Here is a 54,435-nt window from a genome sequence, read left to right as displayed (position 1 = left end):
GCGATGGTGGCGTCCCCGAGCAGGCCGCGGCGCCGCTGTCCCTGCCGTCGCTGGACCCCAACCCGCTCACCGAGCCGTCCTTCCCGCCGAGCGGCTGGCCGGTCGAGCAGCAGGAGTCCCTGGTGGACCACCCGCTGCTGCGCGGCCTGCTGATGGAGCTGCCCCCGAAGGGCAGCGTGCCCCCGCCCGGCTGGCTGGACCGCTGGTTCGAGGCGACCCGCGCGATCCTGGAGCTGCTATACGTGCAGGGCGCGAGCCGGTCGCGCTGACACCGCCCCGGCGGCCGGCGTCGCCCGCTCGGCGAGCCGGTTGTGCCGCAGCGCGTGGCGTACTCCGATCGCGGACACACCGAGCACTCCGACGGTGATCACCGGTCCGGCGACGCCCGGCGCGGCGAACAGGTCGACCCCGACCGCCGGCAGCACCGCCACCAGCACCGCGATCGCCGTCGCCTGGAGCGGCAGCGCGATCAGCGGGTGCGCCGCCGCCGCGCGCAGTCCGTGCGGGGCGGGCGTTCCCGGTGCCGTCGCGAACGCGCCCGCGCCGGACCGCAGCCGCCGGACCCGCCGTACCGTGCAGACCGCCACCACGGCCGTCGGCACCGCGGCGACGCCGAGCGCGGCGGCAGCCCGGTCCACTGTGGTGTCACCGGCGCTCTGCAGGCCCGCGGCGAGGACCGCCGCGGTGAGCGCGAGGCCGGTCAGCACCAAAGCGGACAACCATCCGGTCCGCCGGCGCAGCGCGCGGGCGCGGTCGAGCCCGGGCAGGCCCTCCGCGACCAGTCCGGCGGCGAGCCAGACGGCGGCGACGGGAAGCAGCAGGGCGAGACGGTCATCCATGGCCCCTAGCCTTGCCCGTTTCGACGTCCGCCGAATCCGGGACGGCACCCCGGTTCGTCCCGTACCCGTGCCCGTAGGGGTACGGCTCAGACGTCGAACGTGGCGGGACGCCCGGTGGCCGGTGCCGGCGGGGTGGCCTTCCACAGGCCGGTCTTCTGGGCCGCGAGCCGGGCCAGGTAGGCCGGGTTGAGGATGACGTACCGGCGCCACAGGCGCTTGGGCTCCAGGCCGAGCCGCCAGAACCACTCCAGCCCGGCGCGCTGCATCCACGGTGGCGGGTTGCGCAGCAGGCCGGCGTGGTAGTCGAAGGCCGCGCCGACAGCCATCAGCGGCATGTCCAGCAGCGGGCGCATGGCGTACGCGAAGACCTCCTGCCGGGGGCAGCCGAGCCCGACCAGGACGAGGCGGGCACCGCTGGCCCGGATCCGGTCGGCGATCTCGGCGTCCTCGCCCGGCGCGACGGCGCGGAACTTGGACGGCTCGACCCCGGCGATCTTCAGCGCGGGGAACTTGCGCTCCAGCGCGGGAACCAGCCGGGACAGCGTCTCCTCGGTGGAGCCGTAGAGGTAGACGGGCAGCCCCTCCTCGGCGAACCGGGCGAGCACCCGCAGGGTCAGCTCCGGCCCGTAGACACGGTCGGTGAGCCCGGCGGCGTGCAGCAGGTTGAGCGCCCAGCGCACCGGCTGCCCGTCCGGGGTGACCACGTCGAACGAGTTGAGCCGGGCGTTGTGCGCCGGGTCGAGTACGCCGGTCATCACGCCGTGCACGGCGAGCGCGGTGAGCGCCAGCGGGCGGCGCTCGTGCGCGGCCGCCACCACGGCCTCGGTGGCCCGGGCGTAGTCGGTGGCGTCGACCCCGACGCCGAGCACGTTGCGCTTGGTTCCGGTGGTCATGCCTTCGGCACCCACTTGTCGACGTTGGCCTCGTAGATCTCGCGGAGGATCATCGGCACGTCGTACGTGATCTTCCAGGAGGGGTAGTGCTCCTCGAACCGGGCCATGCTGCTGACGTACCACTGGTGGTCGCCGGTGCGGGCCTGCTCGACGTAGTTGATCCGGGCCTCGCGGCCGGTGATCTCCCGGGCGATCCGGAACGCCTCGATGTGCGAGGTGTTCGAGTGCCGGCCGCCGCCGAGGTTGTAGACCTGGGCGGAGCGCGGCTCGCGGAAGAACGCCTCGAACGCGGTCAGCACGTCGTGCGAGTGGATCGCGTCCCGGACCATCTTCCCCTTGTAGCCGAAGAGGTTGTACGTCCGGCCCTCCATCACGCACCGCATCAGGTACGCGAGGAAGCCGTGCAGCTCGGCGGCGGAGTGCGCCGGGCCGGTCAGCGTGCCGCCCCGGAAGCAGGCGGTCTTCATGTCGAAGTAGCGGCCGTACTCCTGGACCATCACGTCGGAGGCGACCTTCGAGGCGCCGAAGATCGAGTGCAGCGACTCGTCGATCGACATGTCCTCGGTGATGCCGTCGTACCAGCGGTGCTCCTCGGGCAGCTCGTAACGGGTCTCCAGCTCGATCAGCGGGAGCGAGTTCGGCCGGTCGCCGTACACCTTGTTCGTCGAACAGTGGATGAACGGCGCGTCGATCGCGTGCCGCCGGGTGTTCTCCAGCACGTTGAGCGTCCCGCCGGCGTTCACGTCGAAGTCGGTGAACGGCTCCTTGGCGGCCCAGTCGTGGCTCGGCTGGGCGGCGCTGTGGATCACCACGGCGATGTCCTTGCCGTACCGCTTGAAGACCTGCTCCAGCCCGTCGCGGTCGCGGATGTCGACGGCGTGGTGGGTGTACGCGGAGCCGAGGTCGGCGGCGAGCCGGTCGAGGCTCCAGGCTGTGGAGCCGTCCTCGCCGAAGAAGTACCGCCGCATGTCGTTGTCGATGCCGACCACGTCGAGACCGAGACCGGCGAAGTGCCGGGCCGCCTCGGAGCCGATCAGACCGCCGGAACCGGTCACCAACGCGACAGTCACACGCCACTCCTGGTCCGTGGGAGGCAGGGAAACCATCGGAGCATAGCGTGACGTCCGGAACGCCCCGATACGAAGCAAGGGCCCCGCTGTCTGCGGAGCCCTTGTTCTGGTGGGGATGGGGGGAGTTGAACCCCCACGTCCTTTCGGACACACGGACCTGAACCGTGCGCGTCTGCCATTCCGCCACATCCCCGTGGCACGACCCGGACCACCATATCGCATCCCGCGCCCGCCATCTGCGGCGGGTGCCGGGACATATTACGCTGTCCACTGGTCACGCCACGAACGATCACCGCTCGTGGCGGGCGAAACTTTAGCACGTCCGCGGGCCTGGTCACGAACGGGCCGACGGCAGCCGGCCGAGCGGCGTGTGAGCTGCGGAGGCGGTGTCCGGATACCATCATTGCCTCGGGACCCGAGGAGGAGCCGGTGAGCGTGCTGCAACGCTTCGAGAAGCGTCTGGAAGGCCTGGTCGAGGGGGCCTTCGCCAAGGTCTTCAAAGGGGTGGTCCACCCCGTGGAGATCCTCAACGCCATGCAGCGGGAGGCCGAGGCGCACAAGGCGATCCTGGCCGGTGGGCGCACCCTTGTGCCCAACCGCTACGTGATCGATCTCTCGCCCTACGACCACAGTCGGCTGGCGCCGTACGCTGCCGCGCTGGCCCAGGAGCTGGCCCAGTCGCAGGCCGAGTTCATCGGCGAGCAGGCGTGGACGGTCTACGGCGACGTGATCGTCGAGGTCGAACGCGGTGAGGGACTGGACACCGGCATGTTCCGGGTCACCGCCGAGGTCTACACCGGTGGGGACGTCGCCCCGGTCTCCGCGCCCGGCGGCTACGACGCGGGCCCGGCGTACCCGGCGTACGACCAGGGTGGCGGCTACGGTCCTCCGCCCGGTCACGGCGGTGGCCGCAACGTGCGCCTGGTCTCCGGCGACGGCCGCACCTACCCGCTCCAGATGGGCTCGACCGTGATCGGCCGCGGCGACCAGGCCAACCTGCGCCTGCCCGACGTCGGCATCTCCCGGCGCCACGCCCGGCTGGACTTCGACGGCGGCCAGGTGGTGCTGACCGACCTGGGCTCCACCAACGGCACGATGGTCAACGGCCAGCGTGTCTCGGCGGTCGCCCTCAACCCCGGCGACATGATCCAGCTCGGCACCACGACGCTGACCTTCCGCGTGGACGGCTGATCCGCGTTGCCGGAACTCGTCATCACCGTCGCCCGGTTCGGGTTCCTCATCCTGCTGTGGATCTTCGTGTTCACGGTGGTCGGCGTGATCCGCCGGGACCTCTTCGCCGGCGCCCGGTCGGGCAAGCTGGTGGCCGCGCCGCGGGGGATCGGCGCGTCGACCGGGCAGCCGGGGAAGCCGGCGAAGGCCAAGCGCGGCCGGGCCGCCCACCAGCTGGTGGTCACCGCCGGTCAGCTCGCCGGCACCCGGATCACGCTCGGAGAGGCCCAGATCACCATCGGCCGGGCGGAGGACTCGACCCTGGTGATCACCGACGACTACGCCTCGGCGCGACACGCCCGGCTGGTGCCCCGCGACGGGCAGTGGTACGTCGAGGACCTCGGATCGACTAACGGCACCTATCTCGATCGCGCTAAGGTCACCGGACCAACCCCCGTCCCCCTCGGCGTGCCGATCCGGATCGGCCGCACTTCCCTCGAATTACGGCCATGACTCTGACCCTGCGCTACGCGGCCCACAGCGACCGCGGTCTGATCCGAGACGGCAATCAGGATTCCGTCTACGCCGGACCGCGGCTGCTCGCCGTGGCCGACGGCATGGGCGGCATGGCCGCCGGTGACGTCGCCAGCAACATCGTCATCGGTGCCATGGCGCCGCTCGACGAGGACGTCCCCGGTGACGCCCTGGTCGACGCGCTCCGCTCCGCCGTGGGCACCGCCAACCAGCAGCTCCGCGACACCGTGGACGCCAACCCGCAGCTGGAGGGGATGGGCACGACGCTCACCGCGACCCTCTTCTCCGGCAGCAAGCTCGGCATGGTCCACATCGGTGACTCGCGGGCCTATCTCCTGCGCAACGGCGAGTTCGCGCAGATCACCAAGGACGACACGTACGTCCAGATGCTCGTCGACGAGGGCCGGATCAGCGCGGAGGAGGCGAGCAGCCACCCCCAGCGCTCGCTGCTCACCCGGGCGCTCGACGGCCGCGACATCGACCCGGAGTACAGCGTCCGCCAGGTGCTGCCCGGCGACCGCTACCTGATCTGCTCCGACGGGCTCTCCGGGGTGGTCAGCGCGGAGACCATCGCGGACACCATGCGGGAGTACCCCGACCCGCAGCGGTGCGTGGAACGCCTGGTGCAGCTCGCGCTGCGCGGCGGCGGCCCGGACAACATCACCGTGATCATCGCCGACGCCACCGACCAGGACATCGTCGAGGCGTCCCCGATCGTCGGCGGCGCGGCCGCCCGCGACCGGGGCATGGCGACCTCGGCGGACGACTCCACCCCGGCGGCCCGCGCCTCGGCGCTGTCCGCCCCCCGGCCGCCCGCGCCGGAGGAGCCGGTGGACACCCGTGACGACGAGCCCGAGCGGCGTCGCCGCCGGCCGCTGCGTACCGTCGCGATGGTGCTGGCGCTCGCGGTGATCGTCGGCGGTGGCGCGTTCGGCGGGTGGACGTACACCCAGCGGCAGTACTACGTCGGCGCCACCGACGACGGCCAGCTCGCGGTCTTCCGCGGGGTGCCCGGCCAGGTCGCCGGGCTGGACCTGTCGGACGTGCACGCGCGCAGCGAGGCCCGGCTCGACGACCTCACCCTCGCCGCCCAGGAGCGGGTGAAGCAGGGCATCCAGGCCCGCAACGAGCCGGACGCGGAGCGCCGGCTGGCGGAGCTGACCAGCGAGGATCCGGCGAACCCGAACCTCAAGCCGCTCTGCCCGCCCGACCCGTCGCCCGGTGTGACCAGCCCGACCCCGGTGACGACGACGGGCGCGCTGAACCCGCAGGTCAGCGGCAGCCCCACACCGTCCGCGCCGCCCGCCGGCTCACCGACCCCCGGCGCGCCGTCGCCGACGTCGACCATCACGCCCGACGCCGTACCCTCCGACACCGTTCCGCCGGCCGACCCGGCGGGTTGCCGGTCGCCGGAGTGAGTGCCGGCTCGATCCCGAGGACGTATCCGTGACCGCAGCCGCCGTACCGGCCGCCTCGCCCGCTTCGACGGGCGAGCAGTCCGGCGTACGCCTGGCCCGGTCCCGGCGTAACGCCGAGCTGTCGCTGCTCCTGCTCGCCATGGTGCTGGTGGCGGCGTACGCGGCGATGGTCGAGGCGAAGGCGCTGGACACGATCACGCCCGACTTCTGGATCCCGGCCGCCGCGCTGGGGCTGGTCTTCCTCGGCCTGCACCTGGTGATCCGCTGGCTGGCGCCGTACGCCGATCCGGCGCTGCTGCCCGCGGTGGCGCTGCTCAACGGCATCGGGGTCGGCTTCCTGCGGCGGTTCGACCTGGCCAAGGCCGTGCCCGCCGCGCGGGAGGACCTGGCCGTCTTCGCCGGCCACGGCGGACGTCAGCTCGCCTGGACGCTGCTCGCGGTGATGCTGGCAGCCGGGCTGCTGGTGATCCTGCGCGACCACCGCTCGCTGTCCCGGTACGCGTACACGCTGGGCCTGGCCGGCATCGTGCTGGTGATGATCCCGGCGGTGCTGCCCAGCCGCTTCTCCGAGATCAACGGCGCCAAGCTGTGGATCAAGTTCGGCTCGTTCTTCTCCATCCAGCCGGGTGAGTTCGCCAAGCTGGCCCTGCTCACGTTCTTCGCCTACTACCTGGTGCGCAAGCGCGAGGTGCTCTCGCTCGCCAGCCGGCGGGTGCTTGGCCTCGACTTCCCGCGCGGGCGCGACCTCGGCCCGGTGCTCGTGGTCTGGCTGATCAGCCTCCTGGTCCTGATCTTCGAGAAGGACCTGGGCACCTCGCTGCTCTACTTCGGCATGTTCGTGGTGACGCTCTACATCGCCACCGAGCGGGTGAGCTGGCTGCTCATCGGCCTGATCCTGTTCTTCGGCGGCGCCTACCTGGCGTACCTGCTGGGCAGCACCGTCGGCGGCCCGTTCGCGAACTTCTACGACCGGGCGCAGATCTGGCTGGACCCGTTCGCCGAGCCGTACGACAGGGGTTACCAGCTGGTGCAGGGTCTGCTCACGCTCGGCACCGGCGGCCTGTTCGGGGCCGGGCCGGGCGGCGGCCAGCCGGCGCTGCTGCCCGAGGTGCATACCGACTTCATCTTCGCGGGCATCGGTGAGGAGATCGGCCTGTTCGGTCTCTCCGCGCTGCTGGTGATCTACCTGCTGATCGTGGAGCGGGGCCTGCGCGCCGCGCTGGCGGTACGGGACTCGTTCGGCAAGCTGCTCGCCGGCGGTCTGGCGTTCACGCTGGGCCTGCAGGTCTTCGTCATCGTCGGCGGCATCAGCAAGCTCATCCCGCTGACCGGTCAGACCACCCCGTTCCTGTCCGCCGGTGGCTCCTCGCTGATGGCGAACTGGCTGCTGATCGCCCTGCTGCTGCGGGTGTCCGACGGCGCCCGTCGCCCGGTGACCGGCGGCGGGGGCCCGGCCGCCCGGCCCGCCGGTGGTCCGCCCGAGCAGTTGCACGGCGCCCCGACGGAGGTGATCCGGCCGTGAACGCCCCCCTGCGCCGCGTCGGCGTGGTCGTGATCGTCCTGTTCGGGCTGCTGTTCGCGAACCTGAACTGGATCCAGGCCTACAAGGCCGACGAATACCGCAACAGCGACTACAACGGCCGGGTCCAGGTCGCCGAGTACGACCGCAAGCGCGGCAACATCGAGGTCGGCGGCACCGCGTACGCGCTCAGCAAGGAGACCGGCGGTGAGCTGAAGTACCAGCGCACCTACCCGGGCGGCGCGATGTACGCGCACGTGCTCGGCTGGAAGCCGGTCAACGGCAGCGCGAGCGGCATCGAGCGGGTGGAGAACGACTTCCTCGCCGGCACCAGCGACGCGCTCATCGCCAGCCGGATCAAGGACATGTTCACCGGTGACGAGAGCGGTGGCGGCAACGTGCTGCTGACACTCTCCAAGCGGGCCCAGGAGACGGCGTACAAGCAGCTCAACGACAACCAGGTGGGCGCGACCAAGGGCGCGGCCATCGCGATCGACCCGCGTACCGGCGCGGTGCAGGCGCTGGTCTCCATGCCGAGCTTCGACCCGAACCCGCTGGCGAGTCACAACAGCACCGAGGCGGACCGGGCGTACAACGCGCTGGAGAAGGACAAGGATCGGCCGCTGGCGAACCGGGCGCTGTCCGAGACGCTGCCGCCGGGCTCCACCTTCAAGATCATCGTGGCGGCGGCGGCGCTGGAGAACGGCGTCGGGCAGCAGACCAGCATCCCGGCCGGTTCGAGCTACACCGCGCCCGGCGCCGGCCAGCCGATCGGCAACGCCGCGCCGTCGATCTGCCCCGAGTCGCAGGTGACGCTGCGGGAGGCGGTGACCGAGTCCTGCAACACCGGCTTCGCCAAGCTCGGCGTACGCCTGGGCTCCGACAAGGTCAAGGAGAAGGCGAAGCAGTTCGGCTTCGAGCAGGAGGACCTCGACGTCGGCCAGCTCGGTGAGGGCGGCCTGCCGGTGGCGGCCAGCCGCACCGGCGACATGCAGAACCCGGACGGCAGCACCGACCAGGCCGCGCTGGCGCAGTCGTCGATCGGCCAGAACAACGTGCGGATGACCCCGTTGCAGGGCGCGCTGATCGCCGCCGCGGTGGCCAACAAGGACGGCAAGCAGATGCGTCCTTACCTCGTCAAGCAGCTACTCGGGCCGGACCGCACCACCGTCTACGACATCGATCAGCCGCGCGAGCTGCGCCGCCCGATCAGCGGCCAGGTCGCCGCCGACCTGCGCGACATGATGCAGAACGTGGTGAAGGAGGGCACCGGCCGCCGGGCCGCCATCGACGGCTACGTGGTGGGCGGCAAGACCGGTACCGCCCAGTCCGGCCCGAACACCCCGGACCACGGCTGGTTCATCGGCTTCGCCCTGGACAAGGACGGCACGCCGCTCTCCGCGGTCTGTGTCGAGCTGGAGCAGGCGGGCAGCGGCGGCAGCGCCGAGGCGGCCCGCATCGCCGGCCGGATCATGGCGGCGGCGATCGCCGACTCCGGGAGGCGCTGACGTGCTCGGCCCGGGAGTGAAGCTCGGCAACCGCTACCGCCTCGACGAGCGGATCGCCAGCGGTGGCATGGGCGACGTGTGGCGCGGCACCGACCAGGTGCTGGGCCGTACCGTCGCGGTCAAGAGCCTGCTCCCCGCGCTGCTGGACGAACCCGGCTTCGCCGAGCGGTTCCGCGGCGAGGCCCGGACCATGGCCACCATCAACCACCCCGGCGTGGTCGACGTCTACGACTTCGGCAGCGACCAGCACATCGCGTTCCTGGTGATGGAGTACGTCGAGGGCGACGCGCTCTCCGCCACGCTCAGCCGCGTCGGCCGGCTGACCCCGGCCCGGACGATGGCGCTGCTGGCGCAGGCCGCCGACGCGTTGCACGCGGCGCACGAGAAGGGCATCGTGCACCGGGACGTGAAGCCCGGCAATCTGCTGGTCCGGCCGAACGGCACGCTCGTGCTCACCGACTTCGGCATCGCCCGCTCGGACCTGGTCGGCCAGCTCACCGCCGCCGGCTCGGTGCTCGGCACCGCCTCGTACATCTCGCCGGAGCAGGCCACCGGCGCGGTCGCCACCCCCGCCTCGGACGTCTACGCGCTGGGCGTGGTCGCGTACCAGTGCCTGGCCGGGCGCCGCCCGTTCGAGGGGGACAACCCCCTTGAAATCGCCATGAAGCACGTACGGGACGCCCCGCGGGCGCTTCCGGCCGACATCCCGCCGCAGGTCCGGGCGATCGTCGAGCGGGCCATGGCGAAGGATCCGGCCGCGCGCTGGCCGAGCGCCGCCGCGCTGGCGAGCATCGCCCGGCAGGCCAAGGTCGCGCTCTCCCAGGCGGCACGCGCCGGGCACCCGATCTCCGGCGTACCCGCCTCGCCGGCCGCGCCCGTCGCGCGGGCGCAGGTGCCGGCCGCCGCCCCGCGCCCGCAGCCCCGGCCGCCCGTGTCCCCGGCCCGCCCGCCGCTCGCCGCGCCGCGCCCGGCAGTGGTCGCGCACCCCGCCCCGCAGCCCCGCCCGCCGGTGGCGCCGCGCGGCGCGGCCCCCGTGCCGCAGCCACGCCCCGTGCCCCAGCACAACCCCCTGGGGTACGCGCGACCGCCCGCCGCCGCACCGCCCCGGCGCTCCCGGTCCGGGCTGTGGACGACAGCGATCGTGGTGGCCGTACTGGTCATCCTCTGCTCGGGCGTGATTTCGTTCCTGTACCGGAAATACGGTGCTACCGCATCCGCTCCGGCGAGTGTGAGCGTGACCTCCGGCGCGGTGCAGCCGTACGGAGGCGACTATCCGGTCCGCACGTCGTACCGTCGTGAGGTACGCCTCCTGCCGGCCGGCGGCGGTACGACGACGAGCGAAGGACGAGAGACGCGATGACAGCGCAGGCCCGCCTGCTCGGTGGCAGGTACCAGGTCGGCGAGCTGCTGGGCTACGGCGGCATGGCCGAGGTGCACCGCGGCCGTGACCTCCGGCTCGGGCGGGATGTCGCGATCAAGATGCTCCGTGCCGATCTGGCCCGGGATGCCACCTTCCAGATGCGGTTCCGCCGCGAAGCGCAGAACGCCGCCTCGCTCAACCACCCGGCCATCGTCGCCGTCTACGACACCGGCGAGGAGACCGCCCCCACGGGCGAGACCCTGCCGTTCATCGTGATGGAGTTCGTCAACGGCCGCACCCTCAAGGAGGTCCTCGGCGTCGAGGGGCGGCTCCAGCCGCGCCGCGCGCTGGAGATCTGCGCCGACATGTGCGCGGCGCTGGAGTTCAGCCACCGGCACGGGATCATCCACCGGGACATCAAGCCCGGAAACGTGATGCTCACCCAGACCGGCCAGGTCAAGGTGATGGACTTCGGCATCGCCCGGGCGCTGGCCAGCGGCGCCACCACGATGACGCAGACCAGCGCGGTCATCGGCACCGCGCAGTACCTCTCCCCCGAGCAGGCGCGCGGCGAGGCGGTCGACGCCCGCTCCGACGTCTACGCGGCCGGCTGCGTGCTGTTCGAGCTGCTCTGCGGCCACCCGCCGTTCGTCGGGGACAGCCCGGTCAGCGTCGCGTACCAGCACGTACGGGAGCAGCCGCCGACGCCGAGCACGATCAACCCGGACGTCAACCCCGCTGTCGACGCCATCGTGCTCAAGGCGCTGTCGAAGAACCCGCTCAACCGCTACCAGAGCGCCGGCGAGATGCGGGCGGACCTGCTCCGCGCCGCCGCCGGCCGGCCCGTGCTCGCCACCCCGGTGATGCCGGCCGACGAGACCATGCCGATGGGCGCCGCCGCAGGTGGCGGGTACCACCAGGCGCAGCAGACCCAGATGATGGGCCCGCAGACCCGCCAGCAGCCGGTGGCGCGGGTCGGTGACCCGGGCAAGCGCAAGAGCTCGTCCTGGGTCATCGCCGCGTTCGCCGCGCTCGGCGTGCTCGCGGTGATCGCGCTCGGCACCGCGCTCTGGCTCAACCAGGCCGGCAACGAGAAGGTGTCGGTGCCGCAGGTGGTGGGCCGTTCGCAGGCCGAGGCGCAGGCGGCGCTCACCCAGGCGGGGCTGCGGTTCACCGCGGGCGACCCGGTGCAGAACACCACGTGCGAGCGGGGCTCGGTGGTCGACCAGAGCCCGTCGTTCGGTCAGCGGGTGGAGAAGAACACCGAGGTCACCGTCAACGTCTGCACCGGCCCGGGCCAGGTGAACATCCCCACCAACCTGACGGGCGGCACGTACGACGCCGCGAGGGACCGCCTGACCGAGCTGAAGCTGGTTCCGGTGCGCGAGAACGTCAACGGCAGCGCGCCGGAAGGTCAGGTCGTCGACGTCTCGCCGAAGGAAGGCAGCGCGGTCGCCGAGGGCAGCAAGGTGACGCTCAAGGTCTCCCGGGGCAACGTCAGCGAGGTGCCGAACGTCCGCGGCTACACCGAGGACCAGGCGAAGCAGCGGCTCAAGGAGGCCGGCTACGTGGTCCGGGTCCAGGAGGGCGACGAGGTCGACCCGGCCGAGGCGGGCAAGGTCAGCAGCCAGTCGCCGGCCGCGGGGACCAGCCTGGCCAAGGGCGAGCGGGTGACCATCCGGGTCGACGTGCCGCGCGAGGAGGAGACCACCAGCCCGACGCCGAGCGGCACGCCCAGCGCGACGCCGACCACGCCGGGAGGCGGCGGCAACGGCGGCGGCAGTGGCTTCCCGTTCCCGCCCGTGGCCCCGACCCGTACCGGCCGCTGAGCACCACCTGACCGACGACGCGGCGGCGTCCCCGACCCCGGGGCCGCCGCCGCGCCCACATTTCCGCCCCGCCCCTCCCGTTGATCATGAAGTTGGCGGCACTGGGCGTCCGATTTGTCCCCGCCAACTTCATGATCGACGGAGAGGGGGGTGGGGGTCAGGCTGGGGAGAAGGCTGCCTGGCGGCGGGCGTCCACCTCGGCGGCCAGTTCCGGGCCGCGTTCCAGCGCCGCCGGGAAGCCGCAGGCGGCAAGCCAGTTCGCCAGCATCAGGTGACCGCCCTCGGTCAGCACCGACTCGGGGTGGAACTGCACGCCCTCGATCGGCAGCGTGCGGTGCCGCATCGCCATCACCACGCCGGAGGCGGTCCGGCCGGTGACCTCCAGCTCGTCGGGAAGCGTCTCGGGCAGGACGGCCAGCGAGTGGTAGCGGGTGGCGGTGAACGGGTCGGGCAGCCCGGCGAGCACGCCCACGCCGTCGTGGCGTACCTCCGAGGTCTTGCCGTGCAGCAGTTCCGGCGCGCGGGCGACAGTCGCGCCGAACGCCTCGCCGATCGCCTGGTGACCGAGGCAGACGCCGAAGATCGGGAGCTTGCCGGCGTACTCGCGGATCACGTCCAGGCAGATGCCGGCCCGGTCCGGGCTGCCCGGGCCGGGTGACAGCAGGACACCGGCGGCACCGACCCGGCTCACCTCGGCGACGTCGATCTCGTCGTTGCGCCGCACCTCGCAGTCGGCGCCGAGCTGTCCGAGGTACTGCACGAGGTTGAAGACGAACGAGTCGTAGTTGTCGATCACCAGTACGCGCATCGCTGTCACCTGTTCGGGGTGGAGGGTGGGGCGTTGTTCGTCTCGGTGCTGTACGGCAGCTCCTCCTCGCCGGGCAGCCCGGTCGGTTCGGTGATCCCGCCGTCACCCGGTACGCCGGAGTCCTGGGTGACCTGCACGTCGTCGAAGGGCAGCAGCGGTTCGGCCCACGGGAACACCACGAACCAGAGCAGCGCGACTGTGGCGGTGCCCAGCACCAGCGAGCCGATCAGCTTGCCGGGCAGCCCGAACGGCAGCTTGCGCCAGATCCACGAGTACACGGCTCACGCCTCCAACTCGGCCGGGCGGCCCGCCGACTTGGCCTGCGTGTGGTCCAGCCGGGCATGGATGATCAACCGTTGGTAGTTGTCGAACTTCGGGTTGCAGGTGGTGAGCGTCAGCAGCTTCTCGGTGGGCTTCTGACCCGGCTTGCCGGGCACCGGCGCGACCACCTCCACCTGGGACGGCTTGACGATCCGCTGCTGGTATACCCGGTAGACGAGCCACTCCGTCTTGGTCTCGACCACTATCGCGTCGCCGGTCTTCATCTCGTCCAGCCGCCAGAACGTGGAGCGGATGCGGTGACCGGCGACGGAGAAGTTGCCCACCTCGCCGGGCATGGCACTGTCCGGGTAGCGGCCCGGCGCGTACCGGATGTCCTCCGGGCTGACCCCCTCGACCACCACCCAGTGCTTGTCGAACTTGGGGATGTAGAGGCCGGCGACCGGCCTGCCCTCCGCCGGTGGCTTCGGCTTCACCGTCGGACCGGTGGCCGGACCGGTGGTCGGGCCGACGGTGGGGTCCGCGGTCGCGCCCCACTCCTGGGCGAGCTGACTGCTCAGGTCGTTCTGGTGGGCCTCGACGATGACCGCCTTGCCCCAGATCTCGTACCCGGCGAAGAGGAGCACCACCAGGCCGAAGGTGATCAGCAGCTCGCCGGTGCCCCGTACGACGGTGCGCAGCCGGGAGCCGATGGTGGGGCGGGTCAGCTCGGAGTAGACGCTGCGGTATCCGTCGCCGGTCTGCTCGGGCCGCAGCTGCACCACCTGCTCGCCGCGCCGAGGTCGAGGCGGCTCGGCGGGCGGCTCGCCGCCGCCGCCGGTGTCCGGCGCCGGGGGCACCGCGCCCATCAGCCCGGTGGCGTCCAGGTGGGGGTTCGCGGGCGGGCGGGTGATCGCGGGCAGCACCGTCGTCGCCCCGGGGTCGACAGGGGGGTTCCGGTCCGTGCCGGTCGGCCCGCCGAGAGGGGGTACGCCGGGCGGCCGTCCCTCACCCCCCGCCGGGCGGCGACCGTCCTCCGGCGGGCGTCCGCCGGCCTCCCACGGGCGGGTGCCGGTCTGCGGCGGCTGTCCACCGCGACCACCGTGCTCGGGCGGGATCGCCCCACCGGTGTGATGGCGGACGGGGTTCTGCTGCGCCGCCGGTCCGTACGGCCCCGGTCGCTCCGGACGCTCACCCGGCGGGGGCGGGACGTCACCGGGCGCGGCGGGGCGCGTCCCGGGAGCGGAACCACCTCGGGGAGCCGATCCGTGGTGCGCAGGGCCGTGGTGCGTAGGGCCGGCCGGGTGGGGCGTACCCCTGGGGGGAAGCTCGCTCGCCGGGTGGCGGAACCGGGGGTCGGCCTCGGCGCGGGCGGCGCTCGTCGGCTGGTGCGCCTGACTGCCCGGCCACGGCGGCGGCGGAGCGACCGGCGGGGCCGACCGGGGCGGGGCGGAAGGCGGTGGGACGGAAGGCGGTGGGACGGGCGGCCGGGCGTCCGGGCCGCGTCGGGCCGGGGCGGCGTGGGCCGGACCGGCGTCGGGCCAGGGCAGGTCGAGCGGGGGTGGCGACGCCGGGGCCGGACGCGCGACCCGGGGGAGGAACGCCGTGGGCTCCTCCCGGCGGTCGTGGCCGGCGCGTTCCCGGGGGTCGCCGCCGGTCACCGGGGCACCGTCGCCGACTGCAACGCGGTGGAGTCCTCGAACGCCGGCACGGTGACTGTGGAGACGCGCTCGACGTACCCGAGTTGGTAGTGGTCGGCCACTTCCTTGAACACCCGCACTCCCTCAGAGGCGGCGAGCGCCCGCTGGAGTTCCGCGGGATCGCCGATTGCCACGATCTTGAAAGGAGGGGAGTAAACCCGGCCGTGCAGCAGCAGGGTGTTACCGACGCAGCGTACCGCGCTGGTGCTCAGCACGCGGACGTTCATGATTGACATGGCCTCCGCGCCGCCGGCCCAGAGCGCGTTGACGACCGCCTGGACGTCGCCCTGGTGCACCACCAGGTCGTCGTTGCTGGCGCCCTTGGGTAGCGGCTGGTCGGGCCGGCGGTCGGCGTCGTTCAGTTCGACGGTCACGCCGCTGCCGGTGAGCGCGGTGAATCCGGCGGCCTGCCGGCTGGCGGCGGCCCGGTCCCGCTCGGTCTTGATCGGTCCGTCGGCGCCCGCGAGCGCGGCGGTCTGCTCCTCCACCTCGGCGCGGAGCCGGGCGGCCTTCGCCTCGCTGGCGGCGACCTCCTCGCGGCGGTCCTCGATCAGCTGCGTGAGCTGGGGCCGGCGGTCCTCGCGCAGGGAGGTGCCGCCCGCGGTGGTGGCGGTGGTGGTGAAGAGCAGGCCCGCCGCGGCGGCGATCAGGGGTACGCCGACGGACCAGCCGGGGCGGCGCTGGCGAGCGCGCCGGGGCAGCAGGGCGGCTGCCGCGCGGCGGAGGACCTTCTGCCAGGAGGCGGCGCCGGACGTGTACTCCACCGGGCGTTCCCTTTCCCGTCGTCTCGTTCCGGCCCGCGCCGGTGCGAGCCGACCTGCTCGACCCGGAAAGTCCGCTCTTTCCGGTTACTGACTGCACCGGCCTGGCCCCATTCGTGGCCTGGACGGTCCGTGCGGACTACGCTAGCTGTCGAACATTATTGGCCATGGACCGTCGCCCTCGCGCCCGGTTGTCAGGCCGGACGAGGTCGTACCCCCCTCTGGAGAGCGTCGTGCCCAAGTCTCAGGTCCGCAAGAAGAAGGTGTACACCCCGCCGACGGACGTGCGTCCGACGGCGACGGCGTCGACGCGCAAGCCTAGCCCGATCTGGCTGCCGGTCACGGCCGTCACGCTGATCGTGGCAGGCATCGGCTGGCTGGTGGTCTACTACCTGTCCGAGCAGGCGTACCCGGTCGCCACCTGGGGTTACTGGAACCTCGCCGTGGGCTTCGGCGCGATGGTCTCGTCGCTGATCCTGCTCTCCCGCTGGCGCTGATCCGGAGCTGCCCCGCCCCGGCGTAGGTCACGCCACGCCGCCCCTGCCCGGCGCTTCGACGCCGCTCCACCTAAGGTGTGCGCAGGGCGGCGTGGCCTCGTGCGAGAAGACTCACGTTACTGCTGGGTAACCTTGCGCGTAGGCTGCACGGACAAGCAGCAGACCGGGAGGCCAACTCGATGGGCAGCGTCCAGATCGTCACCACGATCCTCGCGGCCGCCATCACCGCGGTGGCGGTGTGGCTTGCGGTGCGCGCGGTCATGAAGATGACAGCCGTCATCCGGCTCGGCCAGCCCGCGCCGGAGCGGTTCGGCGACAAGGGCGCGCGTACGAAGACGATGCTGGTGGAGACCGCCGGTCACACCCGCATGCTGAAGTGGAGCGTGGTCGGCGCCGCCCACTGGTTCGTGATGGTCGGCTTCATCGTGCTGTCGCTGCTGGTGCTGGAGGCCTACTTCGAGGTGGTCTCGACCGGCGGCGGGCTGCCGATCATCGGGCACTGGACGATCTTCGGTCTGGTCACCGAGTGGATCGGCATCCTCGGCCTGGTCGGCATCCTGGTGCTGATGGCGATCCGGCTGCGCAACCGGCCCGGCCGCGCGGAGAACCGCTCCCGGTTCACCGGCTCGACCATGTGGCAGGGCTACTTCGTCGAGTGGGTCGTCCTGCTGGTCCTGATCTTCGGTTTCGTGATCCGGGGCTTCAAGGTCGCCACCGACCACTTCGAGTACCCGGTCTGGGCCGCCCCGCTCAGCCACGCGGTCGGCTCGGTCCTCCCGAACTGGGAGGCGGGCGTCAGCGTCGCCGCACTCATCAAGATCGCCATCTCGATGACCTGGCTCATCGTGATCTCGCTGAACGTCACCATGGGCGTGGCCTGGCACCGCTTCCTGGCCTTCCCGAACATCTTCTTCAAGCGCGACCCGGAGAAGCCGGCCGGCTCCGGCCTGGGCCCGCTGCGCCCGATGACCAGCGAGGGCAAGCCGCTGGACTTCGAGGAGGCCGACCCGGAGAAGGACCAGTTCGGTGTCGCCCACGTCGAGCAGTTCACCTGGAAGGGCCTGCTCGACTTCAGCACCTGCACCGAGTGCGGTCGCTGCCAGTCGCAGTGCCCGGCCTGGAACACCGGAAAGCCGCTGTCGCCGAAGCTGCTGGTGCTGAGCCTGCGCGACCACGCGTACGCCAAGGCGCCGTACCTGCTGGCCGGTGGCGGCAAGGATCTGACCGGCGAGGAGAAGGCCACCCAGGCGCAGCTCGCCCACATGGACGTGCTGGCCCTGGCCGAGGCGGACCGGCCGCTGATCGGCACCGCCGAAGAGGGCGGCGTCATCGACCCGGACGTGCTCTGGTCCTGCACCACCTGCGGCGCCTGCGTCGAGCAGTGCCCGGTGGACATCGAGCACGTGGACCACATCGTCGACATGCGCCGCTACCAGGTGCTGATCGAGTCGAGCTTCCCCTCCGAGGCCGGCGTCATGCTGCGCAACCTGGAGAACAAGGGCAACCCGTGGGGCGCCCCGCAGAACACCCGCGAGGACTGGACGAAGGGCCTCGGGTTCGAGGTGCCGCGCGTCGGCGAGGTCGACGACTTCGAGTACCTGTTCTGGGTCGGCTGCGCCGGCGCGTTCGAGGACCGGGCCAAGAAGACCACCCGCGCGGTCGCCACGCTGCTCAACGAGGCCGGCGTCAAGTTCGCCATCCTCGGTGAGGGCGAGACCTGCTCCGGTGACCCGGCGCGCCGCATCGGCAACGAGTTCGTCTTCCAGATGCTGGCCCAGCAGAACGTCGAGACGCTGAACGAGGCGTTCGAGGGCCGCGAGAAGAGCAAGCGCAAGATCGTCGCCACCTGCCCGCACTGCTTCAACACCCTGGGCAACGAGTACGGCCAGCTCGGCGGCGAGTTCGAGGTGGTGCACCACACCCAGCTGCTGGCCCACCTGGTCAGCGCCGGCAAGCTCACCCCGGTGCAGCCGGTCGACGGTGGCGTGACCTACCACGACCCGTGCTACCTGGGCCGCCACAACCGGATCTTCGCCGCGCCGCGTGAGGTGCTCGGCAGTGCCATCGGAGATGGCCGCGGTGGCGCAGCCTCCGATTCCGGTGCGGGCCGCGACAGCGGCCTCGTCGAGATGCCGCGTAACAGCGAGCGCTCCTTCTGCTGCGGCGCCGGCGGCGCCCGGATGTGGATGGAGGAGAAGATCGGCAAGCGGATCAACGTGGACCGGGTCGAGGAGGCCATGTCCACCGGGGCGAAGACCATCGCGGTCGGCTGCCCGTTCTGCTCGACGATGCTGAACGACGGCGTGAACGGCAAGGGCGCGGGCGAGGACGTCGAGGTGGTCGACGTGGCGAGCGTGCTGCTGCGCTCGGTCAAGCCGGAGGCCCCGGCCGGTGAGCCGGAGGTCGCGCCGAGCGCGAGCTGAGGCGTACACCCGGCCGGAGCAGGACCACGACGGCGGCGGCACCTTCGCGGTGCCGCCGCCGTCGCGTTCAGCTGACCGTGGTGGTCATGATGGCGGCGCTCGTCCCGGCCGTCATCGCGACCAGCAGCGCCGCCTGCATCTCCCCGATCGCCTTCTTGGCGGCGGCCGACGCCCAGTCACCGGCGGCGATCTCGTCGATCCGCGCCTTGACCCGCTCCTTCGGCAGCTCGCGGAAGATCTTGCGGTCCAGGCCGACCGCGCGGGTCAGCGTGAGCAGCGCGGCGGTCCGGGCGTCGACCGGGCCGTCGCCGGTGAGCGCGGCCGCCATCCGCTCCCGGGCCGCGGTCTCCACCGCCGGCTCCGCTCCGGTCGGCGAGGGATAGCGGGTACGCGGGAAGACCAGCAGCACCCGGTCGGACTCCCGGCGCAGCACCCCGGCGTCGACGAGCCCGCCGAGCACCCGGTCCGGCAGTCCCTTGGCGAGCTTGCCGATCCAGTCCTTCGGCTTGCGGGGGCGGCCCGATCCGACAGTCGCCAGCGCCTCGTCCAGCAGCGGCACGCCGGTCGGGGCGGGGTCGGTCACCACGACCCGCTTGTCCGCCACCTCCACCCGGCCGGCCAGGGCCAGTTCCAGCAGCACCGCCCCGGCGAGGCCGTAGTCGAGGTGCGGCCGGCCGAGCCGGTCGGCGCCGTCGTCGTCGTACGCGAGCAGGACCAGTTCGTCGGTGAGCAGCAGACCGTCCATGCGCACCACGCTACGGGGGGTCCGCCATCCGCGCGCGCGTGCCACAATCACGCGCATCGACGGCCTTCTGCTTCTGACGCTGTTGCCCCTGGTCGGTTTCGTGCTGCTGACCGTCGGCAACGCGTTCTTCGTCGCGGCCGAGTTCGCCCTGGTCACCGTGGACCGGGCAGAGATCGACAGGCGGGCCGACGAGGGGGACGGCCGGGCCGCCGCGGTACGCCGCGCGCTGCGCGAACTGTCCTTCCAGCTCTCCGGCGCGCAGCTCGGCATCACGCTCACCGCGTTGCTCACCGGCTACCTGGCCGAGCCCGCCCTGGCCCGGATCTTCACGCCGCTGCTGCACCCGCTCGGCGGCGCGGAACGCTTCTCGGGCCTGCTCGCGCTGGCCCTGGCCACGCTCATCTCGATGCTGTTCGGCGAGCTGGTACCGAAGAACCTCGCGCTGGCCCGCCCGATGCCGGCGGCGCTCGCCATCGCAGCGCCGATGCGGGCCTTCTCCCGCACCTTCGGCTGGCTGATCCGGCTGCTGAACGAGTCCGCGAACCGGCTGGTGCGCCGCCTCGGCGTGGAGCCGCAGGAGGAGCTGGCGAGCGCCCGATCCCCGGAGGAGCTGGGCCTGCTCGCCGCGATCTCGGCCCGGGCCGGCGCGCTGCCGCCGGACACCGCGATGCTGCTGCGCCGCACCATCCGCTTCGGCGACAAGCGGGCCGCCGAGGCGATGACGCCCCGGGTGGACGTGACCGCGTTGCGCGCCACCACGACGATCGCGGAGTTGCTGGAGGCGTCCCGGCGGACCGGGCGGACCCGGTTCCCGGTCTACGAGGAGACGCTCGACCTGGTCACCGGCGTCGCCGGGGTGCCCGACGCGCTGGGTGTGCCGCTGGCCCGCCGGGCCGCCACCACGGTCGCCGCTGTCGCCCGGGAACCGGTGTACGTCCCGGAGAGCCTGAACCTGAACGGGGTGCTGGCCGCGCTCAAGGCCGCCGGGGCCGACCTGGCGATCGTGGTGGACGAGTACGGCGGCACCGACGGCGTGGTGACTGTGGAGGATCTCGTCGAGGAGCTGGTCGGGGAGATCGCCGACGAGTTCGACCCGGACGCGGTGGACGGCTTCGGGCCGGTGGAGCTGACCGTGCCCGGCGGCGAGCGGACCGTCCTGACCGACGGCGTGCTGCGCGCCGACGAGCTGGTCGAGCAGACCGGGTTCCGGCTGCCCGACGGGCCGTACGAGACGCTCGGCGGGTTCCTCATGGCGCGACTCGGCCACATCCCGGTGCCGGGCGAGACGGTCGACGAGGCCGGGTACGAGTTCACCGTGGTGGAGGTCGACCGGCACCGGATCGAGCAGGTGCGGGTGGTGCGCCCCGAGGAGCCCGACGACGGTGCCTGAACTACTCGTGGCAGTGGTGTTGCTACTCGGCAACGCGTTCTTCGTGGGCAGCGAGTTCGCGCTGATCGCCTCCCGTCGTACGGTGATCGAACCGCTGGCGGCGACGTCGAAGCGGGCCCGGCTGGCGCTGGCGGCGATGAACCAGATCCCGCTGATGATCGCCGGGGCGCAGCTCGGCATCACGGTCTGCTCGCTCGGCCTCGGCGCGATCGCCGAGCCGGCGCTCGCGCACCTGCTGGAGACACCGTTCGCCGCGCTGGGGCTGCCCGCCTCGGCGGTGCACCCGGTGGCGTTCGTCATCGCGCTCGCGGTGGTGGTGTTCCTGCACACGGTGGTCGGCGAGATGGTGCCGAAGAACATCACGCTGGCCGGCCCGGAACCGTCGGCGCTCTGGCTCGGCCCGGCCATGCTGGCGTTCTGCCTGGCCACCAAGCCGCTGCTGCTGGCGATGAAGTGGGCGTCCCGGCAGGTGCTGCGGTGGTGGCGGGTGGAGGCGACCGACGCGGTGAAGACCGTGTTCACGGCCGAGGAACTGGCCGGGCTGGTCTCCCAGGCCCGCACCGAGGGGTTGCTGGACGCCGAGGAGCACGCCCGGATCACCGGCGCGCTGGCCCTGCACAGCCGTACCGCTGCGGACGCACTGCAACCCTGGTCCACGGTGACCACGGTGGCCGAGGACGTCTCACCGGCGTCGCTGGAGGTGCTGGCGACCCGTACCGGCCGGTCCCGCTTCCCGGTGGTGCAGCGGGCCACCCGCCGGGTGCTCGGTTTCGTGCACGTCAAGGACGTGCTCGGGTACGCCGGGGCGAGCCGCCGGGCGCCGGTGCCGGCCGCGGTCTACCGGCCACTGGCGGTGGTGCCGCCGGACCGTACGCTCGCCGATCTGCTGCTCGCGATGCGCCGCGAACGCCGCCACATGGTGCTGGTCAGCGACGGACGCCGGCCGATGGGTGTGGTGACGCTCGACGACGTATTGACAGCCATCGTCGGAAGATGAATCGAATACCCTTGGTGTGCAACCGATTGCGGATACGTGATTGAACAAACGGTCGCCTTGATTCCATCGGTTGGCTTCCCTAATGTGGGGCACCGACCGCTGTGGGTCGTCTGCCTCGATACTTCCCTCTCGCGAGGCGCCCGGCGGTCGGTTGCAAAGGAGTCCGTGCCGGTGGCAACCACGCCCCCTCAACGTCACGCCCCGAGCGCTCCACCCGGCCGGCGGGCCGGGTTCCAACGGGTGGCACGCCGTCTGGTCACCCTGGTCGCGGCCGCCGCTGTCGGCGCCGGAATGCTGACGGCCCCGGCGCACGCGGCGCCGTCGGTGGACGAGATCGACGCCCAGATCGACAAGCAGTGGGAGCAGCTCGAACCCACCATCGAGCAGTTCAACAAGGTCCGCTCGCAGCTTCGCACCAACCAGAAGAAGTCCAAGGCGCTGAAGGACAAGATGGTGCCGCTGGAGCTGGCCTCCACGCTCGCCATGAACAAGGTCGGCGACATCGCGGCCCGGTACTACATCCAGGGCCCGTCGCAGGATCTGGGCGCGCTGCTGGTGAACACCAAGCCGGGCACGCTGGCCGAGCAGCTGGTCATGCTGGACCGGATCGCCGACGACCAGCGCCGCCAGATCGCCGGTGTGCTCAAGGTGCGCGACGAGTACAACAAGCAGAAGGAGAAGCTCGACGCGCTGATCGCGCTGGAGATCAAGCAGCAGAACGATCTCGCGGCGAAGAAGAAGCAGATCGACTCGGAGATCAAGCGGCTGACCGCCATGCTCCCGGTGACCTCGATCCGCCCGGCGGGCTGCCCCAAGATCGACGGCGTGGTGAGCAGCGCCGCGCGGACCGCGATCAAGACGGCGTGCGCCCAGGTCGGTGACCCGTACGTGTGGGGCGCCACCGGCCCGAACTCGTTCGACTGCTCCGGTCTCACCCAGTACGCGTACAAGGCGGCGGGCATCTCGCTGACCCACTTCACCGGCGCCCAGTGGAACGAGGGCCGCAGGGTCTCCCGCTCCGAGGCCCGCCCCGGTGACCTGGTGTTCTTCGGCTCCGACCTGCATCACGTCGGGCTCTACCTCGGCAACGGGGTGATGGTGCACGCGCCGCGTACCGGTAAACCGGTCCAGGTGTCGAGCATCAACACCCAGCCGCTCGCCGGCTTCGTCCGGGTCAGCTGACCCGCACCCCCTGGCAGCGAGAAGGCCCCCGGTCCGTCACGGACCGGGGGCCTTCTCGTGTGCGGTGCCGGGTCAGCGCGGCGCGCCGACCGGGGACGGCAGGACCAGCACGTCGTCCAGGTTCACGAACATGATCCGGTGACCGAACTGGACCTGCACGTAGCGGTTCTCGCCGCGGACCACGGTCCGGTCACCCGGGGCCGAACCGTCGAACGAGACCGCCCGGTAGTACTCGCCGGGCAGCACCCCGCCGACCGCGTACCGCTGGCCGGCGGCGAACGTGTACTGCAGCGGCGAGATGGCCTGGTACGGGATGGTGTCCGGGTAGGCGGCCTGCTCCGGGTAGGCCCGCCCGTACACCGGGATGGTGGCCTTGCCGGGCCGCGGGGTCACCACGAAGCCGGTGGCCCACTTGGCGGTCGGCGCGGAGGCCGGGTTGAGGAACCACGCCTTCTGGCCGAGGTACCAGATCGCCGTCCAGTCACCCTGCCGGCCGGCGAGCGCGTACGTCTGGCCGGCGGAGGCGCGGGCGCCGTGGTCGGAGACGTACATCGTGTCCGGCGTACCGTCCGGGCGCAGCCCGAGGTCGTTGACGAGCGGGGCGTCCGGGCTCGGCGCGGTCCGCAGGATCACCGACGAGGAGCCGCGCGACGGGCACGGCTGCGCCGGCGGGGTGGGCGTCGGGACGCCGGGCGGCTGCTGGTTGCAGCCGAAGAACGCCGGCCGGTTGGTGGCGAAGTCCGGGTCGATGGTGACCAGGCCGGTACGGGGCGTGCCGGTGCTGCGGAACGGCGCCTTCATCAGGTCGAAGTAGTGCGACCAGTCCCAGTACGGACCCGGATCCCAGTGCATGCCGCGCACCGCGCCGGCGTTGATGCCGGGCACGTTGTCGTGGCCGATGATGTGCTGCCGGTCCATCGGGATGCCGAATTTCAGCGCCAGGTGGCGGACCAGCTTGGCGGAGGTCCGGTACATCGCCTCGGTGTACCAGGTGCCCTGACCGGCGAAGCCCTCGTGCTCCAGGCCGATGGACTTCGCGTTGACGTACCAGTTGCCGGCGTGCCAGCCCACGTCCTTGGTCTTGACGTGCTGGGCGATGTAGCCGTCCACCGAGCGCAGCGTGTAGTGCCAGCCCAGGTAGTCGGCCCGCTTCACCAGGTCGACGCTCGGGCCGAAGTAGCCCTCGGTGTCGTGGATGACGATGTACTCGATCTTCTGCTGCTTCGGCCGGTCGCCCAGGTCGTGGTTGCCGTAGTCGCCCGGGTCGTCGCTGAGCTGCTCGTACGGCGCGGGGATCCACTCGCAGGCCAGCCGCACCGGGCACTCCAGCCCGTCCGGCCGCTCGGCGTGGCGCAGGCCGAGGCGGGCCAGGCGGGAACGGTCCGGCTTCGCGGCGGTGGCGGCGAGCGTGACCCGCTGGCCGTCGTCGGTGGTCCGGCTGGCGCCCTGGCCGAGCTGGTCGTACACCTCGTCGGCGAAGGCCGCCGCCGCGTCGGAGGTGTCCGCGCCGGAGTACCGGGCCACCGCGGCGTACCAGGCCGCCGGGTCGGTGCCGGCGCCGACCGGCCCGCCCAGAGCCTTCTGGTACGACGCCAGCAGCGCCGCGCCACCGCGGATGTTCGCGGCCGGGTCGGTCCGCAGCGTCCGCGCGTCGAGCCCGGTCAGCGCGGCGGCCGCGTCGAGCGTCTGGAGCGAGGCGGGCGGCAGCGGGGTCTCCCGCTTCGGTGCGGCGGCCGTGGCCGGATCGAGCTTGAGCGGGCGGGCGTCGTCGCCGCGCGGATCCTCGTCCTCGTCGACGTGGGCGCTGCCCGGCGTGGCGAGGATGTGCGCGGCGTCGGTCAGGTGCATCGGGCCGTAGCCGCCGCTGGTGCTGGGTTGCCCGGTGTGGGTGTCCCAGCGGGACTCCGTACACCCGCGAGGGTCAATACCTTTCCAGCGGGTAATCAGGCCTGAAAGAAAATTTCACCTCCGCCCGGGTGCGGGCCCGCATCGCGTACGGAGTGTCACGCCGCTGGAAGTTGCGGATTGATAACGGTGGTCCCTACTCTGGTCAATCGTCGGCCGCACGTCTCACCGTCCAGCCCGGTCGGTGACGGTCCGACACCGCCGAGTCGCCTCCGGGCGAGCCGGGGAACCAGGTACCTGGGGTGAATCCGCAGCGATGCGGTAGGGCGGCTCCCTTCCCGCCCGAATCCGTCAGCTAACCCGGTAGGCGGTACGGAAGAAGGAGTACGGACGCCCGGTGGCACTCCATGCCCCGCGGCCGTCGTCGAACCGGTCGGTCGACCGGTCCACGGCTGTGCCGCGTACCCGCTGGTCCCGCTTCACCACCGCTCTCGCCGCCCTGGTCGGCACCGCCGTCGTCCTGACCGGCGGCGCCACGGCGGCACACGCCGAACCCTCGGTCGCCGAGATCGAGGCCCAGATCGACCGCGACTGGAACAAGCTCGAACCGGTCATCGAACAGGTCAACGCCGTACGCGAGCAGCTCGCCGCGCGGCGCAAGCAGGCCGACGCGCTCGGCCGGCAGATCGCACCCCTCCAGGCCCGGGTGGACGCCGCGCTCGGCCAGGTCGGCGGGCTCGCCGCCGACGCCTACAAGGGCGACAACCTCTCCACCGTGAACGCGCTGCTGGGCAGCCGCTCACCCGGTGACCTGGTCAACGGCCTGGAACTGCTCGACCGCTTCGCGCACCGCCAGCACGAGCAGGTGCGCTCCGTCGCCGCGCTGCGCGACGAGCTGGCGGCGAAGAAGAAGCCGCTGGACGAGATGATCGCCGGGCTGGCGCGTACCGAGGCCCAGCTCGCGGCGAAGAAGAAGCAGATCGACGCCGAGATCGCCGAGCTGGAGAAGCTGCGGCTCAAGGTGTACGGCAAGGGTGGCGGCGGCCCGCTGCGCCCGGCGCCGTGCCCGGCCGGCTACCCCGGCGGCCCGGCCGGGGCGGCGGTCAAGTTCGCCTGCGCCCAGATCGGGAAGATCTACGTCTGGGGCGCGGCCGGGCCGGACCACTTCGACTGTTCCGGCCTCACCATGGCGGCCTGGGCCAAGGGCGGTGTCTCGCTGCCGCACAACGCACGCCAGCAGCACGGCGTGACGAAGCGGATCAGCGGGGCCGAGCTGCGCGCCGGTGACCTCGTCTTCTACTACAGCGACCTGCACCACGTGGCGATGTACGTGGGCGACGGCTGGGTGGTGCACGCCTCCCAGTCCGGCAAGCCCATCACCATGAAGCGGGTCGACGACGGCGACATCAACAGCTACGGCCGCGTGTAAGGAAGGGCCCCCTCTTAACGCCTCCGGTAGAGGAGGGGGCCCCTATTAACAACTGTGGGCGCCGTCAGCGGGTCGGCCAGGTGCGCCAGCTCTGCCAGGACCGGCTCGGCGTCGGGCCGCGCTGCCCCTGGTAACGGGAGCCGTAGACGGCCGAGCCGTACGGGTGCTCGGCCGGCGAGGAGAGCCGGAAGATGCAGAGCTGGCCGATCTTCATGCCCGGCCAGAGCGTGATCGGCAGGTTCGCCACGTTCGACAGCTCCAGCGTGACGTGGCCGGAGAAGCCCGGGTCGATGAAGCCGGCGGTCGAGTGGGTCAGCAGGCCCAGCCGCCCCAGGCTCGAGTTGTGTGTGGGAATGAACGATCGCCCGGCGAGGAACATCCCGCGTGGATCGTTCACCTCGATGCAGCGAACAGGTACGGATTCCATCGGCTGTACGGCGACGATCGATCGAAATCGGTGGAAGCGATCGAGCTTCTGCCTGGCCAGTTTCCGAGGAAGCCGGAAAACCGGAACATGCGGCGTGAACTTCACCTGGTACGCCGGGCCCTTGTCGACGCCGTTGAGCATCGCCCGCTTCTTTCGTTTGACTGGTCGAAGGCCGAGGCTGGCGGCCAGTTCGACCACTGCGTCCGTCAGATGTTCCCTGGTGCTGACGAACTCACACCGACCCCGGTCATCGACGTGACCATCGGTGTCCATCAGTCCCTGTAGCAGGGCCACGCGCTGACTTATGTCCGCGGTCAGGTACAGCTGCGGCACATGCTTGTTCCCCAGCACTCCGAGACGTCTGAGGCAGCTGGAGAGAGAGTCGTTAGGCATGAACCTACCGGTGCTGTCGTCGCGGGTATGGCCCGTTCCACCGATCCGGTAGCCGTATGGGGCGGCGGTCTTCCGCACTAGGTAGCCAGCCCGTCGGATCTCCTCAAGGATCGGCTCGTCGGCGCAGGTGAACTCGGCGTTGGCGGATGTCCCGTCGCCGAGCCACGCGCCCAGCACGTACGGATCGATGGGCAGCTCGCGGGTGGGATATTGAACTGGCTCGGCGAGTGCGACTTGGTGGTTGACCTCGCCGTCGCCGTAGTGAAGGTCCGAGGCGATCTCCACGGTCGTCCGGATCATCCCGCCGGTCATCGTTCCGCGGGCGATTCGCTTCCGCTCCACCCGCGTGGTCGTCATCCAACGGTGATCGGCGTCGGCGACGATCGACTCTCCGTCGGAGAATGTGACGCGAAAGCATGGGCGGCCAGACATGACCTCAGTGGCAGCACGAACCAGTACCGGGCGGCCGCGATCATCGAAGACGTGGTCACCGACCTTGAGATCGCCCATGACGGTCCAGCCGGAGGGTGTCGGCACCGGCGTGTCGAGCGCGAGCGCCTTTCCCTCCAAGCGTCCAGCAAGTTGGTTGCCCAACGTGATGACTTCTAGTGTGGAGGCGAGGACGAACTCACCCGGATGCAGCACGAACGGGTGCCCGTCGGCCACGTCGATCGCCGACGTCAGGTCGTCCTGCTGGATCGACGGGTCGATGTGCGTGTAGAGGTGGTTGTTGAAGACCCGGAACAGCCGGTCCAGGCGTACGTCGATGCTCGACGGCTGCACCAGCGTGGGCTCGAAGGGCTCCAGCGCGAGCGTGCCGGCCTTGATCTCGGAGACCAGGTCGCGGTCGGAGAGCAGCATCGGAACACCATAGCGACCGGTACGGGTGACCTGCGTGTCGCACTACATCTTCGTACACGTGTTCGATAGAGTGTCCACATGGCTTCCTGGTCCGAATTCGCCGCCGACGAGCCCCGCCTCGCCGACGAGATCCGCCTCCTGATGCAGCAGTACGGGCCGGGCTTCGGCTACCTCGCCACGGTCCGCGCCGACGGTGGCCCCCGGGTGCATCCCGTGTCCCCGGTGATCACCGACGACGGTCTCTGGTGCTTCGTCATCGACTCGCCGAAGCGCCGCGACCTCGAACGCGACGGCCGCTACGCGCTGCACTCGTTCCCACCGGAGGAGAGCGACGACGAGGCGTACGTCGCGGGCCGCGCCCGGCCGGTGACCGACCCGGCCACTGTGGCCCGGCTGGCCCGGATCGCCCGCGCGTCGCCGCAGGGCGACTGGCGGCTGTTCGAGTTCACCGTCGAGGCGGCGATGCTGACCCGGCGCGACCCGGTGGCCCAGCCCGGCGCCGCCCCGCCGCAGGTGCGGGTCTGGCTCGACCCGCGCGGGGCCGAGCCGGCCCGGCGGGAGCCGGTGGCCGCGGAGGGCCGGCGCGGCCGGCACGGCTTCGACACCCGCCGCCCGGCCGCCTGACCCGGCCCGAGGCGAAACGGTGCCGGCCCCGTCCGAGGACAGGGCCGGCACCGGTACGCGGTACGACGGTCAGGCCGCGCGGTAGGCGTTCCACGCGCTGAGCATGCGGCTCGCCTGGCCGGCGGTGAACTGGTACATGCAGGAGTCGTACGTGTAGTCCATGAAGTTGGTGATCGGGTCCTTGCCGGCGGTCGAGCAGGTGTCGCGGCCGGTCGGGCACTGGTAGGCCGGGGACGCCTCGGCCGGGGTGTCGGAGACGCTGTCGCCCGAGCCGGAGCAGCCGCCCTGGAAGGTGTGGTAGAGGTTCAGCCAGTGGCCGACCTCGTGGGTGCCGGTGTCACCCTGGTTGTAGTTGGTCGCGGTGCCGCCGGGCAGCGACTCGTTCAGCACCACCACGCCGTCCATCTTGTCCAGCGTCCGCTTCGGGAAGGTGGCCCAGCCCAGCAGGCTGTCGCTCAGCTCGCCGAGGTAGATGTTCAGCGTGTTCTTGCCGCCCTCACGCAGCGAGGTCTTCATCGAACGCTCGGCGGAGGAGCCCTGCACGATCGGGTACCACGACGGGTTGGTCACCCGGTTGATCTTCGTGAGCTGGAACCCGAAGGCGGTGGCGGCGCCGCCGGTCGAGCCCGCGTACGACTGGTTCAGCACGGTGATCTGCTGGTTGATCATCGAGTCCGTGATGTTGCCGCCGGCCCGGGTGCTGTTCTCCTGGATGACGTGCACGACGACCGGGATCGTCACGGTGGCCAGCGGGGCGACGGCGCCGGTCCGGAAGCCGGCCCGCTCGCGCTGCGCGGCGGCGAGGTCCGCCTCCCGTTCGCGGACCTGCGCGGCGGTCAGGTGGTTCGGGTCGAGCTTGGCGTTGCCACCCTTGGCGACGCGAGCGTTCGCGTGCTCGTCGGCGTGCTCGTCGGCGTGGGCGTCGGCCGGCTCGGCGCACACCTCGGCCGGGGCGGCCGAGAAGGCCGAAGCAGCGGGGACGACGCCGACGGCGGCGGTGCTGAGCAGCAGCGCGAGGGTCGACGTCGCGACACCGGCGGTACGCCGGGTCAGCAGGTTGGGACGGAGTCCCATGGGCCCACCTCTTTCTGACGGCGTGGCAGGGGGTGTGTCACGCCGGTTCGGAAACGTGGGGCAGACGTTACATCCCATCGACGCATTTGAGAACGGCCATATGTTGCCGACGTGCAACATCGCGCGTGGGGGTACCTGGGTGCACGGGCGTGGTGACCTCAGGTAGAGTGATGCCGCCTGCGGGTGTAGTTCAATGGCAGAACATCAGCTTCCCAAGCTGACAGTGCGGGTTCGATTCCCGTCACCCGCTCCACGATCGAGGCCCTGGCCAGGACGACAGTCCAGCCAGGGCCTTCGATATTTCCAGGTCAAGGATCATGCCGCGTGCCATTGGCGTGCCATTAGCCCCGAGCGTCCGCGGCATCGTCCGAGCCCTCGCCCTTGTCGATGGCAGCGTTGTTTGCCGACCTCTCCAGGCGTTGACAGCAGCGACCTTGGACAAAGGGGGATGCGGAGGGGCGGCAACAGCTTCCGCGCCAGGTGTTGAGAACCGACGCGTACCGTCTTGGACGGCTGCGCCGAGGCTACGGATCTCAGGAGCCCAGGCATCAAGCCCTGCGGCGCATCGCCTTACGTCGTGATTCAATGCTCACAACCCGATCGGGGCTTTCCTGAGTCGGCCCGACTTGGCTTTCGGCAGCACGAGTTAGCTGAGGGGTGGGGGCGATTGCCCTCAAGACGGTCGGGTGAATTGCGAGCTTTTCCGACCCTTGAACGTACGGGCGCGGTCCAAAACGGCGGGACAGCAACGTCCACAACAACTTCGGTGATTCGTGTCCTACAGAAACCGGCTCACGCTTCCTCCAGCCCTTTGCCGATAGCTGCACGAACAGTGAGTTTTTGCGAGTGTCGCCAATCGCCCCGACCGTATGACCTCGCATGATCAAAGCCTGGATGGAAACACCCCAAGTCGCCTTGAGTCTTGCGTAGTCCGAAAGCGAAAGTGCATCCGACATGCTGGCCTGGGCGCGGTCGAGAGGCATTAGCAAGGCCGTGGCGAAGAGGTTAGCTTCCTCTTCTGCTTGGTTATGGGTAGTGCGGGGTCGGAAGGTGTGGAGCACCAGATGTCCGAGCTCATGCCCCAGTGTGAAGCGGTCCCGGTCACCTTGGTGTCCGGGGAAATAGCCGATCAAGGCTGTAGCGCCGAGGCCGCCCCAGTGTGAGACACCGAAGTGCCCGACCGCGGCTTGCTCTTCTCCGCCGACGTCCGGAAGGACCATCGGTGCCACTGCAATGCCGGCACGTTCAAGCGCACGAGTCAGATGCGGGATGGGCTTGTCAGGCGCGAGCTGGAGCGCCTCTCGTGTCTCGCTGGCCAGCTGTTCGATCTCGGCGTTGGTTAGGGGCGCCTCTCCAGACGCGAAGGGAAGTGACGGGGTGGGATAGCCCTCGGCGTCTACCAGGTCCTCGGTAACGCGGTAGCTCTCACCGTAGATGGCGTGTACCCGCCGAGTCGTCGTCTTCCTGGCTGCAGACGACTTCCTGAATCGAAGGCTGTCGAGCGGGACAGACGAGGGTCGCGCCTGGAAGAAGCTGACGGGTGTGCCGGTTGCGTCAGCGATCTGCTTCAGCTTGTCGTCTGTTGCGTCTCTGCTGGCGGTTTCCACCTCGGAGATCCAGGGCTGGCTGACGCCAGACACCTCGGCTAGCTGACTCTGGGTTAGCCCAAGGATGTCGCGCAGGGTTTTTAGCCGCTCACCCGGCGCTGCCGCCAGCATCCTCGATCCCGCCTTCCAGTTCATCCTCGTTCGGGATGTTTAGCTCCATGCCTTCGTCCGAAGGCTCGAACTCTAGTGCAGCAAGATCCTCTGCCGTCTCCGGCAGGATGAAGTCGATGTCCGTCTTGGCGTGATCCCCCCACTTCCAGTTTCCAATGGGCCTGACTACCCGGAAGGTAGGAACGCTGGTTTTCGGGTCGATTCGCCACACGAACAACAGCCGGTCATCTGGTGGGCCGAAGAGCCGCTGCTGCAACAGCGTGAAGAGTGGAGGGTTGCGGTAGTAGGCCTGACGTGCGGCGTTGCTACCGGCGGGAGGGACGTCCGAGTCGCGGACCGTATGAAGAAGCCGCACCCGGTAGTCCCCGTCGGTCAGCCAGAGCTCGCCGTTGCGCGCGTGGTTCCCGGCCAGCCTCCAAGGGTCGATGTCCAGCCCGCTCAGTCGGAGATGAGCGAATGCACGGACGCTGTGCGTCGCGTACCACCCGTACTGCGGCACCTCGTCAAACTCAGGCAGCGCGGCCCGGCGCCGCTGGTCGGCCCACGTGAAGACGTCATGCAGGGGTTCGCAGAGCGGCGTGAGAGCTGCGCGGATCCGCTCGACGTCCTCGTTAATCATGTCGGCGATATTATCAGCAAGATTCTTAACGCGGAAGTAGCGACTCGCGTCGACGTGTCTGGCAGCGGCGCGAGGCAAGGAGAGCCGGCGACGCCCGCCTGCGGCAGATAGGACCGGCATGCCATTACCGTGCCATTGGGCCAGGACAGCAGGGTCCAACCCAGGCCGCGCGAGACCGTGCGGTGGCCTGGGTTTCGCGGTGGAAGTTGTCGCGCCGGACGAGCTCAGGCGTGCTGTGGAAGGTTCCGATACCTCGACCTTGGCGAGGTCGCGAACCTCCTCGCGGAACTTACGGAAGTTCCGGTTACGACGTCCGGAAGGAAGAGATCCTGGACGGGCTGCTCGTCGGCGCGCTGATCCATGACGCTTTTCGGCGGAAGGTCACCGAGGCTCCATCCGACTTCGGGTTCGATGCCTCAGTTCCTCACTGTCCTGCTCCGGTTCAACGTCAGCCCAGGTAGTAAGCGGCTCTCCACCGGGTTTGCTCGGCTACGGAGAAGTCGTCGAAGTCGCCGGCGGCCTCGCAGTCGAGTAGGTAGCGGAGTGCCTCTGTCGCATCGTCGGAGCCGTTGGCCTCCAGGTACGCCTTGGTGGCGTCCAGTCCTGCTCCGCAGAGCAGTTGGACGTCGATCGAGCCAGTGGGCATCCCAGCTCGATTCCTTGGCCTGCCAGATGACGAGCACGTCGCTGAGCTGGCCGGCGATGTAAGGCAGGTCGGCGCCGGTCGGTCGCAGACCGAAGCGGCGAATGCTTTCGTCATCGTTCACGGTTCTCCCTTGCTCGACCTGGCGCCGTCCGCTGGCGCCGTCCGCTGGCGCCGTCGGACGCCAGGCGTGAAACCGCCGCCTATGGTTCTGCGCATGAGTGAGAATGCGTTCGTCTTCCCGGCCGCGGCCAGGGCGAATGCGTTGCGGCTCCTGGGTTCCCTCGGTGAGACCCAGCCCGATCAGTGGGTCGCGCCGGGCCCGGTCTTCCTCTGGCTGGTGGAGGAACACCGTGACCTGTACGTCGACTGGGAGCCCGACATGGTGGCGGAGCTGGAGCGCGCTGTCGGCAAGCGGCCGGCGTGGGCGGTCCAGGTGAACTACCGGTTGTCGCGGCGGCAGGAGGCGGTGGCAGCGATCCGGACGCTGCTCGGACGCGGTGGTGTCGCAGTGGACGACTTCGTCGATCACGTCTGGACAGTCCAGGAAGTCGAGACCGATTCCGTCGTCCGTGGTGGCAGATTCGGCGAGCCGCCGGTTCGCGGCTGACGTGCGGACGAGGTAGGGCGACTGTCGCTGGCGAGCACAGCGGTGAGCACCGGAAGAAGCGGCTCATGGGCGAGGCGCAGGCCGGCGAGGTCGGACGCCTCGAACCATGCCACGGCGTCGTGCTCGTCCGGCGCGGCGTTGACGGGTGTTCCGGTCCAGCTGTCGATGAACCAGATCTGCATGTCCATCGCCTCCCCCTCCTCGACATGACCTCCCGGCAGATCCCACACATCGGGGTAGTGACGGCGTCCGGCGCTTCGATGGCACAGCAACACGCGGTCGCCGTCGCGAAGAACGGCCGTCACGATCCGGACCCGACCCGGGCCGTCAGCGGAGATGGTCATCGGCACATTTTGACCCATGTGGATGTCCTGCGAGCCGGGCGCGAGGCCGTCGCTCGACGCCGGTCGTCGGTACGATCGCGCGATCTCTATCTGTTGATCATCCTGGAGGAACCATGCAACTGCGCCTGAAGTACGCGCCCGTCCCGGAGAACGCAGCCCGGTTCGCGGGCGACATCGTGGTGTCGGCAGCCCAGGTCAGCGGTGTGCACCTGGACTACACGCCGGACAGCCTGACCTCCGTGGACGCCATCCTCGACGGCTTTCGGGCCGAGGGCCTCACCGCTGGACAGATGGCAGAGACTCTCTTCGGCTTCGGTTGCTATGTCGGCGAGGTGCTGACCCGGCATGCCGGTGGACGGTGGCGCACTACGGCGGCAGACGAACTGGCCGTCGTCGGATGGCCCATGGTGGTCGAGCTCGGCGGGCAGGGCTGGTGCAATCCGATCGCGAAGGCCTTCAAGCGACTGGAGAACGGTCCGGAGGACAGCCTCCGGTACTTCTATGCCGTGTTCGCACCGGACGGAGCCCGCTAGGGAGGGCACCGTAGCGCTGATCTCGCCCCCACCGTCGGCCGATCGACTGACACAATGCGGCGTGCGCTCGCGTCTACGGTTGATCAGGGTGACGACGACTGCGGTCCAGGTACGGGAGGCGGCCACCGTCGACCTGCCCACGAGCGCGGAGGCGGCCTTCGGCTTCATGGAGGATCCGGCCTCATTGGTGGTGCTGGACGACTCGATTGAGCTCGGCGTCACCCTGCCCGGCCCGAAGGGAGTCGGAGAGATCCAGGCGTTCGTGGATCGGACCCCCAGCGGTCGAACGGGCATGATGCACGAGGTGGTCGAGGTGGAACCGGGGCGCCGCGCCGTCACCCGCAACCTGACGGTCGGCTGCCCCAGCGGCGGCGTGCTCACCGTTGTGCCGCTCGGGCCCGACTCGTGCCGTCTCACCCAGGAGTTCTGGGCAGAGCTCCCGGCAGGCACACTGGTGGGCACCGATGCGGAGGTGCGCCACGAGTACCGGACGTTGCTCGCCGACCTGATGCGGCGGCTCGCCGCCTGGGCCGCTCACGCGCCCGGGGACGCCACCTAGGCCAAGGCGGATCTCCGGAGCCGGTTGAGATGACACGTACCATCGTGATGTGCGACCTACCGAGCCGGTGCGCTTCGGTTCGCCTGCCTGGGATATCACGGTCCCCGCACGACCGGGCCGGTTGGCGGGGGTCACCATGGCGGGGTTCAGCGACCGGGCTGACGCCTCGGTCGAGGTCGAGGTCGTGCCGCACCCCGCAATCATGATGATCTTCGACCTCGGCGATCAGCCGCTCGTCGTCGACGACGGTCGTGGACGGCAACAGCGAGGCTGCGTCACCGCCGGACTCGCGCCGCCCCCTGGTGCGCGAGCACGCGGCCAGGCCGGAAGCTTCGCGTGCCTTCAGGTGCGGCTGTCGCCCGTGATCGCGCACGCGGTCCTGGGCGCCACGTCGGAGCTGAGCGGGGCCGTGACAACCCTCGACGACCTCTGGGGGCGGGACGCCGCGCGAATCCGGGAGCGGCTGCGCGCCGCCCGATCCTGGGACGACCGCTTCGCGATTGCCGAGGTGGCGCTGGCCCGGCGTCAGGACGCGGGCCGCGCGGTCGACGCGGAGGTCGCCTTCTGCTGGAGGCGGATGGTGGCCGGCGGGGGACAGGTGCGGGTCGAGCGGTTGGCGGCCGAGGTCGGATGGAGCCGCAAACGGCTGTGGGCCCGGTTCCGGTCCCAGATCGGACTCACTCCCAAGCGCGCCGCCCAGCTCATCCGGTTCGATCGTGCGGCCCATCGCCTCGCCGCGGGTCACAGCGCCGCAGCGGCGGCGGCGGACAGCGGTTACGCCGACCAGTCCCACCTCCACCGAGACGTCATGACCTTCACCGGAGCGACACCCGCGACCGTGGCACGCGCACCGTTCCTCGCCGTCGACGATGTCGCTTGGCCCGTCCGGCCCTGACGCCCGAACCGTCTGAGGTCCGTCCGGACATTCGTTCAATCCACCGGCATGCCCCGGCTGTGACAGTGAGTCCACAGCGTCTGCACCCCGGAGGACTCCATGAGAGGCAAGGCCCCACTTGGCACCCGGATCCTGAGGGACACCCTGGACTGGGAAGCTCTGACCGACGAGCAGGTGATCGCCGCGCGCGAGAAGGCCAACCGCGCGGCGTCGTCTCCTGTCGCACGGATCATCACCGGGTTCCCTGACCGCCGCGCACGCATCGAGGAAACCTCCATCGATCTTCCAGGTCGCCGTCTGACGCTGCGGGTACACCGCCCGAAGGCCACCGGACCGGGCCTGCCGTTGGTCGTCTCGTTCCACGGCGGAGGTTTCTTCGCGGGTACCGCTGCTCAGAACGACTGGCTCAACAGCCACCTCGCGGCCCGGTGCCCGGCGGTGGTCGTCTCGGTGGAGTACCGCCTCGCCCCGGAGCACCCGCTGCCTGAGCCGATCGACGACGGCTACGACACGGTGGTCCGGCTCGTCGACGACGCCGCGCACTGGGGCATCGACCCCGCGGCCGTCGCAGTCATGGGCGAGAGCGCCGGTGGCACGATCGCCGGACTCATCGCCTTGCGTGCCCGCAAGGACGGCCCACCGCTGCGTGCACAGGTGCTGCTCTACCCGGGCACGGACTGGACGGAGAGCATGACCGAGTACCCCTCGATCACGGAGAACGCCGACAACCCCACCCTGCCGGTGTCCCGGCTACGCGCGGCCCGCAAGCTGGGCGTGCCACCCGCCCTCGACCCGCGCAGTGTGTCACCCGTCAAGTTCGACAGCCTCGCCGGACTGCCACCGACACTGGTCATCACAGCCGCCCTGGATCCGTTGGCCGATCAGGGAAGCCGCTACGTCGAACGACTGCGCGAGGACGGCACCGACGCTTGCCTGACCTGCTACCCGAGGGCCACCCATACCTTCCTGAGCACTCCTGGTCTGGTGCCGGCCGCCCGGCCGGCGCGCCGCGAGACAGTCGCCTTCCTGCGCAGTCACCTTCACCCGGTGCCGCGAAGCTGAGACGGTAGGGCGCACACGAAGGCCCTGGTCAGGAACCAGGGCCTTCGACGTCACTCAGGCCACGGGCGCCCGGCGCGCCGTCGCGAGAGCTATTTGTCCCACCGATCGGCGTAGGGCAGGCCAAGCAGGCGAATGTCATCGAGCAGTTCGATCGACGCGTTGTGCTCTCGCAGTGCGGCCGGCGCGTGTCGTATCACCCACAGTGACAGCGCGGCGCCCCACGTGTCCTCGTTGTGCCAGCTCGACCAGGGGAGCCCGTCGCCCAGCAGGTCGTCCATCCACTCATCCACGGCCGTGACCAGCCGTCGTCGGGCCACCGCGTCGGCCAGCGACCCCGTCCAGACAGCCAGCCACGGGGTGAGCTTGCCGGTGGTCTCGGCGATGAGTTCCAGGGCCTCGTGGGCGGGCACCTTCGCATCGGGCTCGACCAGGACATGCAGCCACCAGGCGTCCAGGAACTCCCGCAGAGCGTCCCGCTGCCCTTTGGGCCACTCCTGCCAGCGGGCGGTGGTGAACAAGTACCCGAGGCTCTCCATCCCGGCCATGGGCATCACTCGGCCGGCCACGAGGCTCCTGGTCAGTTGGGGCAGGATCCGGCGTAGCAGCGGGCCGGGATAGCGCCAGTCCGTGGTCCGGTACGTGCGACGGAGCAGGTCCTCGTCGAGCGGCACGTCCGGCGTCTTCAGCAGTGCCAGTTCCTCCGCGCTGCCCCAGTGGCACTCGCAGTTGGACTCCTGCCGGTGCGCCGTCATGCCCTGGAACGTGGCGGCCACACCCGCCAGCGCCTCGTTTAGGAAGCCGTCTATCTCAGTCCGATCGGGGATCATGGCGAATCCGCCTTCGAGGACTCCGGAAGGCGTACGCCCGCCGAAGAGGATGATCTTACGGGCAGTCTCGGGTCGTTGGTTCCTCGGAGCCGGCGATGAGTTGCGGGTCGTTGACGGGTCTGACGGGGCGACGGAGCAGTGACCGGAGGAGCAGACCCATGGGCAAGCTGATCGTGACGAGTTCCTGACCCTCGACGGCGTGGCGCAGGCGCCCGGTGAGCCCGACGAGGACCGCGAGGGCGGCTTCAGCCACGGCGGCTGGCAGATGCCGCTGCTCGACGACAAGTCCGGCGCGGTGATGTTCCAGCAGGCGAGCGGCATGGACGCGCTACTGCTGGGCCGCAAGACGTACGACATCTTCGCCGGCTACTGGCCCAAGGCGCCCGCGGACATCCCCTTCACCGGGCTGCTCAACGGCGTGCCCAAGTACGTGGCCAGCCGCACGCTCGCCGATCCGCTGGCCTGGGAGAACTCGTCGCTGGTAAAGGGTGACCTCGCCGAGCGCGTCACCGAGATGAAGGCCCGCCACGACGAGGTGCACGTGATTGGCAGCCTGGGCCTGGTGCAGTCGCTGCTGCGGCTCGGCCTCGTCGACCGGCTCAACCTGTGGTTGTACCCGGTGGTGCTCGGCACCGGCAAGCGGCTGTTCGGCGAGGGCACGGTTCCGAGCGCGCTGCGGCTCACCGAGTCGGTCACCCACGCCCACGGCACGCTGCAACTGACGTACGAGCCGGCCGGTGCGCCCGCCTACGGGGACGCGGCCGCGTAGGACGCGCGGAGGTCGAGCGTGTGCCGAAGGCCGGGCTCCCCGCCCAGCTTCACCTGATGATCCGGCACGAAACCGGCACGCCGGAGCACCGCCAGTGAGGCCGGGTTCGCCAGCGCCGCCGAGGCGACCAGCCGGCGCAGCCCGTACTCGGTGCGGGCCAGTTCGCAGACGCGCCGTACTCCTTCACCGGCGAGCCCGCGCCCGGCGGCGCGCTCGGCCACCCGGTAGCCCAGCTCGGCGCCGCCGTCGGCGACGTCGACCAGGTTGAACCGCCCGAGCACGGTGCCGTGGTCGCCGACCAGCACGTGGAAGTGGCAGGCGCCGCGTTCCTGCTCGTCCAGCAGGGCCGCGTGCCGGGCGGCGTACCCGGTGAAGAAGTCGTCGCCCCGGTCCGGGACGTACCGGGCGAAGTACGCCCGGTTCTCCCGCTCGAACCGCAGCACGGCGGGTGCGTGGTGGGCGGCGAGTCGTTCCAGCTCCGGCATCGGACCAGGTTAGGCGCCGGCCGGATAGCAGCGCAGTTCGATTGTGTTGCCGTCCGGGTCGCTGACGTAGACCGAGGTGCCGGTGCCGCGCGCGCCGAAGCGCGGGACCGGGCCGGTCAGCACGGTGAACACGCCGGAGTCGACCACCCGCTGCCAGTCGACCGGCTCGACCACCAGGCAGAAGTGGTCCAGGTTGGACCCGCCCGGCTCGCCCTTGACCAGGTCGATGATGGTGCCGGCGTCGACGCGTACGGACGGGAAGGGCTCCTCGCCGGCCCGCCACCTGTCGACCCGTACCGGGGCCAGGCCGAGCGTGCCGCAGTAGAAGCCGAGTGAGCGCTCGACGTCGCTCACCGAGAGCACGAGGTGGTCGAACGCGGTCACCGTCACGAGATCGTTGTGCATGCCGTCAACCCTGGTCCGGCGCGCCGCCCGGACCAAGCCCGGTCCGGACTACGATCGTTGACCCGCAGGCAACGACGGAGGTGCTCCGGTGCTGGAGCGGTACGAGATCGACACGTTCCTGACCCTGGCCGAGGAACTGCACTTCGGGCGGACCGCCGAGCGGCTGCGGGTGAGCACCGGGCGGGTCAGCCACGTGGTGCGCAAGCTGGAGCGCCGCATCGGGGCGCCGCTGTTCGAGCGCACCAGCCGGGTCGTCCGGCTCACTCCGATCGGCGCCCGCCTGGCCGAGGAGATACGCCCGCTGGTGGCCGGCATCGAGGCGGCGGTGCAGCGGGCCGTGGACGCCGGGCGCGGGCTCACCGGCGAGCTGCGGGTGGCGTACGTCGGTGAGTCGACGGCGCCGGTGCTGCTGCGCGCGGTGGCCCGGTTCACCGAGCGCCACCCGGACTGCGAGGTGCACGTGCACGAGGCGCCGCTGGCCAGCACCCGGTCGAGCCTGCGGGACGGCACCATCGACGTGCTGATCGCCTCGTACCCCTTCGACGGCATGGCGAACGGCCCGGTGCTGATGCGCGAGCGCCGGGTGCTCGCGGTGGCCGCGGGCCATCCGCTCGCGGGCGAGGAGTCGGTGTCGCTGGAGGTGCTCGGCGACCATCCGGTGGTGCAGTACCCGGCGGTGACCTCGGCCGCGTTCAAGCAGGACCGCACGCCGGACCGCACCCCGGCGGGCCGCCCGGTGCCGAAGGGCCCGGTGGGCGGCAGCTTCTCCGAGATGCTGGCGCTCGTCGCGCTGGGGCGGGGGGTGCTGCCGGTGGGCGAGCAGACCCGCCAGTTCTACGCCCGTCCGGACCTGGCCTACGTGCCGATCCACGACGCGCCGTCGATCTGTCGCGGTCCGGTGTGGCCGGCCGGGAACACCACTTCCCGGGTACGCGAGTTCGTCCGCGCGGCGACCGACGCCAACCCGCTCCCGCCGGACTGACCCCGTCGTACCCGGGTGGCAGCATCGGCGGGATGCGGGACGAGATCCGGGCACTGGTCGACGAGCTGACACCTGGTGACGAGCAGGAGGCGCGGCATCGGGAGGCGGCGCTTGTCTGGCTGGCCGGTACGGAGGACATCTTCCGGCGGGTCAAGCCGCGTACACCGTCGCCGCACCTGGTCGCGTACTTCCTGCTCCGCGACCCGGCCGACGGCGCGGTGCTGCTGGTCGACCACCGCCTCGCGGGCATGTGGCTGCCGAGCGGCGGTCACGTCGAGCCGGGCGAGCATCCGGCCGACACGGTGCGCCGCGAGTTGCGGGAGGAACTGGGCGTGACGGCGGTCTTCGCGCCCCCGTTCGGTGGGCGCCCGGCGTTCCTCACCGTCACCGAGACGGTCGGCCCGCCGGAGCAGCGGCACACCGACGTCAGCCTCTGGTACGTGCTCTCCGCCCACCGCGATCAGCAGTTCACGCCCGATCCGGTGGAGTTCGCCGGCATCCGCTGGTGGACGCCCACCGAGGTGGCCGGGGCACCGGCCGGCACGGTCGAGCCGCATCTGGGCCGGATGCTGACCAAACTGGCGGCAGCGACGCCTTGACCCGTCCCCTGCGGCAAGGCCCAGCGTGATCAGTGCCGGTCGCGGTGACCGGCACGAGGAGCGCGAGGGAGGACACGGTGCGACTGCTGACCATCGGCGCGTTCGCCCGGGCGGCCGGCCTGAGCGCCAAGGCGTTGCGCATCTACGACGACTGCGGGCTGCTGCCCCCGGCCGCGGTGGACCCGCACTCGGGTTACCGCTACTACGCGCCGGAGCAACTGGACCGGGCACGGCTGATCGCCGGGCTGCGCCGGGCCGGGATGCCGCTGGCCGAGATCCGTACCGTCTGCGGCCTGCCGCCCGCTGCCGCCGCCGAGGCGCTCGACGCCTGGTGGCGGCGGGTCAGCGCGGACACCGCGGCGCGCGGCCGGGCCGTCGCGCTCCTCGCCGACAGGCTCAGCGAGAGGGGCACCACCATGTCCGAGACCACCTTCCGGTACGCGACGCGCTGCGAGACCGGCACGGTCCGCGATTCCAACGAGGACACCGCGTACGCGAGCGCGTCGCTGCTCGCTGTGGCCGACGGCGTACACGGTCCGGCCGGGTCCACGGCCAGCGCGGCGGCGGTGGACGCGCTGCGGCCGTTGGAGCGGGCGGGCACGCCGGAGGCCGATCTGCTCGGCGCGCTGGCCGACGCGGTGACCCGGGCCGACCGGGCGGTACGCGCGCACGCCACCGACGCCGACCAGCCCGCCACCACGCTCACCGCGCTCGTACGGCGCGGCACCCGGCTCGCGCTGGTGCACGTCGGGGACAGCCGGGCGTACCTGCTGCGCTGCGGCGAGCTGTCCCGCCTCACCCAGGACCACACGTACGTCCAGACACTCGTGGACCAGGGGCGGCTCACGCCGGCCGAGGCCGGGGCGCATCCGCAGCGGGCGCTGCTGGCCCGGGCGCTCGGCGCGGGTGCCGAGGTGGAGGCGGATCTGGCACTGCGTACGGCGCTGCCCGGCGACCGCTACCTGCTCTGCTCCGACGGCCTCTCGGCAGTGGTGGACCCGGGCGCGCTGCACGCCGCGCTGGCGGAGGCGGACGCCCCGGAGACCGCCGTCGAGCGCCTGGTCGAGCTGGCGTACGCGGCCGGCGCGCCGGACAACATCGCCTGCGTGGTCGCCGATCTGGCGACGTGATCCGCCGCGACCCGGGTCGGGGTGTCCGACCCGGGTCGTACCCTGGCGGGCATGCGAATCGGCATCGTGATCCTGCCCGACCAGCGCTGGTCGAAAGCACGCCGGCGGTGGGCGCAGGCGGACGAGTGGGGCTTCGACCACGCCTGGACCTACGACCACCTGGGCTGGCGTGACCTGGTCGACGGGCCGTGGTTCGACTCGTGGACGACGCTCACCGCGGCGGCCGGCGTGACGTCCCGGGTCAAGCTCGGGACGCTCGTCGCCTCGCCGAACTTCCGGCACCCGGCGGCGTTCGCCCGGCAGGTGACAGCGCTCGACGACGTGTCCGGCGGCCGGCTGCTGCTCGGCCTGGGCGCGGGCGGCATCGGCTTCGACTCGGCGGTGCTCGGCGGTGAGACGCTGCCCCCACGGCAGCGCGTCGACCGGTTCGCCGAGTTCACCGAGCTGCTCGACGCGATCCTGCGCGAGGACGGCACGACCTGGCGCGGGGAGTGGTTCACCGCTGTGGACGCCCGCAACAACCCGGGGTGTGTGCAGCAGCCCCGGGTGCCGTTCGTGGTGGCCGCGAACGGTCCCCGCTCGATGCGGCTGGCCGCCCGGTTCGGGCAGGGCTGGGTCACCACCGGGCTCGGCGGCGACGACGTCGAGACCTGGTGGGGCACGGTGGCGGAGTTGTCCGAGCGGATGGACCGCACGCTGGAGCAGGCCGGCCGCGACCCGGCGACGCTCGACCGCTACCTCTCGCTCGACTCGGCTCCGATGTTCTCGCTGACCAGCGCCGACTTCTTCGCCGAGCAGGTGGCCCGGGCGGCCCGGCTGGGCTTCACCGACGTGGTGACGCACTGGCCCCGGGCCAGCAGCTGGTATGCGGGCGACGAGGCGGTGCTGGCGGAGGCGGCGGCGATGCTGCCGGAGCTGCGCCGGGCCGGCTAGGTGCCGACGCTGCCCTCGGTGGAGACCAGCCGGAACCGGAGGCAGACGACAGGGGTGTCGTCGGTGACCGGCGTGCCCTGCCGGGCCCAGTAGGCGCCGTGGCCCTCGCGCCACTCCTCGATCGACCGGTCGCCCTCGCCCTCGGCGCGGGCGAAGTCCCACGGCACGTCGGCGAAGCGCACCACCTCGACGCCGGTGACCTCCACCACGCCGACGAACTCGTCGTCGTCGTCGACCAGGACCAGTCGCTCGCCGACGTACTCCAGTTCCTCGTTCTCGTCGTCGTACTCGTGGACCAGCCCGGCGGTGGCGGTCTTCACGCCGGAGAGCACGAGGGTGTTGAGCCGGGTACGCAGCTCGCCGGGCGTGCCGAGGGCGAGTGCGCGCAATCCACCGATGCGGGGCCACATGCCGACGACGTTACGGGACGCTCTGCCACCTGTCGGCGGGCTCACGGCAGGTCGGCGCCGGTGAGCAGGGCGCGCAGCCTCAGCCGCTCGGCGACCTCGGGCGGACAGGTCGCGACGAGCGCGGCGGCGCCGATCAGGTCGGCCCCGGCGTCCCGGACGACCTGGCACAGCGCGTCCAGTTGCGCCCCGGTGTCGACCCAGTCGTCGACCAGCAGCACCCGGTCGCCCGGGTTCAGCCGCCGGCCGTCCACGCCGACCCGCAGCCGCCGGCCCCGGTAGTCAGGGGGTGTCTGTGCCCAGCGCGTCGGCCCGACCCGGTGCCGCTCGCCGCCGTCCTTGTACGCGGGCAGGAAACCGGCTCCGGCGGCGACCGCGACCAGCGGGCCGAGCAGCAGCCCGGTCACCTCGGGGGCGATCACGACGGTCGGGCGATCCTCGGGGAACAGGCCGGCCAGTGCCGGGCCGACCTGGGCCAGCACGCCGGGGTCGCGCCACCAGCCGGAGATGTCGCTGACCAGGTGGGTGCTGCCCGGGCCGGGGTCGATCCACCGGAACAGCTCGACCAGGCGACGAATCAGCACGGTTCCATCCTGGCGGATCGGTGGGCCGTTCGGCCGATCGGCTGTGGCGTGATCGGCTACACGTACCAGGGTAAATGCGGGCATAGCACCATGATCACGTTGACTTCGGAAGTGCTTCTCTCGTTACGGTCCGGGCCGGTTTGTTCAGTTGACGAAAGGACCGGGCCGGTGGCTGCTAGGCACCTTCGTACCCGCAAGTTCTCCTCGCCCGCCGCCATCGCCGCGACCGCGGCGGTCGGCGTGGCGCTCGCGGTCGGCGGTACCGTCGGCGCCGTGCGGCTCACCTCCGCCGAGCCGCCCGCCGCACCGGTCGCGGTCGAGGCGCTGCCCAGCACGCCCGCCCCCACGTCGGCCGCCCCGTCGCCGAGCGCGTCGGCCTCGCCGAGCGTGAGCCTCAGCCCGTCGCCGAAGGCCACCCCGAGCCCGAAGGCGAGCCGCACCCAGGCGGCCTCCCGGAGCAAGGCGCGGACCGCCGCCCCGTCGCCGACGGCGAAGAAGACGAGCAGCCCGAAGGTCGTGGACAGCGGCTCCTGCGGCGCCTCCTTCTACGCCGAGGGCCAGATGACGGCGAACGGCGAGACGTTCAACCCGGACGCGCTCACCGCGGCGCACAAGACGCTGCCGTTCAACACGAAGGTCCGGGTCACCAACCCGGACAACGGCAAGTCGGTCGTGGTGCGGATCAACGACCGTGGCCCGTTCATCGAGGGCCGGTGCCTGGACCTGTCCCGCGCCGCGTTCGCGACCATCGCCGCCACCAGCCTCGGCCACGTGAACGTCCGGTACGAGGTGCTCGGCTGACCGGCCACTCGGGCAGAACTTCCACGACCGACGGGCCAGGTTCATTCTCCCGTTCACGTCCATCAGGCATGCTGTCCGATGTACGCACGCAACCCTTCCAGCCGGGCCGAGGCCCGCTGAGTCCCGGATCCCGCGCCGGCCTCGGCGCGGCCCTCGCGCTGCTCGCGATCGTGGTGGCCGTGGAGCTGGCGGACGGCCGCCCGGCGCACTACCTCGCGCTGATGGTCGTCGCGCCGTTCCTCGCGGCGGCGCTGGCGTCCTGGCGGGTGGTGCTCGCGGTCGGCGGCCTGGCCACCGCGATCGGCGTCGGCTTCGCCGTCGCCGAACAGGGTAGCCCGCTGGTGACAGCCGTCAACGTGACGGCTGTCGGGGCGGCCACAGTGATCGCGGCTGCCACGGCGGCGATACGCCAGCGGCAGGCGGACCGGATCGCGGAGCTGTCCCGGCTCGCCTCGGTGGCCCAGCAGGCGGTGCTGCGACCGCTCGGCCCGCAGGTCGGCACGCTCGCGGTGGCCGCGCGGTACATCTCCTCCACCGCCACGGCCGAGATCGGCGGCGACCTGTACGAGGTGATGGACACCCCGTACGGCGTCCGCATGATCATCGGCGACGTACGGGGCAAGGGGCTGGACGCGGTCCGCCTGGCCAGCATCGTGCTCGGCTCCTACCGGCACGTCGCGTACGAGCGGGCCGACCTGCGCGCGGTGGTGACCGACCTGGACCGCGCGGTGGCCCGCAACGTCGGCGACGAGGACTTCGTCACCGCGGCCCTGGTCGAGGAGCGCGGCGGCACGCTCACCATCGTCAACTGCGGGCATCCGCCGCCGTTGCTGCTGCGGCGGGGCGCGGTGATCCCGCTGGAGCCGCCCGCGCCCGCGCCGCCGCTCGGCTTCATGCCCGTGGTGCGGCCCCGGGTGGAGCGGCTGGAACCGGGCGACCGGCTGCTGCTGTTCACCGACGGGCTGGGCGAGGCGCGCCGGGACGGCGAGTTCTTCCCCACCGCCGACCGCGCCTGGCGGCTGCTCGGCCACGGCACCGTCGCGGACGGGCTGGCATCGCTGGAGACCGCCCTGGTCGAGTGGGTGCACGGCCGGCTCGACGACGACATCGCGCTGGTCCTGATGGAGTACGTCGGCCCGCGCAGCACCACCGCCTCCCCGCTCCCGAGCTGGGAGGTCGGCGCCGCCGACGGATGAACGGGAAGTGTGTAATCGCTGTCACTTCCGAGATCGGCTTGTCGTTGCCTACCGGTGAGTAATACAGTCTGGAGTTACTGATCGGTAACACCTGTCCGGGAAGCGGGGCCAGCGAGCATGACCCACTACAAGAGCAACGTGCGGGACCTCGAGTTCAACCTGTTCGAGGTCTTCGGGGCGGACCGGGCGTTCGGCCAGGCGCCGTACACGGACCTGGACGTCGACACCGCCCGTAGCTTCCTCTCCGAGGTCGACCGGCTCGCCCGCGAGGACCTGGCCGCCAGCTACTCGGACAGCGACCGCAACCCGCCGGTCTTCGACCCGGCGACGCACACCGCGCCGCTGCCGGAGTCGTTCAAGAAGTCGTACCAGGCGTTCATGGACTCCGAGTTCTGGCGCCTGGACCTGCCCGAGGCCCTGGGCGGCACCAACGCCCCGCGCGCCCTCTGGTGGTCGCTCGCCGAGCTGGTGCTCGGCGCCAACGCCCCGATCTGGATGTACGCCTCCGGCCCGTCCTTCGCCCACGTGCTGCACGTCGAGGGCACCGACGAGCAGAAGAAGTGGGCCCGGCTGTTCATCGACAAGCAGTGGGGCTCGACCATGGTCCTCACCGAGCCGGACGCCGGCTCCGACGTGGGCGCCGGCCGTACCCGGGCGATCCAGCAGCCGGACGGCTCGTGGCACATCGAGGGCGTGAAGCGCTTCATCACCTCCGGTGAGCACGACCTGAGCGACAACATCGTCCACTACGTGCTGGCCCGTCCGGTCGGCGTCGAGGGCGTCGGCGGCCCGGGCACCAAGGGCCTGTCGCTGTTCGTCGTGCCGAAGTACCACTTCGACGCCGAGACCGGCGAGCTGGGCGAGCGCAACGGCGTCTACGCCACCAACGTCGAGCACAAGATGGGCCTGAAGGTCTCGAACACCTGCGAGGTGACCTTCGGCGAGCACGGCGTACCGGCCAAGGGCTGGCTGCTGGGCGAGAAGCACGACGGCATCCGCCAGATGTTCATGATCATCGAGTACGCCCGGATGATGGTCGGCACCAAGGCGATCGCCACGCTCTCCACCGGCTACCTGAACGCCCTGGAGTACGCCAAGAACCGGGTGCAGGGCGCCGACCTGACCCAGATGGCGGACAAGACCGCCCCGCGGGTGACCATCACCAACCACCCGGACGTGCGCCGTTCGCTGCTGCTGCAGAAGTCGTACGCCGAGGGCCTGCGCGCGCTCGTCTGCTACACCGCGAGCTGGCAGGACAAGGTCGCGATCGCCGAGGCGGCCGGTGACGAGAAGGCCACCAAGCTGGCGAAGCGGGTCAACGACCTGCTCCTGCCGCTGGTCAAGGGCGTCGGCTCGGAGCGGGCGTACGAGCTGCTCGGTCACGAGTCGCTCCAGACCTACGGCGGTTCCGGCTTCCTCCAGGACTACCCGCTGGAGCAGTACGTCCGGGACGCCAAGATCGACACCCTGTACGAGGGCACCACCGCGATCCAGAGCCTCGACCTGATCTTCCGGAAGATCGTCCGGGACAACGGCAAGGCCCTGATGGCGGTCGCCGCCGAGATCCAGGAGCACATCGCCTCCGAGGCCGGCAACGGCCAGCTCAAGGAGGAGCGTCAGGCGCTCGGCAAGGCGCTCGCCGAGATCCAGAACATCCTCGGCGTGATGACCGGCTGGCTGGGCGAGGCCCAGGGCGGCGACACCCGCGCGCTCTACAAGGTCGGCCTGAGCAGCCGCCGGTTCCTGCTGGCGATCGGTGACCTGGTGGTCGGCTGGCTGCTGCAGAAGCAGGCGGACGTGGCGCTGAAGGCGCTGGCCGGCGAGGTCTCCGCCGCCGACAAGTCCTTCTACACCGGCAAGGTCGCCGCGGCCCGGTTCTTCGCCCGTGAGGTGCTGCCCCGCATCGGCGCCGACCGCCGGATCATCGAGGGCGCCGACCTGGAGATCATGGACCTCCCGGAGGAGGCTTTCTGAGCCCTTCCGGGGGCTTTCACCCCTGAAACGTCACTCTCCCCCTCACGACGACGGCCGGCGGGCACCAGCCCGCCGGCCGTCGTCGTGCGTGTGCCCGGGTGGATAGGCGGCCCGGTGGCGGGTAACCGTCGCGGACCACGACCCGAGTACGCCCAAGGCCATCGCACGGGGGAGTGCAGCGCACATGGGCATTGGTAGCGCCATCTTTCTCATCGCGCTCGGCGCGATCATGACCTTCGCCATCCGCGCCAACGTCTGGTGGATCGACCTGCGCGCGGTCGGCTGGGTGTTCATCCTGGCCGGGCTGGGCGTCCTGCTGACCACGCTGTGGTTCTGGCAGGACCGCCGCAAGCGGGCCCGTACGCTCATCGTGGAGGAGAACCGGCTCTCGCATCCGACCGCGATGATGCCGCCGCCGCCCGACCCGCCGCCGCCGACGGCACCGCCGTCCTGACGCCGCGTCTCAGCGACCGATCCGGTCCGGCTCGGCGAGGTCGTCGCCGGAGAGGACCGGCTGAGCCGTACCCCTCAGGCGCGGGCGGTGTGGCGCGCGGTGATCGGCGCTCCGCCCGGGGCCAGCTCGGCCCACCGGGTCGTCGGCCGGTGCACCACGAGATCGGTGGTACGCAGCCCGTCCGGGTCGGCCCGCTCCGGGTCGAGCAGCGCCGAGAGCAGCGAGACACCCGGGTTGTGCGCCACGAGCAGCACCGTGCCGGCGGCCGGCTCGACCGTGCGCAGCAGGTCCAGCAACTGGTCCGGGTGCGCGTCGTACGCGGTCGCCTCGTACCGCACCGCTGGGCGCGAACCGGCCGGACCGCCCTCCGGCGGCGACCCGGTCATGCCCATCGCCACGTCGTGCCAGGTCTGCCGGGTGCGCCGGGCCGGCGAGCAGAGCACCACGTCGGGAAGCAGCCCCTGCCGGGCCAGCCAGGCGCCGGCCGCCGCCGCGTCGGCGTGACCCCGCGCGGTCAGTGACCGATCCGCGTCCGGGCCGTTCGCGGACTGCTCGGCCTTCGCGTGCCGCAGCAGCACCAGCGTCCGCTGCCCGTTCCTGCCGTCCGTCATACCGCCCAGCTTGCCTGATTGACGATCAAAGCGCCTGGGTATGTCGATGTGTGCCGCTACCTCATCCATGGCCGCGGCGGGCAGGAAACGCCAGCAGGACGCCAAGGAGGCGACGTCATGGGCATCGGTGCCAGCATCTTCCTCATCGCGCTCGGCGCGATCTTCGCGTTCGCCATCGACGCCAACCTGGGATGGCTGAACCTCAACGTGGTGGGCTGGGTGCTCATGCTCGCCGGCGTCGCCGGCCTGCTCACCACGCTCTACTTCTGGAACAGCCGCCGCCGGGTCGTGGCCGCCCCGGTACGCGAGCAGGTGGTCGCCGAGCCGGTGGTGCCGGTGCGCGACGACCGCGTCGTGCGCGAGGAGTACCGCGAGGTGCGCCGCCCGGGCTCGGGCTACCCGGCCTGACTTCCCGAACCCGAGGGCCCCGCAACGGTGCGGGGCCCTCGCGCATGTCCGGGGTACGGTGCGGCCCGGCTCGGCCCGGCTCAGGCGAACAACGCGAAGTAGATCGCGATGTGGTGGCAGATCGCGGCGACGAGCGTGCAGGCGTGGAAGAACTCGTGGTGCCCGAAGACGGTGGGCCACGGGTTCGGCCGGCGCAGCGCGTAGAACACCGCGCCCACGCTGTAGATCGCGCCGCCCACGCTCAGCAGCACCAGCGCGGTGACGCCACCCGCGTGCAGGATCTGCGGCAGCATGGCCACCGCGACCCAGCCGAGCGCCAGATAGAGCGGGGCGGAGACCCAGCGCGGCGCGTGCGGCCAGATCAGCTTCACCGCCACGCCCGCGATCGCGCCGCCCCAGACCAGGCTCAGCATGATCGTGGCCTGCCGGTTGTCCAGCAGCAGCGCGCAGAACGGTGTGTAGGTGCCGGCGATGAACACGAAGATCATCGAATGGTCCATCCGGCGCATGATCTGGTAGCCGCGTTCGGACCAGACCCGCCGGTGGTAGAGCGCGCTGGTGCCGAACAGCCCGCACACGGTGAAGCTGTAGATCAGGCAGCTCACCAGCGGCGCCCAGCCGGGACGGCCGGCGGCGATCGAACACAGCACGATGCCGCAGACAAGAGCGGCGAAGAACGCGTACGCGTGCAGCCAGCCGCGCATGCGCGGCTTCCCGATGTCGGCCGGACGGAGCCGGAACGGTGCGGAGGTCGTCACGCCAATAGGTTACGACGGCGTAGGTTACTTGCAAGTAGTGTGGACCGTCACGTCGGACGGCGGGAGGATGACCGGATGCGGATCCGGCCGGTCGGGGTGCACGCCCTGCTGCTCGACTGCGACGACCCGGAGCAGGCGCAGGCGTGGCGGGCCGAACTGTGGCACCGCCGCGAGGCGGGCGAGCTGACCGCCACCGAGATCGTCCCCGGCGCGGTCACCGTGCTGCTCGACGGCGTACCGGACCCGGAGGCGGCCACCGCCCGGATCGCCGGCTGGCGTCCCCGGACCGCCGCCTCCGGCGCGACCACCGCCGAGGTCCGGGTGCCCGTCGTGTACGACGGGGAGGATCTTCCGCGCGTCGCCGGGCACTGGAACGCCGACGTGCCCGCAGTCGTCGACCGGCTGCGGCGTACCGAGTTCCGGGTGGCGTTCTGCGGGTTCGCGCCCGGGTTCGCGTACCTGACCGGGCTGCCGCCCGAGCTGGCGGTGCCCCGGCTCGCCACGCCGCGTACCCGGGTGCCGGCCGGCTCGGTCGCGCTCGCCGGCCCGTACGCGGGCATCTACCCCGCCGCGTCACCGGGCGGCTGGCTGCTCGTCGGCCGCACCGACCTGCCGCTGTTCGACGTGCACGCCGACCCACCGGCCCGGCTCACCCCCGGCACCCGCGTCCGGCTGGTCGACGCGCCGTGATCGAGGTGCTGCGGGCCGGTGCGCTCACCACCGTCCAGGACCAGGGCCGGCCCGGGTGGGCGCACCTCGGCGTACCCCGATCCGGCGCGCTCGACCCGGCCGCCCTGCGCCTGGCCAACCGGCTCGCCGGCAACGACGAGAACGCCGCCGGACTGGAGATCACCATGACCGGCTGCGTGCTGCGCTTCACCCGGGCGGTGGCTGTGGCCCTCACCGGCGCCCCGGCCGACGTGGTCGTCGAGTGGCGGGCCGGGGCCGCACAGCGGCGTCCGGGGGACGTGGGACGGCCGCTCGCGCTGCCCGCCGGGGCGGTGCTGCGCGTCGGCCCGGCCCGCGCCGGGGTGCGCACCTGGCTCGCCGTCAGCGGCGGGATCGCGGTCGAGCCGGTGCTCGGCAGCCGCGCCACCGACACGCTCTCCGGACTCGGACCGCCGCCGCTGCGCGACGGGGACCGGCTGCCCCTCGGCACCCCGGCCGGTCCGCCCGCACCCGTCGACCTCGCCGTCACCGGGTCGCTCCCGGACGAACTGCGGCTCACCGTGCGCCCCGGCCCCCGGCAGGACTGGTTCACCCCCGAGGCGCTGGACCTGCTGTGCCGCGGCGCGTACACGGTGAGCCCGGACAGCAACCGGGTCGGCGCGCGGCTGGCCGGCGCGGGCCTGACCCGCGCGGTCGCCGGCGAACTGCCCAGCGAGGGCCTCGTGCTCGGCGCGGTGCAGGTGCCGCCGGACGGCCGGCCGCTCGTCTTCCTGGCCGACCACCCCACCACCGGCGGGTACCCGGTCATCGGGGTGGTGGACGACGTGACCCCGCTCGCCCAGGCCCGGCCAGGCACTACGGTGGCGTTCCATGGACCTCAACGCTGACCTGGGCGAGGGATTCGGAAGCTGGCGGCTGGGCGACGACCACGCGCTGCTCGACCTGATCAGCTCCGCGAACGTCGCCTGCGGCTTCCACGCCGGTGACGCGGCCACCATGCACCGGGTCTGCGCCGGCGCCGCCGAACGCGGCGTCGCGGTGGGCGCGCAGGTCGGCTACCGCGACCTCGCCGGCTTCGGCCGGCGGCACATCGCATACGACTTCGCCGAGCTGCGCGACGAGACGATCTACCAGCTCGGAGCGCTCGACGCCTTCTGCCGCCGGTACCGCACCCGGGTCCGCTACCTCAAACCGCACGGCGCGCTCTACCACGCGGCGGCCCGCGACGAATCGCAGGCCGCCGCGCTGGTGGCGGCGATCAGCGGGTACGACCAAGAACTGCCGGTGCTCTGCCAGCCCGGCACCGTACTGGCGCAGCTCGCGGCCGGCGCCGGCCTGCGGGTGGTGGCCGAGGGCTTCGCCGACCGCAACTACCTCCCCAACGGCACGCTCGTGCCACGCAGCTCACCGGACGCGCTGGTGACCGACCCGGAGCAGGTCGCCGTCCGGGCGGTCCGGATGGCCGTCGAGCGCACGCTGGTCGCTGTGGACGGGACGGTCATCCCCGCCCCGGTCGAGTCGATCTGCCTGCACGGCGACAGCCCTGGCGCGGTGCGCTGCGCGGAGCTGGTAAGGGCCGCGCTCATCGACGCGGGGGTCACGCTCACTCCGTTCGCGTGAAAGGAAGGGCCCCTTCTTAACGCCTCCGGTAGAGGAAGGGGCCCTTCTTAACACCTCCGGTCAGGCGTCCATCCCCCGCAGGACCAGCGGTACGCGAGTCGCGCCGCCGGTGACCACCCGGACCGGTACGCCCCAGTCCTGCCGCGTCAGGTGGCAGGCCGCGTGCTCGACGTCGGCGTCGCAGGTCGCCGCCTGGGCGGTCACCTGGAGCACCCCCTGCGCCACGTCGCCGCTGACCACCAGCCTGCGGGACAGCTCGGTGGTCGTGCCCGCGCCCTCGACCAGCAGCTCCGGCGGGGACGCCGAGACCACCAGCCGGGTCGACGGCCCGTACGTCTCGTCGAGCTTCTGCCCCGGCGCCGGCGTGAAGATCACGTCGAGCGTCAGCTCACCGGCCGCCACGTCGGTGGGCTTGCGTTCCAGCCGGTGTCGCGGCCCGTCCACCGTGTTCGCCCCGGCCGACGTCAGCGCGCCCGGGGCCAGCCGGGTCAGCCGGTGCGCGGCCGACTCGACCACCAGGACGTCGCCCTCGCCGGTGAGCACCAGGTCGCTCGGCTCGGCCAGCCCGTCCGCCACGGTGCCCACCTGGCCGGTCTCCGGGTCGAAGCGGCGCACCGCACCGTTGTACGTGTCCGCGATCAGCACCGAGCCGTCGGGCAGCGCGCACACGCCCAGCGGGTGCTGGAGCAACGCCTGGTCGGCCGGGCCGTCGACGTGCCCGAAGTCGAACAGGCCCTGACCGACGGCGGTGTGCATCACGCCGCCCTCGACCCACCGGATCGCGCTGGTCTCGCTGTCGGCCACCCAGAGCCGGGCGCCGTCGGCCGACACGGACAACCCGGACGGCTGGGCCATCCACACGTCCGGCAGCGGGCCGTCACGCAGCGCCTCGACAGTGGTCCCGGCGTACATGCCGGCGGTCCGCTTGATCGGGTCGAACCACCAGAGCTGGTGGATACCGGCCATCGCGACGATCACCCGGTCGTCGTACCAGGCCACGTCCCAGGGGGAGGAGAGGTCGACCGCGCGGGCGTCGTGCGCGTGGTCGTCGACGGTCGAGCGCCACTGGCGCCCGGTGCCCGCCACGGTGACCACCTCGCCGGAGGACAGCCGTACGCCGCGCAGCAGGTGGTTGACCGTGTCCGCGACCACCACGTCGTAACCGGCCACCTCGGCCACGTGCGGCGGCAGGAGGCAGAGCCCCTGCGGCTCGGCGAACGTGGCGGCGGAGGCCGGGCCGTCCGTCCGGCCCCGGGAACCGGCGCCGATGCGGCGGACCACCGTCTCGCCGTCGGCGGCCAGCTCGACCAGAGAGTGCCGGGCCGAGTCGCTGACCAGCAGGTTCCCGCCGTCGAGCGGGACGGCCTTGCCGGGGAACCGCAGGACGGTGTCCGGCTCGGCCGGCGGCACGTACGGGCCCTCGCCCCGGTGCAGCGTGCCCTTCCCCTCGTGGGTGGAGATCAGCTCGTCGATCAGCCGGGCGAGCCCTTCGGCGTGCCCCTCGCCGGCCATGGTGGCGACCACGTACCCCTCGGGGTCCACCACGGCGAGCGTCGGCCACGCCTTGGCCGCGTACTGCTGCCACATGTCCATCTCGGCGTCGTCGAGCACCGGGTGGTGCACGCCGTACCGCTCGACGGCCGCGGCCAGCGCCGCCGGGTCCTTCTCGTGCTCGAACTTCGGCGAGTGCACGCCGATCACGACCAGGACGTCGCCGTACTTGTCTTCGAGCGGACGCAGCTCGTCGAGCACGTGCAGGCAGTTGATGCAGCAGAACGTCCAGAAGTCGAGCAAAACGATCTTGCCCCGCAGGTCGGCGAGCGAGAGGTCGCGGCCTCCGGTGTTGAGCCAACGACGACCGCGCAGCTCGGGCGCGCGTACACGAGGTGCCATGACTCCATCCTGCCGCACCATCGGAGCCCACCCCGCGCGACGTGGTGCAGGCAACGGAACACGGGAGACAGCCTCGCCGAGCACCAGCGCCGCCGGGTGCGGGCCGTGACCAGCGGGCGCAGCGAGCGGGTAAACGCCTGAAGGCCCCCTTCGTGCCCGCGCGGGTACATCTGGGCCGAGAGCGAGCGCGATCTCCGTGACTGAAGACCAGCAGCTCGCCGAGATCATGGCCGAGGAAGCGATGCTTTAGCCGCCCGAAGGCCCGCCTTCGGGTGCTGCCGTGGGCGACGCGAGCTCTGCTCGGGCGCGCGGCCGTTCACGATCTGCGCTTGTCGGTCGCCGAGGCGGTAGCCCGCGATCCACTCGCAGAGCGCGTTGATGAGGTCGGGCGGG

The 54,435-nt window shown here is 71.4% G+C and carries 56 protein-coding genes, 2 tRNA genes, 3 pseudogenes and 1 riboswitch (2 of these 62 only partly in view); of the genes and pseudogenes, 34 read left to right on the top strand and 27 right to left on the bottom strand.

All coding sequences use genetic code 11. The annotated features are described in order from the left end of the window. A protein-coding gene (locus ABIH81_RS07880) for a hypothetical protein (RefSeq protein ID WP_349879693.1) crosses the window boundary here: on the top strand, nt 1-269 show its 3' portion. The gene continues 130 nt to the left of window position 1, outside the view; 269 of the gene's 399 nt are visible here — the last part of the coding sequence; its start codon lies beyond the left edge, outside the window; it ends in the stop codon at nt 267-269. Here ABIH81_RS07880 and ABIH81_RS07875 read toward each other — a convergent pair. The 4 genes from ABIH81_RS07875 to ABIH81_RS07860 all read right to left on the bottom strand — a co-directional run bounded on the left by ABIH81_RS07875 (nt 237) and on the right by ABIH81_RS07860 (nt 2,995). Continuing rightward, complete coding sequence (locus tag ABIH81_RS07875) at nt 237-839, bottom strand: hypothetical protein (RefSeq protein WP_349879692.1); 603 nt, start codon at nt 837-839, stop codon at nt 237-239. The two genes, ABIH81_RS07880 and ABIH81_RS07875, sit on opposite strands and share 33 nt — an antisense overlap. Nucleotides 840-925: 86 nt before the next feature. Then, nucleotides 926-1,732, bottom strand: a complete 807-nt coding sequence (locus ABIH81_RS07870) for a WecB/TagA/CpsF family glycosyltransferase (protein WP_349879691.1) — start codon at nt 1,730-1,732, stop codon at nt 926-928. Next, nucleotides 1,729-2,838, bottom strand: coding sequence for an NAD-dependent epimerase/dehydratase family protein (locus ABIH81_RS07865; protein ID WP_349879690.1), 1,110 nt, complete (start codon nt 2,836-2,838; stop codon nt 1,729-1,731). The genes ABIH81_RS07870 and ABIH81_RS07865 overlap by 4 nt, the downstream gene beginning before the upstream one ends. 71 nt (nt 2,839-2,909) lie before the next feature. After that, nucleotides 2,910-2,995 (bottom strand) — tRNA-Leu (locus ABIH81_RS07860). Between the two features lie 209 nt (nt 2,996-3,204). Here ABIH81_RS07860 and ABIH81_RS07855 point away from each other — a divergent pair. From ABIH81_RS07855 to pknB, 7 genes are all read left to right on the top strand, one after another. Next, entirely contained in the window at nt 3,205-3,993 is a 789-nt protein-coding gene (locus ABIH81_RS07855; RefSeq protein ID WP_026267912.1) for a DUF3662 and FHA domain-containing protein, read from the top strand. A gap of 6 nt (nt 3,994-3,999) precedes the next feature. Next, nucleotides 4,000-4,485 (top strand): FHA domain-containing protein, encoded by a 486-nt coding sequence (locus ABIH81_RS07850; RefSeq protein WP_128138039.1) that lies wholly within the window; start codon nt 4,000-4,002, stop codon nt 4,483-4,485. Further along, nucleotides 4,482-5,924, top strand: coding sequence for a protein phosphatase 2C domain-containing protein (locus tag ABIH81_RS07845; RefSeq protein WP_349879689.1), 1,443 nt, complete (start codon nt 4,482-4,484; stop codon nt 5,922-5,924). Before ABIH81_RS07850 ends, ABIH81_RS07845 begins: the two co-directional genes overlap by 4 nt. A 139-nt stretch (nt 5,925-6,063) precedes the next feature. Further along, nucleotides 6,064-7,446, top strand: coding sequence for an FtsW/RodA/SpoVE family cell cycle protein (locus ABIH81_RS07840; RefSeq protein ID WP_349881036.1), 1,383 nt, complete (start codon nt 6,064-6,066; stop codon nt 7,444-7,446). Continuing rightward, nucleotides 7,443-8,951, top strand: a complete 1,509-nt coding sequence (locus tag ABIH81_RS07835; RefSeq protein WP_349879688.1) for a penicillin-binding transpeptidase domain-containing protein — start codon at nt 7,443-7,445, stop codon at nt 8,949-8,951. Before ABIH81_RS07840 ends, ABIH81_RS07835 begins: the two co-directional genes overlap by 4 nt. Nucleotide 8,952: 1 nt before the next feature. Then, a complete protein-coding gene (locus tag ABIH81_RS07830; RefSeq protein WP_349879687.1) occupies nt 8,953-10,311 on the top strand; it encodes a protein kinase in 1,359 nt (452 codons plus the stop codon). Then, nucleotides 10,308-12,140: a Stk1 family PASTA domain-containing Ser/Thr kinase gene (pknB, locus tag ABIH81_RS07825; RefSeq protein WP_349879686.1), complete on the top strand. Its 1,833-nt coding sequence runs from the start codon at nt 10,308-10,310 to the stop codon at nt 12,138-12,140. Before ABIH81_RS07830 ends, pknB begins: the two co-directional genes overlap by 4 nt. Before the next feature lie 157 nt (nt 12,141-12,297). Here the strand turns inward: pknB and ABIH81_RS07820 are convergent, their stop codons facing one another. From ABIH81_RS07820 to ABIH81_RS07805, 4 genes are read right to left on the bottom strand one after another with little or no spacing between them, the layout of a single operon-like run. Beyond that, complete coding sequence (locus ABIH81_RS07820; RefSeq protein WP_349879685.1) at nt 12,298-12,948, bottom strand: aminodeoxychorismate/anthranilate synthase component II; 651 nt, start codon at nt 12,946-12,948, stop codon at nt 12,298-12,300. A gap of 5 nt (nt 12,949-12,953) precedes the next feature. Next, nucleotides 12,954-13,226 (bottom strand): hypothetical protein, encoded by a 273-nt coding sequence (locus ABIH81_RS07815; RefSeq protein WP_349879684.1) that lies wholly within the window; start codon nt 13,224-13,226, stop codon nt 12,954-12,956. A gap of 3 nt (nt 13,227-13,229) precedes the next feature. After that, the gene (locus tag ABIH81_RS07810; protein ID WP_349879683.1) at nt 13,230-14,867 is read right to left on the bottom strand and encodes a class E sortase; all 1,638 of its coding nucleotides are present in this window, start codon (nt 14,865-14,867) and stop codon (nt 13,230-13,232) included. Then, a complete protein-coding gene (locus ABIH81_RS07805; protein ID WP_349879682.1) occupies nt 14,864-15,670 on the bottom strand; it encodes a DUF881 domain-containing protein in 807 nt (268 codons plus the stop codon). The genes ABIH81_RS07810 and ABIH81_RS07805 overlap by 4 nt, the downstream gene beginning before the upstream one ends. 230 nt (nt 15,671-15,900) lie before the next feature. Between ABIH81_RS07805 and ABIH81_RS07800 the strand changes: the two genes are divergently transcribed. Beyond that, the gene (locus ABIH81_RS07800) at nt 15,901-16,164 is read left to right on the top strand and encodes a cell division protein CrgA (protein WP_349879681.1); all 264 of its coding nucleotides are present in this window, start codon (nt 15,901-15,903) and stop codon (nt 16,162-16,164) included. Nucleotides 16,165-16,343: 179 nt separating this feature from the next. After that, nucleotides 16,344-18,587 (top strand): (Fe-S)-binding protein, encoded by a 2,244-nt coding sequence (locus tag ABIH81_RS07795; RefSeq protein WP_349879680.1) that lies wholly within the window; start codon nt 16,344-16,346, stop codon nt 18,585-18,587. Between the two features lie 67 nt (nt 18,588-18,654). Here ABIH81_RS07795 and ABIH81_RS07790 read toward each other — a convergent pair whose 3' ends face one another. Beyond that, on the bottom strand, nt 18,655-19,332 hold the full coding sequence (locus ABIH81_RS07790) for a GPP34 family phosphoprotein (RefSeq protein WP_349879679.1): 678 nt from the start codon (nt 19,330-19,332) through the stop codon (nt 18,655-18,657). 82 nt (nt 19,333-19,414) lie between these two features. Here ABIH81_RS07790 and ABIH81_RS07785 point away from each other — a divergent pair, with 82 nt between their 5' ends. The 3 genes from ABIH81_RS07785 (at nt 19,415) to ABIH81_RS07775 (ending at nt 22,901) form a co-directional block, all read left to right on the top strand. Beyond that, nucleotides 19,415-20,722, top strand: coding sequence for a hemolysin family protein (locus ABIH81_RS07785; RefSeq protein ID WP_349879678.1), 1,308 nt, complete (start codon nt 19,415-19,417; stop codon nt 20,720-20,722). Next, nucleotides 20,715-21,719: a hemolysin family protein gene (locus ABIH81_RS07780; protein WP_349879677.1), complete on the top strand. Its 1,005-nt coding sequence runs from the start codon at nt 20,715-20,717 to the stop codon at nt 21,717-21,719. Before ABIH81_RS07785 ends, ABIH81_RS07780 begins: the two co-directional genes overlap by 8 nt. Before the next feature lie 171 nt (nt 21,720-21,890). After that, nucleotides 21,891-22,901, top strand: coding sequence for an NlpC/P60 family protein (locus ABIH81_RS07775; protein ID WP_349879676.1), 1,011 nt, complete (start codon nt 21,891-21,893; stop codon nt 22,899-22,901). Nucleotides 22,902-22,973: 72 nt separating this feature from the next. Here the strand turns inward: ABIH81_RS07775 and ABIH81_RS07770 are convergent, their stop codons facing one another. Further along, on the bottom strand, nt 22,974-24,749 hold the full coding sequence (locus ABIH81_RS07770; protein ID WP_349879675.1) for a peptidoglycan recognition family protein: 1,776 nt from the start codon (nt 24,747-24,749) through the stop codon (nt 22,974-22,976). 246 nt (nt 24,750-24,995) lie between these two features. After that, nucleotides 24,996-25,130: riboswitch (cyclic di-AMP (ydaO/yuaA leader) on the top strand. A 13-nt stretch (nt 25,131-25,143) separates the two neighbouring features. On the opposite strand from ABIH81_RS07770, the gene ABIH81_RS07765 reads away from it, so the two are divergent. After that, entirely contained in the window at nt 25,144-26,175 is a 1,032-nt protein-coding gene (locus ABIH81_RS07765; RefSeq protein ID WP_349879674.1) for an NlpC/P60 family protein, read from the top strand. A gap of 64 nt (nt 26,176-26,239) precedes the next feature. On the opposite strand, the pseudogene dcd reads toward ABIH81_RS07765, so the two are convergent. The 3 pseudogenes from dcd to ABIH81_RS07750 all read right to left on the bottom strand — a co-directional run. Continuing rightward, a pseudogene (gene dcd / locus ABIH81_RS07760) lies at nt 26,240-26,515 on the bottom strand (dCTP deaminase); the annotation flags it as partial. A 243-nt stretch (nt 26,516-26,758) separates the two neighbouring features. After that, a pseudogene (locus ABIH81_RS07755) lies at nt 26,759-26,875 on the bottom strand (hypothetical protein); the annotation flags it as partial. 675 nt (nt 26,876-27,550) lie between these two features. Continuing rightward, nucleotides 27,551-27,856, bottom strand: a pseudogene (locus tag ABIH81_RS07750) (dCTP deaminase); the annotation flags it as partial. A gap of 78 nt (nt 27,857-27,934) precedes the next feature. Here ABIH81_RS07750 and ABIH81_RS07745 point away from each other — a divergent pair. After that, complete coding sequence (locus ABIH81_RS07745; RefSeq protein WP_349879673.1) at nt 27,935-28,480, top strand: pyridoxamine 5'-phosphate oxidase family protein; 546 nt, start codon at nt 27,935-27,937, stop codon at nt 28,478-28,480. A gap of 69 nt (nt 28,481-28,549) precedes the next feature. Here ABIH81_RS07745 and ABIH81_RS07740 read toward each other — a convergent pair whose 3' ends face one another. After that, a complete protein-coding gene (locus ABIH81_RS07740; protein WP_349879672.1) occupies nt 28,550-29,554 on the bottom strand; it encodes a zinc metalloprotease in 1,005 nt (334 codons plus the stop codon). A 179-nt stretch (nt 29,555-29,733) separates the two neighbouring features. Between ABIH81_RS07740 and ABIH81_RS07735 the strand changes: the two genes are divergently transcribed. Beyond that, nucleotides 29,734-29,807, top strand: a tRNA-Gly gene (locus ABIH81_RS07735). Between the two features lie 295 nt (nt 29,808-30,102). Here the strand turns inward: ABIH81_RS07735 and ABIH81_RS07730 are convergent. From ABIH81_RS07730 to ABIH81_RS07720, 3 genes are all read right to left on the bottom strand, one after another. Then, nucleotides 30,103-31,272: an XRE family transcriptional regulator gene (locus tag ABIH81_RS07730; protein ID WP_349879671.1), complete on the bottom strand. Its 1,170-nt coding sequence runs from the start codon at nt 31,270-31,272 to the stop codon at nt 30,103-30,105. Further along, entirely contained in the window at nt 31,250-31,891 is a 642-nt protein-coding gene (locus ABIH81_RS07725) for a hypothetical protein (RefSeq protein WP_349879670.1), read from the bottom strand. Before ABIH81_RS07725 ends, ABIH81_RS07730 begins: the two co-directional genes overlap by 23 nt. 448 nt (nt 31,892-32,339) lie before the next feature. Beyond that, entirely contained in the window at nt 32,340-32,537 is a 198-nt protein-coding gene (locus ABIH81_RS07720) for a hypothetical protein (RefSeq protein WP_349879669.1), read from the bottom strand. Between the two features lie 214 nt (nt 32,538-32,751). Here ABIH81_RS07720 and ABIH81_RS07715 point away from each other — a divergent pair, with 214 nt between their 5' ends. After that, nucleotides 32,752-33,144, top strand: coding sequence for a hypothetical protein (locus ABIH81_RS07715; RefSeq protein WP_349881035.1), 393 nt, complete (start codon nt 32,752-32,754; stop codon nt 33,142-33,144). On the opposite strand, the gene ABIH81_RS07710 is transcribed toward ABIH81_RS07715, so the two are convergent. Continuing rightward, a complete protein-coding gene (locus ABIH81_RS07710; RefSeq protein ID WP_349879668.1) occupies nt 33,063-33,488 on the bottom strand; it encodes an NUDIX domain-containing protein in 426 nt (141 codons plus the stop codon). The genes ABIH81_RS07715 and ABIH81_RS07710 overlap by 82 nt on opposite strands. A 113-nt stretch (nt 33,489-33,601) precedes the next feature. On the opposite strand from ABIH81_RS07710, the gene ABIH81_RS07705 reads away from it, so the two are divergent. From ABIH81_RS07705 to ABIH81_RS07690, 4 genes are all read left to right on the top strand, one after another. Then, nucleotides 33,602-34,021, top strand: a complete 420-nt coding sequence (locus ABIH81_RS07705) for a hypothetical protein (RefSeq protein WP_349879667.1) — start codon at nt 33,602-33,604, stop codon at nt 34,019-34,021. 88 nt (nt 34,022-34,109) lie between these two features. Beyond that, a complete protein-coding gene (locus ABIH81_RS07700) occupies nt 34,110-34,580 on the top strand; it encodes a hypothetical protein (protein WP_349879666.1) in 471 nt (156 codons plus the stop codon). A 49-nt stretch (nt 34,581-34,629) separates the two neighbouring features. After that, complete coding sequence (locus tag ABIH81_RS07695) at nt 34,630-35,475, top strand: helix-turn-helix domain-containing protein (protein WP_349879665.1); 846 nt, start codon at nt 34,630-34,632, stop codon at nt 35,473-35,475. A gap of 99 nt (nt 35,476-35,574) precedes the next feature. Next, the gene (locus ABIH81_RS07690; RefSeq protein WP_349879664.1) at nt 35,575-36,537 is read left to right on the top strand and encodes an alpha/beta hydrolase; all 963 of its coding nucleotides are present in this window, start codon (nt 35,575-35,577) and stop codon (nt 36,535-36,537) included. Between the two features lie 89 nt (nt 36,538-36,626). Here the strand turns inward: ABIH81_RS07690 and ABIH81_RS07685 are convergent, their stop codons facing one another. After that, entirely contained in the window at nt 36,627-37,364 is a 738-nt protein-coding gene (locus ABIH81_RS07685; RefSeq protein ID WP_349879663.1) for a hypothetical protein, read from the bottom strand. A 199-nt stretch (nt 37,365-37,563) separates the two neighbouring features. On the opposite strand from ABIH81_RS07685, the gene ABIH81_RS07680 reads away from it, so the two are divergent. After that, a complete protein-coding gene (locus ABIH81_RS07680) occupies nt 37,564-38,133 on the top strand; it encodes a dihydrofolate reductase family protein (protein WP_349879662.1) in 570 nt (189 codons plus the stop codon). Here ABIH81_RS07680 and ABIH81_RS07675 read toward each other — a convergent pair. Next, nucleotides 38,112-38,618 (bottom strand): GNAT family N-acetyltransferase, encoded by a 507-nt coding sequence (locus tag ABIH81_RS07675; protein WP_349879661.1) that lies wholly within the window; start codon nt 38,616-38,618, stop codon nt 38,112-38,114. The genes ABIH81_RS07680 and ABIH81_RS07675 overlap by 22 nt on opposite strands. A gap of 9 nt (nt 38,619-38,627) precedes the next feature. After that, nucleotides 38,628-39,023, bottom strand: coding sequence for a VOC family protein (locus ABIH81_RS07670; RefSeq protein ID WP_349879660.1), 396 nt, complete (start codon nt 39,021-39,023; stop codon nt 38,628-38,630). A gap of 88 nt (nt 39,024-39,111) precedes the next feature. Here ABIH81_RS07670 and ABIH81_RS07665 point away from each other — a divergent pair, with 88 nt between their 5' ends. The 4 genes from ABIH81_RS07665 to ABIH81_RS07650 all read left to right on the top strand — a co-directional run bounded on the left by ABIH81_RS07665 (nt 39,112) and on the right by ABIH81_RS07650 (nt 42,667). Further along, nucleotides 39,112-40,005, top strand: a complete 894-nt coding sequence (locus ABIH81_RS07665; RefSeq protein ID WP_349879659.1) for a LysR substrate-binding domain-containing protein — start codon at nt 39,112-39,114, stop codon at nt 40,003-40,005. A gap of 32 nt (nt 40,006-40,037) precedes the next feature. Further along, nucleotides 40,038-40,604 (top strand): NUDIX domain-containing protein, encoded by a 567-nt coding sequence (locus ABIH81_RS07660; protein ID WP_349879658.1) that lies wholly within the window; start codon nt 40,038-40,040, stop codon nt 40,602-40,604. A 77-nt stretch (nt 40,605-40,681) separates the two neighbouring features. Then, the gene (locus ABIH81_RS07655) at nt 40,682-41,734 is read left to right on the top strand and encodes a MerR family transcriptional regulator (protein ID WP_349879657.1); all 1,053 of its coding nucleotides are present in this window, start codon (nt 40,682-40,684) and stop codon (nt 41,732-41,734) included. Between the two features lie 51 nt (nt 41,735-41,785). Next, the gene (locus ABIH81_RS07650) at nt 41,786-42,667 is read left to right on the top strand and encodes an LLM class flavin-dependent oxidoreductase (RefSeq protein ID WP_349879656.1); all 882 of its coding nucleotides are present in this window, start codon (nt 41,786-41,788) and stop codon (nt 42,665-42,667) included. Here the strand turns inward: ABIH81_RS07650 and ABIH81_RS07645 are convergent. Further along, nucleotides 42,664-43,077, bottom strand: coding sequence for an ASCH domain-containing protein (locus tag ABIH81_RS07645; protein WP_349879655.1), 414 nt, complete (start codon nt 43,075-43,077; stop codon nt 42,664-42,666). The genes ABIH81_RS07650 and ABIH81_RS07645 overlap by 4 nt on opposite strands. Nucleotides 43,078-43,118: 41 nt before the next feature. Then, a complete protein-coding gene (locus tag ABIH81_RS07640; protein WP_349879654.1) occupies nt 43,119-43,658 on the bottom strand; it encodes a phosphoribosyltransferase in 540 nt (179 codons plus the stop codon). 168 nt (nt 43,659-43,826) lie between these two features. Here ABIH81_RS07640 and ABIH81_RS07635 point away from each other — a divergent pair, with 168 nt between their 5' ends. The 4 genes from ABIH81_RS07635 to ABIH81_RS07620 all read left to right on the top strand — a co-directional run bounded on the left by ABIH81_RS07635 (nt 43,827) and on the right by ABIH81_RS07620 (nt 48,083). Next, nucleotides 43,827-44,459 carry a septal ring lytic transglycosylase RlpA family protein gene (locus tag ABIH81_RS07635; RefSeq protein ID WP_349879653.1) on the top strand — a complete coding sequence of 211 codons (633 nt, stop codon included), beginning with the start codon at nt 43,827-43,829 and terminating at the stop codon, nt 44,457-44,459. 68 nt (nt 44,460-44,527) lie between these two features. Next, entirely contained in the window at nt 44,528-45,655 is a 1,128-nt protein-coding gene (locus tag ABIH81_RS07630) for a PP2C family protein-serine/threonine phosphatase (protein ID WP_349879652.1), read from the top strand. A 117-nt stretch (nt 45,656-45,772) separates the two neighbouring features. Continuing rightward, the gene (locus ABIH81_RS07625) at nt 45,773-47,629 is read left to right on the top strand and encodes an acyl-CoA dehydrogenase (RefSeq protein WP_349879651.1); all 1,857 of its coding nucleotides are present in this window, start codon (nt 45,773-45,775) and stop codon (nt 47,627-47,629) included. A gap of 184 nt (nt 47,630-47,813) precedes the next feature. Further along, the gene (locus ABIH81_RS07620) at nt 47,814-48,083 is read left to right on the top strand and encodes a DUF6458 family protein (RefSeq protein ID WP_013283345.1); all 270 of its coding nucleotides are present in this window, start codon (nt 47,814-47,816) and stop codon (nt 48,081-48,083) included. Nucleotides 48,084-48,157: 74 nt separating this feature from the next. On the opposite strand, the gene ABIH81_RS07615 is transcribed toward ABIH81_RS07620, so the two are convergent. Continuing rightward, nucleotides 48,158-48,694, bottom strand: coding sequence for a histidine phosphatase family protein (locus tag ABIH81_RS07615; RefSeq protein WP_349879650.1), 537 nt, complete (start codon nt 48,692-48,694; stop codon nt 48,158-48,160). A gap of 117 nt (nt 48,695-48,811) precedes the next feature. Here ABIH81_RS07615 and ABIH81_RS07610 point away from each other — a divergent pair, with 117 nt between their 5' ends. Beyond that, nucleotides 48,812-49,102 carry a DUF6458 family protein gene (locus tag ABIH81_RS07610; RefSeq protein ID WP_120572396.1) on the top strand — a complete coding sequence of 97 codons (291 nt, stop codon included), beginning with the start codon at nt 48,812-48,814 and terminating at the stop codon, nt 49,100-49,102. An 80-nt stretch (nt 49,103-49,182) separates the two neighbouring features. Here ABIH81_RS07610 and ABIH81_RS07605 read toward each other — a convergent pair whose 3' ends face one another. Then, a complete protein-coding gene (locus tag ABIH81_RS07605; RefSeq protein WP_121685723.1) occupies nt 49,183-49,860 on the bottom strand; it encodes a hemolysin III family protein in 678 nt (225 codons plus the stop codon). 75 nt (nt 49,861-49,935) lie between these two features. Here ABIH81_RS07605 and ABIH81_RS07600 point away from each other — a divergent pair, with 75 nt between their 5' ends. From ABIH81_RS07600 to ABIH81_RS07590, 3 genes are read left to right on the top strand one after another with little or no spacing between them, the layout of a single operon-like run. Next, a complete protein-coding gene (locus tag ABIH81_RS07600) occupies nt 49,936-50,550 on the top strand; it encodes an allophanate hydrolase subunit 1 (RefSeq protein WP_349879649.1) in 615 nt (204 codons plus the stop codon). Next, the gene (locus ABIH81_RS07595; RefSeq protein ID WP_349879648.1) at nt 50,547-51,416 is read left to right on the top strand and encodes a biotin-dependent carboxyltransferase family protein; all 870 of its coding nucleotides are present in this window, start codon (nt 50,547-50,549) and stop codon (nt 51,414-51,416) included. Before ABIH81_RS07600 ends, ABIH81_RS07595 begins: the two co-directional genes overlap by 4 nt. Then, complete coding sequence (locus ABIH81_RS07590; protein WP_349879647.1) at nt 51,400-52,149, top strand: 5-oxoprolinase subunit PxpA; 750 nt, start codon at nt 51,400-51,402, stop codon at nt 52,147-52,149. The genes ABIH81_RS07595 and ABIH81_RS07590 overlap by 17 nt, the downstream gene beginning before the upstream one ends. Nucleotides 52,150-52,209: 60 nt before the next feature. Here ABIH81_RS07590 and ABIH81_RS07585 read toward each other — a convergent pair whose 3' ends face one another. Both ABIH81_RS07585 and ABIH81_RS07580 read right to left on the bottom strand, forming a co-directional pair. Further along, nucleotides 52,210-54,042 (bottom strand): NHL domain-containing thioredoxin family protein, encoded by a 1,833-nt coding sequence (locus ABIH81_RS07585; protein WP_349879646.1) that lies wholly within the window; start codon nt 54,040-54,042, stop codon nt 52,210-52,212. A 224-nt stretch (nt 54,043-54,266) separates the two neighbouring features. Beyond that, a protein-coding gene (locus ABIH81_RS07580; protein WP_349879645.1) for a hypothetical protein crosses the window boundary here: on the bottom strand, nt 54,267-54,435 show its 3' portion. The gene runs 20 nt beyond the window's last position; 169 of the gene's 189 nt are visible here — the last part of the coding sequence; the start codon falls outside the window, past its right edge; its stop codon occupies nt 54,267-54,269.

This window comes from Micromonospora sp. HUAS YX12, assembly GCF_040215685.1.
GTDB lineage: Bacteria > Actinomycetota > Actinomycetes > Mycobacteriales > Micromonosporaceae > Micromonospora > Micromonospora tulbaghiae.
This window is presented reverse-complemented; position numbering and strand designations above follow the sequence as displayed.

Coding starts and splice junctions, on each gene's coding strand:
- ABIH81_RS07600 (WP_349879649.1), top strand. CDS start 49,936: ATGCGGATCCGGCCGGTCGGGGTGCACGCCCTGCTGCTCGACTGCGAC.
- ABIH81_RS07670 (WP_349879660.1), bottom strand. CDS start 39,023: ATGCACAACGATCTCGTGACGGTGACCGCGTTCGACCACCTCGTGCTC.
- ABIH81_RS07630 (WP_349879652.1), top strand. CDS start 44,528: ATGCTGTCCGATGTACGCACGCAACCCTTCCAGCCGGGCCGAGGCCCG.
- ABIH81_RS07740 (WP_349879672.1), bottom strand. CDS start 29,554: ATGGGACTCCGTCCCAACCTGCTGACCCGGCGTACCGCCGGTGTCGCG.
- ABIH81_RS07620 (WP_013283345.1), top strand. CDS start 47,814: ATGGGCATTGGTAGCGCCATCTTTCTCATCGCGCTCGGCGCGATCATG.
- ABIH81_RS07865 (WP_349879690.1), bottom strand. CDS start 2,838: ATGGTTTCCCTGCCTCCCACGGACCAGGAGTGGCGTGTGACTGTCGCG.
- ABIH81_RS07870 (WP_349879691.1), bottom strand. CDS start 1,732: ATGACCACCGGAACCAAGCGCAACGTGCTCGGCGTCGGGGTCGACGCC.
- ABIH81_RS07715 (WP_349881035.1), top strand. CDS start 32,752: ATGAGTGAGAATGCGTTCGTCTTCCCGGCCGCGGCCAGGGCGAATGCG.
- ABIH81_RS07690 (WP_349879664.1), top strand. CDS start 35,575: ATGAGAGGCAAGGCCCCACTTGGCACCCGGATCCTGAGGGACACCCTG.
- ABIH81_RS07730 (WP_349879671.1), bottom strand. CDS start 31,272: ATGCTGGCGGCAGCGCCGGGTGAGCGGCTAAAAACCCTGCGCGACATC.
- ABIH81_RS07725 (WP_349879670.1), bottom strand. CDS start 31,891: ATGATTAACGAGGACGTCGAGCGGATCCGCGCAGCTCTCACGCCGCTC.
- ABIH81_RS07615 (WP_349879650.1), bottom strand. CDS start 48,694: ATGACGGACGGCAGGAACGGGCAGCGGACGCTGGTGCTGCTGCGGCAC.
- ABIH81_RS07685 (WP_349879663.1), bottom strand. CDS start 37,364: ATGATCCCCGATCGGACTGAGATAGACGGCTTCCTAAACGAGGCGCTG.
- ABIH81_RS07585 (WP_349879646.1), bottom strand. CDS start 54,042: ATGGCACCTCGTGTACGCGCGCCCGAGCTGCGCGGTCGTCGTTGGCTC.
- ABIH81_RS07675 (WP_349879661.1), bottom strand. CDS start 38,618: ATGCCGGAGCTGGAACGACTCGCCGCCCACCACGCACCCGCCGTGCTG.
- ABIH81_RS07820 (WP_349879685.1), bottom strand. CDS start 12,948: ATGCGCGTACTGGTGATCGACAACTACGACTCGTTCGTCTTCAACCTC.
- ABIH81_RS07720 (WP_349879669.1), bottom strand. CDS start 32,537: ATGCCCACTGGCTCGATCGACGTCCAACTGCTCTGCGGAGCAGGACTG.
- ABIH81_RS07795 (WP_349879680.1), top strand. CDS start 16,344: ATGGGCAGCGTCCAGATCGTCACCACGATCCTCGCGGCCGCCATCACC.
- ABIH81_RS07705 (WP_349879667.1), top strand. CDS start 33,602: ATGCAACTGCGCCTGAAGTACGCGCCCGTCCCGGAGAACGCAGCCCGG.
- ABIH81_RS07710 (WP_349879668.1), bottom strand. CDS start 33,488: ATGACCATCTCCGCTGACGGCCCGGGTCGGGTCCGGATCGTGACGGCC.
- ABIH81_RS07645 (WP_349879655.1), bottom strand. CDS start 43,077: ATGTGGCCCCGCATCGGTGGATTGCGCGCACTCGCCCTCGGCACGCCC.
- ABIH81_RS07875 (WP_349879692.1), bottom strand. CDS start 839: ATGGATGACCGTCTCGCCCTGCTGCTTCCCGTCGCCGCCGTCTGGCTC.
- ABIH81_RS07625 (WP_349879651.1), top strand. CDS start 45,773: ATGACCCACTACAAGAGCAACGTGCGGGACCTCGAGTTCAACCTGTTC.
- ABIH81_RS07845 (WP_349879689.1), top strand. CDS start 4,482: ATGACTCTGACCCTGCGCTACGCGGCCCACAGCGACCGCGGTCTGATC.
- ABIH81_RS07660 (WP_349879658.1), top strand. CDS start 40,038: ATGCGGGACGAGATCCGGGCACTGGTCGACGAGCTGACACCTGGTGAC.
- ABIH81_RS07790 (WP_349879679.1), bottom strand. CDS start 19,332: ATGGACGGTCTGCTGCTCACCGACGAACTGGTCCTGCTCGCGTACGAC.
- ABIH81_RS07610 (WP_120572396.1), top strand. CDS start 48,812: ATGGGCATCGGTGCCAGCATCTTCCTCATCGCGCTCGGCGCGATCTTC.
- ABIH81_RS07770 (WP_349879675.1), bottom strand. CDS start 24,749: ATGCACCTGACCGACGCCGCGCACATCCTCGCCACGCCGGGCAGCGCC.
- pknB (WP_349879686.1), top strand. CDS start 10,308: ATGACAGCGCAGGCCCGCCTGCTCGGTGGCAGGTACCAGGTCGGCGAG.
- ABIH81_RS07650 (WP_349879656.1), top strand. CDS start 41,786: ATGCGAATCGGCATCGTGATCCTGCCCGACCAGCGCTGGTCGAAAGCA.
- ABIH81_RS07840 (WP_349881036.1), top strand. CDS start 6,064: ATGGTGCTGGTGGCGGCGTACGCGGCGATGGTCGAGGCGAAGGCGCTG.
- ABIH81_RS07590 (WP_349879647.1), top strand. CDS start 51,400: ATGGACCTCAACGCTGACCTGGGCGAGGGATTCGGAAGCTGGCGGCTG.
- ABIH81_RS07745 (WP_349879673.1), top strand. CDS start 27,935: ATGGCTTCCTGGTCCGAATTCGCCGCCGACGAGCCCCGCCTCGCCGAC.